Genomic DNA, 52,901 nt, shown 5'->3' with positions numbered 1-52,901 from the left:
CACCGCCGGTGCACCTCCTCGGCCCGCTGCAGCAATGCGTAGTGGCCGTTGACGATCTCGGTGTGGATCTCCTCCGTGACCGTGACGAACGGCACCTCGCGATGCAGCTGGACGAGCGGCAGTCCGGCGGAGCGTGCCGTGTCGACGAGGGCGGCCGGCAGCCGTGGGAAGCGCGGCCCGAGCTCCACCACCAGGGCGGCGATGCCCCGCTCGGCCAGGGTGCGCACGAACGCCCGCTGCTCGGCCGGGCGGGTGCCGAGGCCGTAGCCCGTGGTCAGCAGCAGCTCGCCGCCCTTGAGCAGCGAGGCGATGTGCGGCACCTCGCCGGCGTGCACCCAGCGCACGGTGCGCCCGAGCCGCTCGGCGCCCGCCAGCACCTCCGGCAGCCCGCTGCGCAGCCCCGGCAGCTCCAGCGCCCGCTGCACGGTGATCCCGGCGCCCTGGGTGCCGTAGCCGCTGTCCGTCCCGCTGTCCATGTGCCGGACGCTACCCGCGTAGGTGCCTCACGGACATCTTCTGAGGGGCGCGGGGGCGATCAGGACACGGGATTACTGCGACAACGGCCGGGTACGGGCGCCGTCATGGATATCAGCGTGGTCGCGGTAGGGCGGGAGGACGACAGTCCCATCGAGGAGCCGTTGCGGGTCGCCATGCTCGCCGACCGGCTCGGGTACCGGGAGGTGTGGGCGGGCGAGGGAGCCACCTGGGACTCGTTCGTCCTGGCGACGGCGATCGGCGCGGCCACCGAACAGGCCGTGCTGACGGCCGGGCCCGTGCCGGTGAACGTGCGCGACCCGCTCACCATCGTCCGGGGCGCCGCCTCCACCGCGGCCGTCACCGGCCGGCCCGTCGGCGTGGCACTGGGCACCTCCAGCAAGCGGGTCGTCGAGGGCGTGCACGGCCGGCCTCGGACCCGGCCCGCCGCCACCCTCGCGGAGTCGGTGGCGGCCGTGAGCGCCCTCATGCACAGCGTGCCGGGTGAGCCGATCGTGCCCGGCAGCGGCTTCCTGCGCCGGCTGCCGCCGCCCGGCGGCATGGTCACCGTCGCGGCGTTCGGTGAGCGCGCGGTCGCCGCGGCCGTCGAACACGCCGACCGGATGCTGCTCGACATCGTCTCGCCCGAACAGGTCCGGATGCTGCGGGCCCGGATGCTCGCGGCCGCCGAGAAGGCGGGGCGCACGCCGCCGCGGCTGGCCTCGTGGCTGCCCGCCGCCGTGGACCCGAAGCCCGAGACGCTCCAGCAGGTCCTGCGCAGCGTCGTCGGCTACCTGCGGGTGCCGGGCTACAGCGACATGTTCGTCGACGCCGGGTTCGCCGAGATCGTGGAGCTGGCCGCCAAGGGCGCGGACCCGGACACCCTGCTGCGGGCCATGCCCCCGGAGGTCGCCGGCACGGTCGCCCTCGTCGGCGACGCCGACACCGTCCGCGCCCGCATCGACGCCTACGCCGAGGCCGGACTCGACGAGATCGCGCTGGTGCCCGCGACGGCGGGTGACCCGGCAGGGGAGCGGACGCTCGGGGCGCTCAGGCCGGCGTGATGTTGTGGTTGAAGCGGAACACGTTGTCCGGGTCGTAGCGCCGCTTCAGCTCCGCCAGCCGCCGGGTGTTCTCGGCGCCCAGACCGGCGACCACGCGCTCGTCGCCCTCGTCGCCGATGAAGTTGAGGTAGACCGCGCCGGTGCTCCACGGCCGCGTGCCTGCGCGTACGTCCCGCACCCACTGCCGGCACCGCTCGTCGTCCGCCGGGTCCTCCCAGACGGCGAAGGGATGCACCGCCCAGGGCGCGTCCCGGTAGGGCACCGGGTACTCGGGCGGCCCGGCCGCGATCGCGCCGCCCTGCGGGAACAACACGTGCTGGGTGCCGGTCGGCACGGGCACGGCCCCGGCGAGGGAGCAGAAGACGTCCACGAAGTCGTCGGGCGCGCCCGTCACGTACTCCGCCGACCAGTAGTTCCGCATCCCCGGCGGGTCGTCGATCATGCACTGGAGGTCGGCGTACGGGATCGCGCCGACGACCTCGGCCTCGTGCGGCAGGGCCAGCAGGGGCTGGGCGACCTTGCGCATGTCGTCCTCACCGCCGGCGTACGTCAGCAGCGCGACGCACACGAGCCGGCCGACCAGGTGCTCGGGGACGAACTCCTCCGGCGGGCCGGTGAGGTAGATGATGCCGCCGCCCGCCTCGTCGGGCGCGGAGGCGATCACCTCGCGGAAGGTGCGGACGGCGTCCGGGCCGTGCTCCGGGAGGAACAGCACCAACGCCATGGAGAACTCGGGCAGTTCGTGCAGCCGCAGCGTGAGCGCCGTGGCGACACCGAAGTTGCCGCCGCCGCCGTGCAGCGCCCAGAACAGGTCCGGGTTCTCGTCGGCGCTCGCGTGGACGCGGCTGCCGTCGGCGGTGACGAGCTCGACGGCGAGCAGGTTGTCGACGGCGAGCCCGCACCAGCGGTCCAGCCAGCCGGTGCCGCCGCCCAGCACGAAGCCGCCGACGCCCGTGGTGGACACCCGGCCGCCGGTCGTCGCCAGCTTGTACGGCTCGGTCGCCCGGTCCAGATGGCTCATCGTGGCCCCGCCCGCGACCCGGACCGCCTGCGCCGCCGGATCCACGGTCACCGCGTGCATCCGCCGCAGATCGACCACCACACCGCCGTCGTTGACCGCCATGCCCGCCACGCTGTGCCCCCCGCCGCGCACCGCGACGGGCAGGTCCAGCTCCCTGGCGAACCGCACGGCCCGCACCACGTCGTCCGCGTCGGCACACTGCGCGATGACCGCGGGCCGCCGGTCGATCATGCCGTTGAAGACGGCCCGGGCTTCGTCGTAGCCCGCGTCGTCCGGGGCGAACACATCGCCGCTCAGTTCCTCGCGCAGCGCGGCGAGAGCCGCACCCGCCTTCCAGAGGGGAGCCATGGCCGCCCCCTTCCGACCGGGGGGAATCGTCCTGTTCCAGCCTAGGCGGCCATGGCACGTCCGGCCCGTTGTAGGTTCCGGTGAGCCGTATCCCGGGGCGTTCGGGTGACCCGCGTTGTGCTGACTCGATGCGGGCTCGTGTCGGTGGCGCAGTCCCGTCTTGGCCAGGTACGCGATCAGGCGCCCGGTGGCGAGCCGCCCCGGGGCGTGGCGGTGTGGTGCTGCTCAGCCCTGGGCAGCGGGATGCATGGAGATCGGCCGTTCCTTCGGCCTAGCTCCTACCTGCCGGCCAGAGCTTCGGCTTCCGTACGGGCCCGCACCGCCTCCAGCGCAGCGTATTCCGCCTCCAGGATCGCGGAGCCGGCGTAGTCGATCGCGAACGACGCGTACCCCTCCGCGTCCTCCGCCTTGAGCTCGGCATGCTTCACGTCATGCTCGCCCTTGCGCTCCTGGAGATGGCTCTTGACCTTCGCCACGTGCTCCTGCCACTTGTTCCTTGCCTCTTCCATTGACGCAGCGGCAGCGGCCTTCTGCTCGGCTCCCTCACGGCGGAGTTGTTCTGCCCGCTGTTCCGTCTCCCGCTGAACCTGTTCGATCGCGGCCGCCAGATCCTCCTGGTCCTTGGCGATGGCACTCTGCACCTGCTCTTGGGCCTGCTTCGACCAATCCGTCAGTTGGTTGATGCGGTCCGTCATCTGCGTCATGGTCCTGCCCTTCCGATTGCTCTAAAAGGATGATTCTTATTAATTCGAACATATCCGGCGGGGGGATTGCTACTCCCCTGGAAGGGCCATGGCAGGCAGCGGACAGGCCGGGACGTCGGGGACGTTGGCCGTAGTCGCCACGCCCCGGGGCGGCTCGTCACCGGTCCCCCGATCGGCGGACTGAGCCTCCGCGGCGCGATGCACAGGCGTGGCCGGATGCGCCGCGCGGTTGTACGCCGCCGGTCTCGGTCAGCGACGCCGTGGACATGCGCGGGGGCGTGGCAGAGGTTAGATAAGAAGGGTGGTGGTCAACAGGTCAGATGATGTCGGAATCCCGCCGGAACTGTCTGTTCTGTGTGGACCGTTGGCCTGTGGCCGGTCGGACACCCACGTGCCTGTGCCGGATTCGTGGTCCATGCGCGTTCGAGAGCCGGGGTACGCCGGCACGCTGGTGGCCGCCGTGTTCTCCCGCGAGCACGTGTGCGAGCCGGTCAGACAGCCGGTTCGGGCGGGGCCCCCTCCGCTTGGTGCAACCAAGGCCGCCCAGCGGGCTGTTGCGCCCCTTTGTCTCCCCTGCGACCGTCGATGACGCAACCGGACCCCGGCCAGGAGCCGCAGTCGCCTGAAGGGCCCCCGCCTTCCGGAGCCGAGGCTGCGGAAGCGGGGGGTGCCGCCCGGATGCCCCGGTGGCTGCCTCGTGCCATGGTGCTGGCGCTTGCCCTGGTGGCCGCCTTCCAGCTGGGCAGTTGGGCGTTCCACAGGCTCACCGGTCTGCTGGTCGGCATTCTGATCGCGCTCTTCCTGGCGCTGGGGATCGAGCCGCCGGTCGGCCGCTTGGTCGCACGGGGGATGCGCCGGGGCCTGGCCGCCCTTCTGGTGTGCCTCGCCATGGTCCTTGGGGCGACGGGTTTCTTCTTGCTGTTCGGGTCGTTCCTGGCGGGCCAGATCAGCGACATCGTCGAAGACTTCCCGGGGTACTTCGACTCCTTCATCGGCTGGATCAACCGGACGTTCCACACGGAGCTGTCGCGGGCCGACATCCAGGGCCGACTGCTGCGCTCCGACTGGCTGCGGAGGTACGTACAGAAGAGCGCGGGCGGGGTGTTCGATTTCTCTGCTTCCGTGCTGGGCGGTCTGGTCCGGCTACTGACGATCTTCCTGTTCTCGTTCTACTTCGCCGCGGACGGCCCCCGGCTGCGCCGCGCGCTGTGCTCGCTGCTGCCACCGGCCAAGCAGAGCGAGGTGCTCCGGGCCTGGGAGATCGCGGTCGACAAGACAAGCGGGTACCTCTACTCCCGTGGGCTGATGGCCCTGATCTCCGCGGTCGCCCACTTCATCATGCTGGCACTGCTGGGCGTGCCGTACGCCCTGGCGCTCGCCGTGTGGGTGGGCGTGGTGTCGCAGTTCATCCCGGTCATCGGCACCTATCTGGCCGCGGCCGTGCCCATCGTGGCCGCGTTCGCCGTCGACCCCTGGTACGCGGTGGTGGTGCTGATCTTCGTCGTGATCTATCAGCAGGTCGAGAACTACCTGATCCAGCCGAAACTCACGTCCAAGACCGTGGACATCCATCCGGCGGTGGCCTTTGGCTCCGTGATCGCGGGCACCGCGCTGCTCGGTGTGGCCGGCACGCTGATCGCCATTCCGGTGGTGGCCACGTTGCAGACGTTTTTCAGTGCGTATGTGAAGCGGTACGACGTAGCGGATGATCTGGAGGAACAGGAAGGCCGGCGTTACCCGCCCGGGGACGGTCCGTCGCTGCGGGAGCGGCTGCGTGGGCCGCTGCGCCGCCGCGGTCGGTCCTGAGCGGGCTTGCGAAAGCCTCCGCCAGATGAAAGAGGACCAGGGATGGGTGACGATGGAGGTGTACCTGCCGACCGTGCTTTCCAGGAGGAGGCAGCGGCATGACGTATCCCTCCGATTCCTCTGGCACCGGCCCTCCGCGCGGCACCGAGCCACAAGACGCCCCCTTGACCGAAGGCCTCGGCGCCTTGGCGAACATGGGCTGGCAGATCCTGCTCACCACGGGCCTGGCCACGATCGCCCTGGGTATCGTGATCTTCGCCTGGCCGGATGAGACGCTGCGGGTTGTCGGCGTACTCTTCGGCATCTACCTGCTGGCCACCGGCGTCTTCCAGCTGGCAGCCGCCTTCGGCACGCACGTCCCCCGGCATCTTCGGGTGCTGCACTTCCTCACGGGCGCGCTCTCCGTCCTGCTGGGGCTGATCTGCTTCCGGGGCACCGTGCAGTCGATCTTTCTGCTCGCCCTGTGGATCGGCTTCAGCTGGCTGCTGCGCGGCATCACGGTGACGGCTGCGGCGGCCTCCGCCGAGGACACGCCGGCACGCGGCTGGCAGCTGTTCTACGGGATCATCAGCACTCTGGCGGGCATCGTGCTGATCGTCTCGCCGTTCACCTCGATCGCCGCACTCACCATGGTGGTGGCCGTCATGGCCGTGGTCCTGGGGGTGGTCGAGGTGTTCCAGGCCATCAGGATGCGCGTCGAAGTCGGCCGCCTCGCACCGGGGGGCGGCACTGCCTCCGAGCGGCGGCCCCTGTTCCACCGTCCCCACCCCCAGCACTGATCACGGCGGAGACCCCGAGACCCCGCTTCGGCGGCGCTCCTGGACTTGGGCGCGCGCGGCGCGCGGCGTCTGCGCGGCTGCCGCAGCGCACGGATGCGCCGTCAACCCGCCCACCCGGGGACGCCGCCACACCGTCGTTTCCTACGTCGACCGGGTGGCCGAAGGCCGGCCTGAGCAGCGAGAGGGGGTGCGGTGATGGCCGATGCCCGGACCCGTGCCCGGGCGGTGATCGTGACGAATCCACGCTCGGGCGGCGGCAAGACCGCTCGTTACGGCCTGGTACAGCGGGCCGAGGACATGGGAGCCCAGGTCTGGACGACCAGTGCGGAAGGGGACGCGACGTCGCTCGCGCAGAAGGCCGTCGAGGCGGGTGCGCAGGTGCTGGGGGTCGCGGGCGGTGACGGCACCGTGTCGGCGGTCGCCGCCGTGGCCGCCGACACGGGCCGGTCGCTGGTCGTGGTTCCGGCGGGCACCCGCAATCACTTCGCCCGGGACCTGGGCCTTGATCTGCGCGATCCGGGGCGGGGGCTGGACGCTCTGGTCGACGGTGAGCCCGCGCAGGTGGACCTGGGGGTGCTCGGCTCGCGTGTCTTCGTCAACAACGTCTCTTTCGGTATGTACGCCGACGCCCTGCTGGAGCCCGGGTACCGGGAGGACAAGCCGCGCGCGTTCACCGCGGTGGCGCCCGACTACGTCACGGGCAAGCAGTGGGTCGAGGCCCGCGTGGACACACCATCGGGGACCGTTGAGTTCCCGCAGGTGGTGCTGATCTCCAACAACCCTTACCACCTGGCAACACCGCGCTGGCTGGGTCGTCGCTTCTCGCTCGCCACGGGACAGCTGGGCGCCATCGTCCTCAAGCGCCCGACTCAGGCGCCCCCAGACCTCCTGCGGCACCTGCGCGGCGAACTACGACAGCACAAGCGCGGTGCCGGCCCGGCGGGTGAAGGGGTTGTCGTCTGGTCGGCTCCCGGCATCACGCTGCACGGTGACGTCCGGCACCTGGACGCGGGCATCGACGGCGAAGCGGTGCGGCTTCCTCTTCCCGTAGTGTGCGGAATTCGGCCGGGCGCCCTGCGGGTGCTGCTGCCGAAGAACCGGCCAGGGATCCCGCCCGAGCGCGCGGTGCGCCACTGAACGGAAGCTTTCGGCAGGTATCCCTGAGGCTCACAGCCTCACCCGTGCGCTACGAACCCGGGCGAGGCGCGGACGAGCCCGAAAGCGACCTGCAGCCGCTCCAGCCGCGACTCGTAGATCACGTGGTCGCATGAATCCCGCTGCCGTGTCGTATCCGACATGGCGACGACATCGCCGCGCGGAACACGACACGGGAAACGGGAACCTGCACCCGTTCAGCCGCCGTACGCCCCCGAAGCCGTCAGACGCAGCGCCGTGTCGATCAGCGGCACGTGGCTGAACGCCTGGGGGAAGTTGCCGACCTGGCGCTGGAGGCGGGGGTCCCACTCCTCGGCCAGCAGCCCGAGGTCGTTGCGCAGCGAGAGCAGCTTCTCGAAGAGCTTGCGGGCCTCGTCCACACGGCCGATCATCGCGAGGTCGTCGGCCATCCAGAACGAGCAGGCCAGGAACGCCCCCTCGTCGCCGGGCAGACCGTCGACGCCCTCGTCACCGCCTGAGGTCGGGTAGCGCAGGATGAAGCCGTCCGGCGTGGACAGCTCCCGCTGGATCGCCTCGATGGTGCCGATGACCCGCTTGTCGTCCGGCGGCAGGAAGCCCATCTGCGGGATCAGCAGCAGGGAGGCGTCCAGCTCCTTCGAGCCGTAGGACTGCGTGAAGGTGTTGCGCTCCTTGTCGTAACCCCTCTCGCAGACGTCCCGGTGGATGTCGTCGCGCAGTTCCTTCCAGCGCTCCAGCGGGCCGTCCGCGTCTCCGGACTCGATCAGCTTGATGGTGCGGTCGACCGCGACCCAGGCCATCACCTTGGAGTGCACGAAGTGGCGGCGCGGGCCGCGCACCTCCCAGATGCCCTCGTCCGGGTCCTGCCAGTGGTCCTCCAGGTAGCGGATCAGCTTGAGCTGGAGAAGGGAGGCGTAGTCGTTGCGCGCGAGACCCGTCATGTGGGCCAGGTGCAGGGCCTCGGTGACCTCGCCGTAGACGTCCAGCTGGAGCTGGTGCGCGGCGCCGTTGCCGACCCGGACCGGGGTCGAGTTCTCGTAGCCCGGCAGCCAGTCCAGCTCCGCCTCGCCGAGCTCCCGCTCACCGGCGATGCCGTACATGATCTGCAGGTTCTCCGGGTCGCCGGCCACCGCCCGCAGCAGCCACTCGCGCCAGGCGCGGGCCTCCTCGCGGTAGCCGGTGCGCAGCAGCGAGGACAGGGTGATCGCCGCGTCGCGCAGCCAGGTGTAGCGGTAGTCCCAGTTGCGGACACCGCCGATGTCCTCCGGCAGGGAGGTGGTGGGCGCGGCGACGATGCCGCCGGTCGGGGCGTACGTCAGGGCCTTCAGCGTGATCAGCGAGCGGACCACGGCCTCCCGGTAGGGGCCGTGGTACGTGCAGTGGTCGACCCACTCGCGCCAGAAGTCCTCGGTCGCCTCCAGCGACTGCTCCGGCTCGGGCAGCGACGGCGGCTCCTTGTGGGAGGGCTGCCAGGAGATCGTGAACGCGATCCGGTCGCCCGGGGCGACCGTGAAGTCCGCGTACGTCGTGAGCGACTTGCCGTAGGTCTCGGCGGATGTGTCGAACCACACGGAGTCGGGACCCGCGACGGCCACCGTGCGCCCCTCGTGCTTGTGCACCCACGGCACCACCCGCCCGTAGGAGAACCGCATCCTGAGCGCCGAGCGCATCGGCACCCGGCCGGAGACGCCCTCCACGATCCGGATCAGCTGCGGGGCGCCGTCACGCGGCGGCATGAAATCCGTCACCCGGACCGTGCCCCGCTGGGTGTCCCACTCGGACTCCAGGATCAGCGAGTCACCGCGGTAGCTGCGCCGCGCGGCGGTGGGCGGCTGCTGGTCGGAGGCGTACGCGGGGCCGAGCCGCCAGAAGCCGTGCTCCTCGTTGCCCAGCAGCCCGGCGAAGATGGCGTGCGAGTCGAAGCGGGGCAGGCACAGCCAGTCGACTGTCCCGTCCCGGCAGACCAGGGCAGCGGTCTGCATGTCTCCGATGAGTGCGTAGTCTTCGATGCGCCCGGCCACGTGCAACTCCAGTCGAACGGCCACGTCACCCCACGAGGGGGCTGTCGCTAGTGCGGTCAAGGGGGTTTTCAGCAGTCTTGCAATGCGTCGTTGAGCGATGAAGCAAAACAGGTCGCCCAGCCGTGATGCAAAGCGCCAATTGTTGCTCAACGAACTGACGAGCTCACCTTGTTCCGGTGCTTACGGGCGGGGGGTGGTGCCGTTGGGCCGGGCGCGCTCGGCAGCGAGTGTCCGAGCAGGATACGACGCACGCAGATGATCTGGGGGCCGCTCCGGGCAAGCCGGGTACGCCGAACGAGTGAGCAATGGGTGAGGGACCGGTGACCGGGGCGGTCTCCGTGGCGATCCGTGCGCGGAGCGTGGCCGGAAGCCGGTGCCCCGAGGCGCTGATACGCTGGTAGCCCGTGGACCGGTGGGCCCCATCCCTGACAGGGAACCCCCGAACCGCAGCGACGGCAACCCCCGGAAACCTCCGGCAGGCAGCCGCACCGCACCCCCAGACCGCGACCACGGGAGCCCCGTCTTGGCCATGCCGCCCGCCGCATTTCGTAATTCGACGACCAAGCACATCTTCGTCACCGGGGGTGTCGCCTCCTCTCTCGGCAAGGGCCTGACGGCCTCCAGCCTCGGCATGCTGCTCAAGGCCCGGGGTCTGCGTGTCGTGATGCAGAAGCTCGACCCGTACCTGAACGTGGACCCGGGCACGATGAACCCCTTCCAGCACGGTGAGGTGTTCGTCACCAACGACGGCGCCGAGACCGACCTGGACATCGGCCACTACGAGCGCTTCCTCGACCGCGACCTGGACGGCTCCGCCAACGTCACCACCGGCCAGGTCTACTCGACGGTGATCGCCAAGGAGCGGCGCGGCGAGTACCTGGGCGACACCGTGCAGGTCATCCCGCACATCACCAACGAGATCAGGCACCGCATCCGCCGTATGGCGACGGACGAGGTCGACGTCGTGATCACCGAGGTCGGCGGCACGGTCGGCGACATCGAGTCGCTGCCGTTCCTCGAGACCGTCCGCCAGGTCCGTCACGAGGTCGGCCGTGACAACGTCTTCGTCGTCCATATCTCGCTCCTGCCGTACATCGGCCCCTCGGGTGAGCTGAAGACGAAGCCCACCCAGCACTCGGTTGCGGCCCTGCGCAACATCGGTATCCAGCCGGACGCGATCGTGCTCCGCTGCGACCGCGAGGTGCCCACCGCGATCAAGCGGAAGATCTCGCTGATGTGCGACGTCGACGAGGCCGCCGTGGTCGCCTGCCCCGACGCCCGCTCGATCTACGACATCCCGAAGACCGTGCACGGCGAGGGCCTGGACGCCTACGTGGTCCGCAAGCTGGACCTGCCGTTCCGTGACGTGGACTGGACGACCTGGGACGACCTGCTCGACCGCGTCCACAACCCCGACCACGAGATCACGCTCGCGCTCGTCGGCAAGTACATCGACCTGCCCGACGCCTACCTCTCGGTCACCGAGGCGCTGCGCGCCGGCGGCTTCGCCAACCGGGCCCGCGTGAAGATCAAGTGGGTCACCTCCGACGACTGCAAGACCCCGGCCGGTGCCGCCCAGCAGCTCGGCGACGTCGACGGCATCTGCATCCCCGGCGGCTTCGGCGACCGCGGTGTGCTCGGCAAGGTCGGCGCGATCAAGTACGCCCGCGAGAACAAGATCCCGCTGCTCGGCCTCTGTCTCGGCCTGCAGTGCATCGTCATCGAGGCCGCGCGCCACCTGGCCGAGATCCCGGACGCCAACTCCACCGAGTTCGACCCGGCCACCGGCCACCCGGTCATCTCCACCATGGCCGAGCAGCTCGACATCGTCGCCGGTGAAGGGGACATGGGCGGCACCATGCGGCTCGGCATGTACCCGGCGAAGCTGGCCGAGGGCTCGATCGTGCGCGAGGTGTACGACGGCAAGGAGTACGTCGAGGAGCGGCACCGGCACCGCTACGAGGTGAACAACGCCTACCGCGCCGAGCTGGAGAAGAGGGCGGGCATCCTGTTCTCCGGCACCTCGCCGGACGGCAAGCTCGTCGAGTACGTCGAGTACCCGCGCGACGTCCACCCGTACCTGGTCGCGACCCAGGCGCACCCGGAGCTGCGCTCGCGGCCGACGCGTCCGCACCCGCTGTTCGCCGGGCTCGTCAAGGCCGCGGTCGAGCGGAAGACTTCGAAGTAACACACCAGTTGTACGGTGGCCGGGGTGCATCCCTTCAAAAGGTGTGCACCCCGGTTTCTTTCGGCACCTCGGGTTGGGCACGTGGAAGGACAGGCATGACGATCAAGGACACCCCGGAGGAGTGGGAGATCCGAGCGACGGACACCCCCTTCGTGGGCAACAAGACCTCCGTCCGCACCGACGACGTGGTCATGCCCGACGGCACCGTGGTCGGCCGGGACTACCAGGTCCACCCCGGCTCCGTGGCCGTCCTCGCGCTCGACGAGGCCGACCGCGTCCTGGTCCTGCGCCAGTACCGCCACCCCGTGCGCCACAAGCTGTGGGAGATCCCGGCCGGACTGCTCGACGTCCCCGGCGAGAACCCGCTGCACGCCGCGCAGCGCGAGCTGTACGAGGAGGCGCACGTCAAGGCCGAGGACTGGCGGGTGCTGACCGACGTCTACACCACGCCGGGCGGCTGCGACGAGGCCGTACGGATCTTCCTCGCCCGCGATCTGTCCGAGGCCGAGGGCGAGCGCTTCGCGGTCGAGGAGGAAGAGGCCGACATGGAGCTCGACCGGGTTCCGGTCGGGGACCTCGCCCGTGGTGTGCTGGCCGGCGAACTGCACAACAACTGCCTCGTCGTGGGCGTCCTCTCCCTGATCGCCGCGCGGTCCGGCGACGGTCTGGACGCGCTGCGCCCGGCCCAGGCACCGTGGCCGGCGCGTCCGTTCGAGGCATGAAGGGGCTCTCCGTCCGGCCCCGCTCCCCGCGTGGTGTGAAGATCGGCTGATCCGATCGGGCGAAGTGTCCGCCGAGCCCGCCGTGCTCCGCCCGGAACGTTGCAGAGCGTGAACTAGGCTCTGTAGCACGCCCGGACCGGAGTCCCGGCGGGCTTGTGCGTGGTGGGACGGGAGTGTGGCCCGTGACGGATCAGGTCGTGGAGACAGGCGACGTGCGGCTGACCGGGCACGCTTGCGGGGAACGCCGGTTCCTGGGACGCACACGGGAGTTGAAGGAACTGCGCGCCGACATCGAGCGCGCCGGACTGGACACCCTCGCGGGCCGCAAAGCCCCCCGCGCGCGGGTACTGCTCATCGCCGGCCGGCCCGGGTCGGGGCGCACCGCACTCGCCGAGGAACTCGTACGGCAGGTCGCCGGCGCATACCCGGACGGGGTCCTGCGCGCCCGGCTGACCGACCCCGACGGCACCCCCGTACCCGTCGAGCGCGCCGCCCGCGACCTGCTCGCCGCCCTCGACGAGGACGCCCCGGCCGGAGCCTCGGAAGACGACCTCACCGACGCCCTGCGCACCGCACTGGCCGACCGCCGGGCCCTGCTCCTGCTGGACGACGCGGACGCCGCCGAGCAGGTCGACGCCCTGCTGCCCGACACCCCGGACTGCCTGGTCGTCGCGGTCTCCGAGGGCCCGCTGACCGGCATCTCCGACGTCCGCCCCTGCACCCTGGGCGGCCTGGACGCCAAGTCCGGGGTGGAACTGCTCTCCCGGCACACCGGCTCGGTCCGCATCACCGTCGACCCCCGGGCCGCCGAAGGCCTCGCCGAGGAGTGCCAGGGGCAGCCGGCCGCGCTGATGCTGGCGGGCGGCTGGCTCGCCGCCCGCCCCAAGGCGGCCGTCTCCGACCTCGCCAAGCAGCTGCGCGCCGAGGACGACGAGGGCACCGCGCTGAGCCGGGTCTTCCGCCTCGCCTACGCCGCCCTGCCCACCACCGCCGCCCGGATGCTGCGCCTGCTCGCCCTCGCCCCGGCCGGACTCGTCGACCCGCAGACCGCCTCCGCACTCGCCGGCTGCTCGGTCGACAGCGCCCGCACCGTCCTGGACGACTTCGTCGCCCTCGGCTTCCTGCACGCGGTGGACTCACCGATCCCGCAGTACGAGGTGCCCGGCTGCCTCTACCCCCTGCTGCGCGTCCTCGTCGAGCACCACGAGCGCCCGGCCGAGCGCCGGCTGGCCGGGGCACGCATGCTGGAGCGGACCGTACGGCTGCTCCAGTCCTGCCGGGCGATCACCGAGACCGACAGCCCCCAGGCACGCCAGAAACTCCTCGACATGCCGCGCGCCCTGCGCTTTCCCACCCCGAGGGCGGCCGCCGACTGGCTGCGCCTGACCCGGCCCGCCCTGCTGGCCTCGGCCCGGCTCGCGGTCCTCGACGGGGAGCTGGACACCCTGGCCCGGCGGCTGATGTCCCAGCTGGTGCGGGCGATGGTCGCGCACGTCGGCACCCAGGCGGCGGCGCCCGACCTGTACGTCATCCACAACCTGGTCCTCGACGTGGCCGAGCGCCTGGAGCTGCCCCGCGAACGCGCCGCCGCCCTGCTCAACCTCGGCGACCTCGACGCCCGGAGCGGCCGCACGGCCGACGCGCTGGTGCGCTACCGGGCCGCGCTGGACGCCGGACGCGAGGTGAACGATCCGTACGCGACCGGCCGCGCGATGGAATCCGTAGGGGGCGCGCACCTGGAACTCGGCGACTTCGACCGGGCCGCCGACTGGTTCGGCCGGGCCCTGGCCGAGCGGCTCGCCCGGGGCGAGCGCGAGGACGCCGCCCGGCTGTACGGGCGGATCGCCTCCGCCCACACCTACGCGGGCCGCTACGGCGAGGCCCTGCGGAACTGGCGCTCGGCGATCACCGGCCACCGCCGCAACGGTGACGTGGCCGCGCAGGCGCGGGCCATGAGCGAGTTGGCGCGGGTCCAGGAGTACGCGGGCCGGCCCGAGGAGTCGCTGCGCACCTGCCGAGAGGCCGTGGAGTGGGCCCGGCGGGCCGAGGACACGCGGTTGCAGGCCGCGCTGCACCTGCGGGTCGCCGACACCCTCGACCACCTCGGCGACCCCGCGTCGGCCCGGCTGCACCGGGGAGCCTCCGAGCGGCTGCTGGGGGAGCAGCAGGACGGGAACGACCAGCCCCTGGAGGCCCTCTTCGCCGACTCAAACCTGAAACCTCGACCTGACGCCTGCGAAATCCGTAGTGCATCCGAGGAAGATTGATGCAATGAAAGGCTAGACAGCGGGAACACCTTCATTAGACTGGCTCCGCCGCACGTTCTCCTGCGGTCTCTCCCGGTGTGCCCGAGCGTGCCCGGGTATGCCTAGTAATGCCCCCATACCCTCTGAGCCAAGGACCGTGATCGACGTGAAGGTCGGCATCCCCCGCGAGGTCAAGAACAACGAGTTCCGGGTGGCCATCACCCCCGCCGGCGTGCACGAGCTGGTGCGTCATGGCCACCAGGTCGTCATCGAGCGCGGCGCCGGCGTCGGCTCCTCGATCGTGGACGAGGAGTACGTCGCAGCCGGTGGCCGGATCCTGGACACCGCCGACAAGGTGTGGGCCACCGCCGACCTCCTGCTGAAGGTCAAGGAGCCCGTCGCCGAGGAGTACCACCGCCTCCGCAAGGACCAGACGCTCTTCACCTACCTGCACCTCGCCGCATCCAAGGAGTGCACGGACGCCCTCCTGGAGTCCGGGACCACGGCCATCGCCTACGAGACGGTCGAGCTGCCCAGCCGAGCGCTGCCGCTGCTCGCCCCGATGTCCGAGGTCGCGGGCCGGCTGGCCCCGCAGGTCGGCGCCTACCACCTGATGCGCGCCAACGGCGGCCGGGGTGTGCTGCCCGGCGGTGTCCCCGGCGTCCTGGCCGGCCGGGCCGTCGTCATCGGCGGCGGTGTCTCCGGCTGGCAGGCGGCGCAGATCGCCATCGGCCTGGGCTTCCACGTGACCCTGCTCGACAAGGACGTCAACAAGCTCCGCGAGGCCGACAGGATCTTCGGCACGAAGATCCAGACCGTCGTCTCCAACACCCTGGAGCTGGAGAAGGCCTGCCTGGAGGCCGACCTCGTCATCGGCGCGGTGCTGATCCCCGGCGCCAAGGCCCCGAAGCTGGTCACCAACGAGCTGGTCTCGCGGATGAAGCCCGGAAGTGTCCTTGTCGACATCGCGATCGATCAGGGCGGCTGCTTCGAGGACTCCCGTCCGACCACCCACGCCGAGCCGACCTTCCAGGTCCACAACTCGGTCTTCTACTGCGTCGCCAACATGCCCGGCGCCGTGCCCAACACCTCCACCTACGCGCTGACCAACGCCACGCTGCCCTACATCGTCGAGCTGGCCAACCACGGCTGGGCGGGCGCGCTGCGCCGCGACCCGGCGCTGGCCAAGGGCCTCAACACCCATGACGGCAAGGTCGTTTACCGGGAGGTCGCCGAGGCGCACGGCGCGGAGCACGTGGAGCTGTCCTCGCTGCTCGGCTGAGCCCGCGCCGCCTCCGTGGGCCGGTAAATCAACCAAGTCACCAACAGGTAAAGGCGATACGTCAACACGGGTCGTCAATGCCGCGCACCCGGCCGGACCTTGCCCGCAAGGTCCGGCCGGATGTGTGTATGGTCACTTCGCGGTTCTCGAGCAACTCGCCTCGAACGTAACCCTTCAACCGATTCGCACACCGGTGAAACCTGCCGTGCGACGGCCGTACGCCCTTGACAGCGGGATGTTTCATTGCCGACACATCGGGCCGGGTCCGGCGGATTGTGTTGCTGCGGACGCCCGACACGCCATAGAGTCGCCAACCGTCGGCATGGTGCCACGCTGACCTGTCTAGAAGTTTCCTGGTCACCAAGGAGGTAAGACGACTTGTGAATGAGTCGACATTTACTCCCGGGGGTGGCCAACCAGGAATGCCTGCACGGGACCAGGCGCCCGCGGGGTTCGCGGCTGTCGGCTCCGTCGCTGTGCGCACCTTCGCAGCCCACCAGAGTCAGCAGACGACTCACACTGCACACCAGAAGATGGATGGCCATCACGTGAACGCCATGGCCGGCGACGGAAGTGGCGCGCCCCACAACCACTTCGCCGACTACGACGAACTGCCCGAGGGGCACTTCTACGACCCCGACGCGGAGTACGAGCCCGACCCCGAGTACGCGGCCACTCTCGCGCCCGACGCGGCCAGACAGCGCCGGGAGCGTATCGGTCCGACCGGGCGTCCGCTGCCGTACTTCCCGATCCCGGGCCCGCTGGGCGACCACGGACCCGCGAAGATCATCGCGATGTGCAACCAGAAGGGCGGCGTCGGCAAGACGACGTCGACCATCAACCTGGGTGCCGCGCTCGCGGAGTACGGACGCCGGGTCCTGCTCGTGGACTTCGACCCACAGGGCGCGCTGTCGGTCGGACTCGGCGTCAACCCGATGGAACTCGACCTCACCGTCTACAACCTGCTCATGGAGCGGGGCATGGCGGCCGACGAGGTGCTGCTGAAGACGGCGGTCCCCAACATGGACCTGCTGCCCAGCAACATCGACCTGTCGGCGGCCGAGGTCCAGCTCGTCTCCGAGGTCGCCCGCGAGTCGACGCTCCAGCGCGCCCTGAAGCCGCTGCTGGACGACTACGACTTCATCGTCATCGACTGCCAGCCCTCGCTCGGCCTGCTCACGGTCAACGCCCTGACGGCCGCGCACAAGGTGATCGTGCCGCTGGAGTGCGAGTTCTTCGCGCTGCGCGGTGTGGCCCTGCTGACGGAGACCATCGAGAAGGTCCAGGAACGGCTCAACCCCGAGCTGGAACTCGACGGGATCCTGGCCACGATGTACGACTCGCGCACGGTGCACAGCCGTGAGGTGCTCGCGCGGGTCGTCGAGGCGTTCGACGACCACGTCTACCACACGGTCATCGGGCGCACGGTCCGCTTCCCGGAGACCACGGTCGCCGGTGAACCGATCACCACGTACGCCTCCAACTCCGTCGGCGCCGCCGCCTATCGCCAGCTCGCCAGGGAGGTGCTCGCCCGGTGTCACGCCGAGTGAGTCTGCCGGGGGCCGACGAACTCTTCCGTACGACAGGGGGGATGGGGCTGCAGTCGTCCACGCCCAGGCGCCAGGCCAACGGCGACGCCAGGGTGCCCGCTCCGGCGGGGGAGGGCGACGCGGCGGCGGCCGCGGAGGACGCGCCGCAGTCGGTGCCCGCGCAGGGCGGTGACGGTGAGGGCGCGGAGCATGTCGCGGCGGACGCGGACCCGGCCGAGGCCGGGGAGTCCCGCAGCCGGGGCGCGGAGCGCTCCGGCTCCGCCCGCCGGCAGGCGGCGCAGGAAGGTTCTGCCGCCGGGGCCGCCGGGGCCGCCGCGGCGCCTCGCAAGCGTGGGAGGCAGGCCTCGCGCCGCCCCAGCGGCCGTGAGCGGCACGACGAGAAGATCACGGTCTATGTGTCGGCCGAGGAGCTGATGGACCTGGAGCACGCCCGTCTCGTGCTCCGCGGTGAGCACGGCCTGGCCGTCGACCGCGGCCGCATCGTCCGCGAGGCGGTCGCCGTGGTCCTCGCCGACCTGGAGACCCGCGGAGACGCCAGCATCCTCGTACGACGGCTGCGCGGGCGGTAGCGATAGCCTGCGGGGGCCATGACCTCGAACGCCTCCCCACCACCCACCGGCCAGTCCGGCCGCAGGCGTGCGCTCGGGCGAGGGCCGGGGGTTCCGCCGGCCGAACCGGTGGCGGACCCGGCGGCTGAGCCCACGCGGCCCGTGCCGCCGGAGACGGCGCCCGTGGCTTCGCCGGTCGAGTCGGTCGCACCGGCCGAGTCGGCCGAGGCGGCTGTGCCGGACGAACGGGGTGAGCCGGGCGAACGGGTCGAGTGGGACGAGCCGGACGAACGGGTCGAGTTGGTCGAGCCCGACGAGCCCGCTGGGTTGGTCGAGCCGGTCGAGCCGATCGCGTCGGTGGAACCGGCTGTGCCCGTCGAGTCGGTGGCGGTGGTCGGGGCGAGTGTGTCGCCCGTGGCGGCGGTGGCCGGTTCGGCCGCAGTGGGGGCCGGGGCCGTGGGCCCGGCAGCGGAGCCGCGGCACGCCGTCAAGGCGCCGACCGGTGACGGCGACGGTGATGGCGAAGGCGCCGCCGACGACGGAGTCTTCAAGGTCCGGCTCGCCAACTTCGAAGGCCCCTTCGACCTGCTGCTCCAGCTGATCTCCCGGCACAAGCTGGACGTCACCGAGGTCGCGCTGTCCAAGGTGACCGACGAGTTCATGGCGTACATCCGGGCGATGGGGCCGGACTGGGACCTGGACGAGACGACCGAGTTCCTCGTCGTCGCGGCCACCCTGCTGGATCTGAAGGCAGCCCGGCTGCTGCCCGCCGCCGAGGTGGAGGACGAGGCCGACCTCGCGCTGCTCGAAGCCCGGGACCTGCTGTTCGCCCGGCTGCTCCAGTACCGGGCCTACAAGCAGATCGCCGACATCTTCAACGGGCGCCTCGACGACGAGGCCCGGCGCTACCCCCGCACCGTCGGGCTCGAACCCCAGCACGCCGAGCTGCTGCCCGAGGTCGTCATCAGCATCGGCGCGGAGGGGTTCGCCAAGCTCGCCGTGAAGGCGATGCAGCCCAGGCCCAAGCCGCAGGTGTACGTCGACCACATCCACGCCCCGCTGGTCAGCGTGCAGGAGCAGGCCGGGATCGTCATCGCCCGGCTCAGGGAGCTCGGCGAGGCCAGCTTCCGGGCCCTCGTCGAGGACACCGACGACACCCTGACGGTCGTCGCCCGCTTCCTCGCCCTGCTGGAGCTGTACCGCGAGAAGGCGGTGGCGCTGGAGCAGGAGGCCGCGCTCGGGGAACTGCTCGTGCGCTGGACCGGCGGGGACGGCGACGAGACCCCGACCGTCACCGACGAGTTCGACCGGCCGCCCGAGCCGCCGAAGGAGGAGAAGACGGAGTGAGTGAGGAAACCAGGGAGCTTCCGCCCGGCCTGCGCACCGTCGCCGACCTCGACCTCAAGCCCGCTCTGGAGGCGGTCCTCATGGTCGTGGACGAGCCCGCGACCGAGGAACACCTCGCGAAGATCCTCGACCGGCCACGCCGGCAGATCGCGGACGCCCTGCGCGAGCTGGCCGACGAGTACACCGTCCAGAGACGCGGCTTCGAGCTGCGGTTCGTCGCGAACGGCTGGCGGTTCTACACCCGCGCCGCGTTCGCGCCCGCCGTCGAGCGCTTCGTGCTGGACGGCCAGCAGGCCCGCCTCACCCAGGCCGCCCTGGAGACCCTGGCCGTCGTCGCCTACCGGCAGCCGGTCAGCCGCAGCCGGGTCTCGGCCGTGCGCGGAGTGAACTGCGACGGTGTCATGCGCACCCTCCTCCAGCGCGGCCTGATAGAGGAGGCGGGCACGGAACCCGAAACAGGTGCGATCCTGTACAGGACGACGAACTACTTCCTGGAGCGGATGGGCCTGCGCGGTCTGGACGAGCTCCCGGAGCTCGCGCCCTTCCTCCCGGAGGCGGAGGCGATCGAGGCCGAGACCCAGGAGGGCGTACCGTCGTTCGACCCGGACGCGCCTGACGACGACGTGCCGGGCCGCCCGGGGAGCCCGGGGACCCACGACGAAGACGACCAGACGGAACTTTGATGCGAAGCAGCAGCGGCAGGAACAGCAGCGGAAACAACGGCGGGAGCCGTGGTGGCAACAGCGGCGGCCGCGGCGGGAGTGGTGGTGGTCGCGGCAACTTCCGCGGCGCCGGCAACAACCGCGACGACAAGCAGGGCAGCGGCCGTCCGAAGAAGCCGCGCCCGGAGGAGCGCCGCTACGACGTGGGCCCCGGGGCCACGAAGGACGGCCCCAAGTCCGGACGCGGCGGCTCCGCGCGCGGCGGCGCCAAGGGCGGGCCCAAGCAGCCCCAGAAGCAGGGGCGTACGGCCCCGGCGCGCCCGCGTGAGTACGAGGCGCAGGTCGAGGAGCGCAACCGCGACCGGTACGCCGGGAAGAAGGAGGTCAAGCTCCCGAAGACCTTCCCCGGCGCCGAGCAGGAGGGCGAGCGGCTCCAGAAGGTCCTCGCCCGCGCGGGCTTCGGCTCCCGGCGTGCCTGCGAGGAGCTGATCGAGGAGGCCCGGGTCGAGATCAACGGCGAGATCGTCCTGGAGCAGGGACGGCGCGTCGACCCGGAGAAGGACGAGATCAAGGTCGACGGCCTGACCGTCGCCACCCAGAGCTACCAGTTCTTCTCGCTGAACAAGCCCGCCGGTGTCGTGTCGACGATGGAGGACCCGGAGGGCCGGCAGTGCCTCGGCGACTACGTCACCAACCGCGAGACCCGGCTCTTCCACGTCGGCCGGCTCGACACCGAGACCGAGGGCGTGATCCTGCTCACCAACCACGGCGAGCTGGCCCACCGGCTGACTCACCCGAAGTACGGCGTGAAGAAGACCTACCTCGCGCACATCGTCGGCCCCATCCCGCGCGACCTGGGCAAGCAGCTCAAGGACGGCATCCAGCTGGAGGACGGCTACGCCCGCGCGGACCACTTCCGGGTGGTCCAGCAGACCGGCAAGAACTACCTCGTCGAGGTCACCCTCCACGAGGGCCGCAAGCACATCGTGCGCCGGATGCTCGCGGAGGCCGGCTTCCCGGTCGACAAGCTGGTCCGGGTCGCCTTCGGGCCGATCACCCTGGGCGACCAGAAGTCGGGCTGGCTGCGGCGGCTGTCCAACACGGAGGTGGGCATGCTGATGCAGGAAGTCGACCTCTAGGGCCTGTCGTTTGGATCATGTCGGCGTCGCGGGGCGTGGCACGCACATCTGCCGCGTTGTCGTCGGGTTGTCAACTCCCCCACGCTCGGCTTCGCTCGCGCGGGCGGTGCCCCCATCGCGTTGACGCCCTCCTCCGCCTTGCATCTGCACGCACCACGCCCCGCTCGGGTCGGCCGAGAGGCGCAGTCGCTCTCGGCCGACCTGATCCAAACGACAGGCCCTAGACGTCACGCCGGTACGCCGAGGGCCGTGAGCTCCCCGCACCCCTGCAGGGGTGCGGGGAACGGAAGGACGCCTGACATGACCACGCTCGTCCACAAGCAGGCCGCCACGGGAGCGCTCACGGGCCTCGCGCTGGGGGACGCGCTGGGGTACCCGACCGAGTTCGACAGCGTGTCGTCGATCCTGGCGAAGTGCGGGGACTGGCGGGAGCTCGCGCTGCCGACGCCGGCGATCGTCAGTGACGACACGCAGATGACGTTGGCCCTCGGGTGGGGGGTGCGGACGGCGATGGACCGTGGCCTGCTCACGCCCAAGCGGATGGAACGGCCGGTGCGCGAGGAGTTCGTCGACTGGTATCAGTCGCCGCAGAACAACCGGGCTCCCGGCCGCACCTGCCTCAAGGCCTGCTCGATACTGAAGGACGAGGGCCGCCCCTGGCAGGACGCCAGCCAGATCCACTCCAAGGGCTGCGGCGCCAACATGCGCGTCGCCCCCCTGGGCCTGATCCAGGGGCTGAGCGACGAACAGCGCGCGGGCGCCGCCCAGTTGCAGTCGGGCCTCACCCATGGGCATCCCACCGCGCTCGCCGCGTCCGACCTCACCGCGCACGCCGTACGGCTGCTCGCGCAGGGCGCCGAGCCCGCCGGGCTGACCGGGCTGCTGCGCTCGTACGCCCGGGAGAACCGCAGCCACTACCACGAGCGCTGGCTGGGCGATCTGTGGCGCCGGGCCGAGGACCCGAGCCCCGAGCAGTTCATCGCGCGCGGCTGGGACGAGTGCCTGGCGATCCTCGACCGGCTGGAGCACGCCGTACGCACCGTCTCGCCCGAGACGGACCCGTGCCTGGCCACGGGGGAGGGCTGGATCGCCGAGGAGGCCCTGGCGACCGGACTGCTGTGCTTCCTGCTCTTCGCCGACGAGCCGGTGACGGCCCTGCGGCGCGCCGCCTGCACGGCCGGTGACTCGGACTCGATCGCCTGTCTGACGGGCGCGTTCGCCGGCGCGTACCTGGGCGCGGAGGCCTGGCCGGGCGAGTGGGCCGACCGGGTCGAGTACCGGACCGACCTGCTGACCCTCGGGGCGCTCTGGGACGCCTGATCAGGCGACCGGCCGGAGGGCCGAGGCGCGGCGGACGCGGGTCAGGAAGTCCTCCACGCGCCGCCGGTCCGGTTCGGCCGGCAGGGGGCTGTGGTGGGCGGCCCGCTCGGTCTCCCGCTCCAGGCGCGTCATCCAGGAGTCGATCCCGGACCAGGGCACCTCGCCCCGCTTCACCGCGAGCAACGGCTCGCGGTGGACGCCGACGTCGACCGCGAGCGTGCCCGTGCGCAGCAGGTCGCGGGTGCTGATCAGCAGGCGCAGCAGATGCATCGCGTGCTTCCAGCGGGGAGCACCGTGGACGCGGACGTCGGCCTCCAGCTTGCGGCGCTGGCCGTGGGCGTACCCGGTGAACGTCTCGTGGACCCGCCGGGAGAGGAACGCCTCACGCAGGGCGAGCAGCTCGCGCCCGGTGTCGTCGGCGTACTCCACCAGCGGGGAGTGCAGGCACTCCAGAATGTTGGGGTTGGCGCGCAGGGCCAGCTCGCAGAAGCGCTCCAGCTCCCAGCTGAACTGCTCCTCGGCCGGGCCCTCGACATGCGTCGGCGGCTTGTCGAAGCGCCAGAACAGCGGAGTGGGAGCCAGGAACACGCCACGGCGGTCGGTGTCGCTGCCCTCCGTCGCCAGGCCGAAGGCGCGCGAGCCCATCACACAGGCGTAGATCGTGTGGTCGCGCACCAGGGTTTCGGACTGCATGACCGGGAGCGTACGCGGACGCTCACGTCAGGCGAATCGAGTTTCCCTGCACGGTGATCTGCTCGGCGGGCAGCGGCTGGGTCGCTGGACCGTGGGCCACCGAGCCGTCGGCGACACGGAACCTGCTGCCGTGGCAGGGACAGTTGATCGTGCCGTCGGAGACCGACCCCACCGTGCAGTGCTGGTGGGTGCAGATCGCCGAGAAGGCCTTGAAACTGCCCTGCTCCGGCTGGGTCACCACGACCTTCTGGGCCTCGAAGATCTTGCCGCCGCCGACCGGGATCTCGTCGGTGGACGCCAGCTCCTGGCCGCCCGGGGCGGTCGTCGCCCCCGGGTCGGTGGGGGAGCTCGTCGACGTGGAGCCGCTGTCGTCGCCTCCGCCACAGGCCGCGACGAACGCCGCCGCGCCTGTCGCGCCCGTCGCGAGGAGGACCGTGCGCCGCGTGGTCTCGTGGGTCATGTCGTCACTCCGAAGACGCCGAAGAGGGGATGAACCGGAATTTTCCGCATCACGGCTCCGAAAATACCCAAGGAACGGTAATCCCGGTGTCTCATCGGGTGGGCGTCGTGCATCCCGGCCGCACGGGCTGACTAGGCTGGACGGTCGTAGAGCGACACGCACGTGAGCAAGGAGCATCGCCGTGGCGGTACGAGCGGTCCGGGGCGCCGTCCAACTCGAACGGGACGAGGCCGGGCACATGGACGAGCAGGTCGGAGCCCTGCTCACAGCCATCCTGGAGCGCAACGACCTCACCGCCGACGAGCTGATCAGCATCTGGTTCACGGCCACGCCCGACCTGCACAGCGACTTCCCGGCGGCGGCCGCGCGCAAGCTCGGCATCGTCGACGTACCGCTGATCTGCGCCCAGGAACTGGACATCGAGGGCGCCATGCCGCGTGTCGTCCGCGTCCTCGCGCACATCGAGTCGGACCGGCCCCGGGCCGACATCGCCCACGTCTACCTCGGCTCCGCCGCGGCCCTGCGCAAGGACATCGCCCAGTGAGGACCGCACTCGTCATCGGCACCGGGCTCATCGGCACGTCCGCGGCGCTCGCCCTGTCCCAGCGGGGTGTCACCGTGCACCTCGCCGACCACGCCCCCGAGCAGGCCCGTACGGCGGCCGCGCTCGGCGCAGGCACCGACGAGGCGCCGGACGGGCCCGTCGACCTCGCGATCGTCGCCGCCCCGCCCGCCCACGTGGCGGACGTGCTCGCCGACGTCATGAGCCGCGGCGCGGCGCGCGGCTACCTCGACGTCGCCAGCGTCAAGGGCGGGCCGCGCCGCGAGTTGGAGTCGCGCGGCCTCGACCTCGCGGCGTACATCGGTACGCACCCCATGTCGGGCCGCGAGAAGTCCGGCCCGCTCGCCGCGACCGGCGACCTCTTCGAGGGCCGCCCCTGGGTGCTCACCCCGACCCGGGACACCGACACCGAGGTGCTGAACCTCGCCCTGGAACTGGTCTCGCACTGCCGTGCCGTGCCGGTCGTGATGGACGCCGACGCCCACGACCGTGCCGTCGCCCTCGTCTCCCACATGCCCCACCTGGTCTCCAGCCTGGTCGCCGCGCGCCTGGAGCACGCGGAGGAGGCCGCCGTACGGCTGTGCGGGCAGGGCATCCGGGACGTGACCCGGATCGCCGCCTCCGACCCCCGGATGTGGATCGACATCCTCTCCGCGAACCCCGGGCCGGTCGCCGACCTGCTCACGGACGTCGCCGCCGACCTGGAGGAGACCGTGCAGGCCCTGCGCGCCCTCCAGTCCTGCGACGACCACAAGCGCAGCGCGGGCACCACCGGCATCGAGGACGTCCTGCGGCGCGGCAACGCCGGCCAGGTCCGCGTCCCCGGCAAGCACGGGTCCGCGCCGCGGGCCTACGAGGTCGTGGCCGTCCTGATCGACGACCAGCCGGGACAGCTGGCCCGGATCTTCGCGGACGCGGGGATGGCCGGGGTCAACATCGAGGACGTGCGGATCGAGCACGCGACGGGGCAGCAGGCCGGTCTGGTGCAGCTGATGGTGGAGCCGAAGGCGGCCCCCGTCCTGACCGCGGCGCTGCGGGAGCGGGGCTGGGCCATCAGGCAGTGACGCCTGCCGCATGCGGTCGGCCGACGCGCGGCCGGACGAGTGACGCGAACCCAGTAACCTTGTGCGGGGCAGTCGCGCCCTCACCCCCGCCGACCCGGTTTCAGGAAGGTCCCCACAGTGGAAAGCGCCACGCCAGTGATTGTCGCCATCGACGGCCCGTCCGGCACGGGCAAGTCGAGCACCTCGAAGGCCGTGGCGGCGCAGCTCGGGCTGAGCTACCTGGACACCGGCGCCCAGTACCGGGCGATCACCTGGTGGATGGTGAGCAACGGAATCGACATCGACGACCCGGCCGCGATCGCCGCCGCGGCAGGCAAGCCCGAGATCGTCTCCGGCACCGACCCGCAGGGCCCCACCATCTTCGTCGACGGCGTCGACGTGGCCGGCCCGATCCGCACCCAGGAGGTCACCTCCAAGGTCAGCGCGGTCAGCGCGGTGCCCGAGGTGCGCGCCCGGATCACCGAGCTGCAGCGCACGATCGCCGCCTCCGCGGAGCAGGGCATCGTGGTCGAGGGCCGTGACATCGGCACGACCGTGCTGCCGGACGCCGACCTGAAGATCTTCCTCACCGCCTCCCCGGAGGCGCGTGCCGCCCGCCGCAGCGGCGAGCTGAAGGGCTCCGACGTCCACACCACCCGCGAGGCCCTGATCAAGCGGGACGCGGCCGACTCCAGCCGTAAGACCTCGCCGCTCGCCAAGGCGGGGGACGCGGTCGAGGTGGACACCACCGAGCTCACGCTGGCTCAGGTCATCGAGTGTGTCGTGACCCTCGTCGAGGAGAAGCGGGCCGGGAAGTGACCGAGGTGCCTTCGGCGCGCAGCGCCGACGTCGGGCGGCGTATCGGCGTCGGCCTGATGTACGGGCTGTGGAAGCCGCGCGTGCTCGGCGCCTGGAAGGTGCCCACGCACGGCCCGGTGATCCTCGCGGTCAACCACTCCCACAACATAGACGGCCCGATGGTCATGGGCGTGGCGCCCCGGCCGACGCACTTCCTGATCAAGAAGGAGGCGTTCGTCGGCCCCCTCGACCCGTTCCTGACCGGCATCGGCCAGCTGAAGGTGGACCGCGACACCACCGACCGCACGGCGATCACCAGGGCGCTCGGCGTGCTGGAGAACGGCGGCGTGCTGGGCATCTTCCCCGAGGGCACCCGGGGCGAGGGCGACTTCGCCTCGCTGCGCGCCGGGCTCGCGTACTTCGCGGTGCGCAGCGGCGCCCCGATCGTGCCGGTCGCCGTGCTGGGAAGTTCCGACAGGGGCGGACGGTTGATAAAGGGGCTGCCCCCGCTGCGGTCCCGTGTGGACGTCGTCTTCGGCGAGCCCTTCGAGGCGGGCGACGGCAGCGGACGGCGGACACGCACGGCGCTGGACGAGGCGACCGGGCGCATCCAGAAGCAGCTCGCCGCCCACCTGGAAAACGCAAGGCGCTTCACCGGGCGCTAGGCAACACTGAGTAGTGGATCACCCCGGAACCGCGGGTACTCCACCGACCACCACGATGAACTACGAGGTACGGACTTCATGAGCGACCACATCCAGCCCGACGGCTCGGACGCCTCCGCGGGCGCGCACGAGCATGACCACGGGGCGCTCGGCGACGCCGAGTACACGGAGTTCATGGAGCTCGCCGTGGAGGAGGGCTTCGACCTCGAGGACGTCGAGGGCGCGATCGAGGAGGCCGGGCACGGCCCGCTGCCCGTCCTCGCCGTCGTCGGCCGCCCCAATGTCGGCAAGTCGACTCTGGTGAACCGCATCATCGGGCGCCGAGAGGCCGTCGTCGAGGACAAGCCCGGCGTCACCCGGGACCGTGTGACGTACGAGGCCGAGTGGGCGGGCCGCCGCTTCAAGGTCGTCGACACCGGCGGCTGGGAGCAGGACGTCCTCGGCATCGACGCCTCCGTCGCCGCCCAGGCCGAGTACGCCATCGACGCCGCCGACGCGGTCGTCTTCGTCGTCGACGCCAAGGTCGGCGCCACCGACACCGACGAGGCCGTCGTACGGCTGCTGCGCAAGGCCGGCAAGCCGGTCGTGCTGTGCGCCAACAAGGTGGACGGCCAGAGCGGCGAGGCCGACGCCACCTACCTGTGGTCCCTGGGGCTGGGGGAGCCGTACCCGGTCTCGGCGCTGCACGGCCGAGGCACCGGCGACATGCTCGACCAGGTCCTCGAGGTGCTGCCCGAGGCGCCGCGCGAGACGTTCGGCGGGGGTGGCATCGGCGGCCCCCGGCGCATCGCCCTGATCGGCCGCCCGAACGTGGGCAAGTCCTCGCTCCTCAACAAGGTCGCGAACGAGGAGCGCGTCGTCGTCAACGAGCTGGCGGGCACCACCCGTGACCCGGTCGACGAGCTGATCGAACTCGGCGGCGTCACCTGGAAGTTCGTCGACACGGCCGGCATCCGCAAGCGCGTCCACCTCCAGCAGGGCGCCGACTACTACGCCTCGCTGCGTACGGCGGCCGCGGTGGAGAAGGCGGAGGTGGCGGTCATCCTGATCGACGCGTCCGAGTCGATCTCCGTGCAGGACCAGCGGATCGTCACCATGGCCGTCGAGGCGGGCCGCGCGATCGTCCTCGCGTACAACAAGTGGGACACCCTCGACGAGGAGCGCCGCTACTACCTGGAGCGGGAGATCGAGACGGAGCTCGGCCAGGTAACGTGGGCACCGCGGGTGAACGTCTCGGCGCGCACCGGGCGGCACATGGAGAAGCTGGTCCCGGCGATCGAGACGGCCCTGGCGGGCTGGGAGACCCGGGTCCCGACCGGCAGGCTGAACGCCTTCCTCGGTGAGCTGGTCGCCGCCCACCCGCACCCGGTCCGGGGCGGCAAGCAGCCGCGCATCCTGTTCGGCACGCAGGCGGGCACCAAGCCGCCGCGGTTCGTGCTGTTCGCCTCCGGCTTCATCGAGGCGGGCTACCGGCGCTTCATCGAGCGCCGCCTGCGCGAGGAGTTCGGCTTCGAGGGCACGCCGATCCACATCTCGGTGCGGGTGCGCGAGAAGCGCGGCGCGAAGAAGAAGTAGCGAGAAGCAGCGCGAGAACAGCGGAAGGGCGGCCCCCGACGGGGGCCGCCCTTCCGCTGTCCGGTGCTCGCTCAGACGTCGCCGCGTCGTCCCGGTGGCAGTGCGGCGGGCACGTGGTGCATCCCCGTGCCGTGCGGGTCGACGGTCCCGACGCGCTGCCAGTGCGGCTGCTGGCCGGCGGCATGGCGGGCGCTCTGGGCTCCCGCGCTGTACGCACTGTACGAGCCGCTGTGCGCGTGGCTGTACCAGCCCGTGCCGTATGAACCCGTGCCGTACGAACTCGTGCCGTACGAACTCGTGCCGTACGAGCCCGTGTCGTGCGGGATGTTCCCGAAGGCGGTGAAGCCCAGCTTCTCCTCGCCACTGCGGTCGCCGGGCAGTGCGCGGAAGGACTTGACGTACTCGGCGTAGAGCGCGTCGTAGATCGGCGTGGCCGATGGGCCGCCCTGGGTGTCCTGAGCCGATCGCGCGGAGGGGATCGACGAGAAGGACTGGCGGCGGGGAACGTCGTATGCGTGCACGTATGTCCAAACGACCCCGCGGGTCAGGGGATGCGGCCCGGGTACCGCTTTCGCCGGGATGCGGACCGCGCGGCTGATCCGCCGCTCAGGTGCCGGCCAGCGGCAGCGCCGCGGCGACCAGCCTGCCGTTCGCCGCCGCCTTGTCCAGGGCGTCCCGCAGCAGGTCCTCGCGCGGCTGGCGGCCGATGGAGCCGACGGGCGCGGCGAACATCAGCACCTGCTGGTGCTTGTTGGCGGCCGCGCGCCAGCCCTCGGTGACCTGCAGCGGCTGGTGCGCCTGCCACCAGGCGACCGGACGGCCGCCGTTCTGGCCCGGCTGGAGCACCGCGTGCAGTTGGCCCACCGCGAGCAGCACGGACCAGCCGTGCAGCACGGGCGGTACGGCGGACAACTCGGCCAGGGGCATGAAGCCCTGCTCGACGAGGAGCGGCAGGAACTCGTCGCCGCTGTCGCCGGTCGTCCCGGGCCGGGCGATGGGCACGGTCGGTTCCACCACGAGGGCCGGGTGCAACTCCCCACCGATCAGGATGAGTCCGCTGGTCACGCCGAGCACCGCCTGCTCGGGCGCCACTTTGTCGGGCTCCAGGTCGACGGTGTCGCCGGTGATGGACTTCACGGCGCCCCGGAGCTGCTCCTCGGTGACCTGCACGACCTGCGAGGGCAGACAGCCGGCGTGGGCGAAGGCGAGGACGGCGGTCTCGTCCCCGATGAAGAGGACGGTGCTGGTGCGCTCCTGCTCGGAGTCGCCCGGAGTGCGGCAGGACGTGCAGTCGTAACTGCCCGGGGCGGTCTCTCCGGCGAGCAGGCGGTCGGCTTCTTCGTCGCCGATCTCGGCGCGTACCTCGTCGCTGACGTCGAGCATGCGCGGCACGGGTGACTCCCTCGGGGATGCGGTGCGGGGCGGGGCCGGGTGGCTCCCGGCCCGTGGTCCGGGTCGGCCCCGGCTCATGAAGAAGACAACGGGCGATCTGTGGCGGGAGTCACGCCTTACGGCGAACGGAATCGAACCATCCAGCGCACAGGGTCACGCTCGGCACGGAATCGGGCACTCACGGTCAAGTCCCTGATTTGTAAAGGGTGTTGGGATGGTGAAGTGGGTCACAGGTCAGCAGGTGGGGTGGTCGACAAATCCGGAAATCCACGAATGAAGTGGGTGTCCGGAAATTGCCGTTACCCGAGGTATCGGTGAACTGGCCTGCCCTGACAGCGGACTGGTTGCTGTCGGCCCGTCACCTTCCATACATTCCTCCGCCGTGTGCAACGAGCACCGCTCGGGTACGTCCGCCGGCCGCACGGTTCTCCGGAACCGCGCACAGCACCACACCTGCGGACGGGGCGAGCGCGGCCCACGCGCCCCATGGCGCGGAGGGCGGCGTCCCGCCTTGGGGGACCTCGAGTGCTTCGAGAGGGAACTACATGTCCGAATGTGCCGACACCACTCGCGACAACGCTCGGAAGAACCAGGTTCGTACGACGGCGGTCCTCGCCGGGGCGGCACTGCTCGCGCCCCTCGGACTGCTGGCCGCGACCGGAAACGCCGCGGCGGCTGACAGCGGAGTGTGGGACCGCATCGCCCAGTGCGAGAGCGGCGGCAACTGGCACATCAACACCGGCAACGGCTACTACGGCGGACTCCAGTTCGCCGCCTCCACCTGGAGCGCCTACGGCGGCACGGCCTACGCGGCCACCGCCGACCAGGCGAGCAAGTCCCAGCAGATCGCCGTCGCCACCAAGGTCCAGCGCGCCCAGGGGTGGGGCGCCTGGCCCGTCTGCTCGGCACGCGCCGGGGCGAGCGGCGGCGCACCGGCGTCCGCCGACCCGGTCACCACCACGAAGTCCGCGCCGGCGAAGCCCTCGAAGGCACCGGCGCGCCCGACGGAACACGCCGACCGCAGCTCCTCACGCGGTGACTACACCGTCCGCCAGGGCGACACGCTGAGCGGTATCGCCGCCCGCCACGGGACGACCTGGCAGCGCGTCTACGACGCCAACAAGGCCGCCATCGGCGGCGACCCCGACGTGATCGTGCCCGGTCTGAGCCTCGAACTCTGACCGCTGTTCCCCCTCGCCGGGACACGGGCCCCGTCCGGTCGGCCGACCGGACGGGGCCTCGGCATCTCGGCTCAGTGCCTGAGCTCGCTCGTCTCCCCGGCGAACACGACGGCCCCGCGGCGCAGTTCGTAGACGAGCGCGTGCCGCTCGCGCAGGACGGGCGGCAGCCGCTGCTCGGCGATCACCACGCAGGCGTCGAGCCCGCCCAGCAGCTCGTGCGTGCGGGCCGCGACGGAGGGGGACATGCCCTGGGCGGGCTCGTCGACGAGGACCACGCGCGCGCGTGCCGGCAGGGCCCGGGACAGGGCGAGCACCGTCCCGCAACTGGCCTACACGCCTTGAGGACAGTGGGTGTCCGCAAGGGCTGGCAGACTCGCCCCATGTTGGAGACCTCGGCCCGCCTGCTGCGTCTGCTCTCCCTGCTCCAGGCCCACCGCGAGTGGTCCGGTGCCGTTCTGGCGGAGCGGCTCGGCGTCAGCGCCCGCACCCTGCGCCGGGACGTCGACCGGCTGCGCGCACTCGGCTACCCGGTCAACGCCAGCCCCGGCACGGGCGGCGGCTACCAGCTCGGCGCCGGCGCCGAGCTGCCGCCGCTGCTCCTGGACGACGACGAGGCCGTGGCCGTGGCGATCGGACTGCGCACGTCCGCCGGGCAGGGCATCGAGGGCATCGGCGAGACCTCGGTCCGGGCCCTCGCCAAACTGGAACAGGTGCTGCCGAACCGGCTGCGCCGCCGCGTGGGCGCCCTGAACGCCTTCACCGTGCCGATGCTGCGCGGCCCCTTGCCCGACGCCGTCGACCCGGCCGTGCTGACCGAACTCGCCCACCTCTGCCGGGACGCCGAGCGGCTGCGCTTCGAGTACCGCGGACACGACGGCACCCTCAGCCGCCGCAGCGTCGAACCGCACCGCCTGGTGTGCACCGAACGCCGCTGGTACCTGGTCGCCTGGGACCTGGACCGGGAGGACTGGCGCACCTTCCGCGCCGACCGCGTCACGCCCAGGCCGCCGCACGGGCCGCGCTTCGTGCCGCGCGAGCCGCCCGCCGAGGACCTCGCCGTCTACGTCTCCCAGGGTGTCTCCACGCGCGTGTACGCCACCCACGCCGTGGTACGGCTCCTGGCGCCCCTGGAGGAGGCCGCGGCGCACATCTCGCCCTCCGCCGGCGTCCTGGAGGCCGAGGGCCCGCACAGCTGCCTGCTGCGCTGCGGCGCCGGCAGCCTCGACGTGATGGTGATCCACGTGGTGATGCTGGGCTTCGAGTTCGAGGTGCTGGAACCGGTGGAGCTGGTCGAGGCGGTCAGGAGGACTCGCGACCGGCTTGATGCCGCGCTGGCTCGGGCTGCGACGTCACCGCCGCGTACTGCGGATGGTGCAGGTCGAACGCCGGCGACTCCGACCGGATCCGGGGCAGCGTCGTGAAGTTGTGCCGGGGCGGCGGGCACGAGGTCGCCCACTCCAGGGAACGACCGTAGCCCCAGGGGTCGTCGGTCTCGACCTTCTCGCCGTACTTGGTGGTCTTCCACACGTTGTAGAGGAACGGCAGGGTCGAGATGCCGAGCAGGAACGCGCCGATCGTCGAGACGGTGTTGAGCGTGGTGAACCCGTCCGCGGCGAGGTAGTCCGCGTACCGGCGGGGCATGCCCTCGGCACCCAGCCAGTGCTGCACCAGGAACGTGGTGTGGAAGCCGACGAAGAGCGCCCAGAACTGGATCTTGCCGAGCCGTTCGTCGAGCATCTTCCCGGTGAACTTCGGCCACCAGAAGTAGAAGCCGGCGAAGATCGCGAAGACGACGGTGCCGAAGACGACGTAGTGGAAGTGCGCGACCACGAAGTACGAGTCCGTCACGTGGAAGTCCATCGGCGGTGACGCCAGGATCACCCCGGTCAGCCCGCCGAACAGGAACGTCACCAGGAAGCCCGCCGCCCACAGCATGGGCGTCTCGAACGACAGCGAGCCCTTGAGCATGGTGCCGGTCCAGTTGAAGAACTTCACGCCCGTCGGCACCGCGATCAGGAAGCTCACGAAGGAGAAGAACGGCAGCAGCACCGCTCCCGTGGCGAACATGTGGTGCGCCCACACCACCACCGACAGGCCGGTGATCGCCATGGTGGCGCCGACCAGCGTCAGATAGCCGAACATCGGCTTGCGGCTGAACACCGGGATGATCTCCGTGATGATCCCGAAGAACGGCAGCGCGATGATGTACACCTCGGGATGGCCGAAGAACCAGAACAGGTGCTGCCACAGGATCGCCCCGCCGTTGGCCGCGTCGAAGACCTGCGCGCCGAACCGCCGGTCCGCCTCCAGCACCAGCAGCGCCGCCGCGAGCACCGGGAAGGCCATCAGGATCAGGATCGACGTGAACAGCGTGTTCCAGGTGAAGATCGGCATCCGGAACATCGTCATGCCGGGGGCGCGCATCCCGATGATCGTGGTGATGAAGTTGACCGCGCCGAGGATCGTGCCGAAGCCGGACAGTGCCAGCCCCATGATCCACAGGTCGGCCCCGATCCCCGGGGTGCGCTCCGCGCTGTTGAGCGGGGCGTAGGCGAACCAGCCGAAGTCCGCCGGACCGGAGGGCACCACCAGGGAACCGAGCACGATCAGCCCGCCGAACAGGAACAGCCAGTACGAGAGCATGTTCAGCCGGGGGAAGGCGACGTCGGGGGAGCCGATCTGCAACGGCATCAGCTCGTTCGCGAAGCCCGCGAAGCTCGGTGTCGCGAACAGCAGCAGCATGATCGTGCCGTGCATCGTGAACAGCTGGTTGAACTGCGTGTTGTCGAGGATCTGGAGGCCGGGACGGGCCAGCTCCGCGCGCATCAGCATCGCCATCACACCGGCGATCAGGAAGAACACGAACGACGTGATCAGGTAGAGGTGGCCGATCTTCTTGTGGTCCGTCGTCGTCAGCCAGTCGACGACCACCCGGCCGTGCTTCGTCCGCGGCACGGGCCGCGCCGTCGCCTGTACGGTCTGCGTCCCCATCGCTCGCTCGCCCCTTCGCTCATCGCGTGCCGGGCCCGCCGAAGCCCGCGCCACGTACCCGCGAGCCCACGTCATGATGCTCGCGTCGCCGCGCGCTCCGACAGGGGGCGTACCGGCCTCTTCGGGCCGAAGCCATGCATTTCCTGTGCCGCGCGGGCCGCGCGGGCCCGGTCCGGCACCGGAATGGAACGGGCTCCGGAGGCACTTCTCCCGGAACTTTCCGCCGGGCTTTTCCATGGCCTCATGTGACACGCGGAATTCCCGATCGAATGCCTGCGGAAGGCCTACAGAACCGCTCGTCCGTGTGACGGACAACGCCCGAAACTCCTGCCTTGATCTTGTGACAGAAGCGTGACAGGCGAGAGACGGAAGGGGACGGATCGGGGCTGTGTGACCTTGCTTACCGGCCCGGACTTCCCGGCTCCCCGGGCAGGACATAGCGTGGCGGTATGGCACCGAATCCGACACCTTCCGCGGAACCCGACGACAGCCCGGACACCTATGTCGGCCTGGAGGCAGGCCGTGCCGAACACCTCGCGCGGGAGCGCGGCTGGCCGACGGTGCGCTCGTTGCCGCCGGGGGCGATCATCACGATGGAGTACCGCGTGGGGCGGCTGAACTTCGAGGTGAAGGGCGGCCGGGTGGCGCGGGCCTGGAAGGGTTGAGACACGGCGAGGCCCCCGGTTCCGGAGGGGAACCGGGGCCCTCCGCCTTGTGCCGTCGGCCGATCGTCAGGGGCGTGCCGAGGAGGCCGAGCCGCGCGGGTGCCGCTCCGGGTGCCGCTCCGCGTGCGGCGGACGGCGGCTGCCGGCCGGGGTGATCGGGGTGCGCTCCGAGCGGGTGGTGTGCGGGCCCGGGGCCAGATAGGCGGGGGCCCGGGGCGAGTGGGCCGCGACGTCGTCCCGGTCGGGCAGCGGCGTGACCACCACGGGCGGCGCGCCGCCGGAGGCGGCAGCGGGCGCCGAGCGGACCCGCCAGCGGTCGCGCAGGTCGAAGATCGTGGCCTCGGCACGGGCGATCAGCGGCTCGAACCACGGCAGGCCGAGCAGGATCAGCAGGCCGGCGGTCCAGCCGAGGAGGACATCGCTCAGCCAGTGCGTACCGAGGTAGACGGTGGCCATGCCGACACCGAGGGAGGTCACCGCGGAGACGGCGGACAGCCAGCGCTGCGCTCTCGCGCCGGAAGCGAGGTAGGCCAGGATTCCCCAGGTCACCACGGCGTTCGCGGTGTGACCGCTCGGAAATATATCGCCGCCGCGCCACATCTCGTTCGAGCCGATGACGGTCGCGTAGTGCGGCCCCAGGCGGCCCATGCCGTACTTGGCGGCGCCGACCGTGATGTTCAGCAGCAACAGCGAGACGCCGAGGGCGAGCAGCGGACGCAGGGTGTGCTGACGCCAGGAGCGCCAGCCCAGCCAGGCCGCGACCATCACGGCGGTAGGACCGCGCTGGCCGAGCACCACGTAGTAGTCGACGAACCAGTGGATCCCCGACCACTGCTGGTACGGCCGGAAGAACATGACCTGCCAGTCGAGCCGGACCAGCCAGGACGTGATCACCACGGCCCACACGATCGCGCCGTAGAAGGCCAGGGTCGCCGCGAAGAGCACGATGCGGTGCCTGCTCATCTTCGGCACATCGATGTGGGCCGGTCGTTCCGGCTCACGATCCAGCCGGGCGAAGACCCGGTCCAGACGGGTGAGCTTCGGTTCGGTACGCACCCAATCGACGTTACAGCGAGTGAGCTGAGATCCCGCTCGAATCAACGGCTTTGTGATGACGATGTGATGTGGGATTCCTCTCAGAAGGAGGTTTATTTCCACGGAATCTGTAATCGACGGCCGCTGCGGCCTTCAATTCGTTTGATCATTCCGGGTGACGGTTTTATCGCGCTTTTGAATTCGTTCACCGGAGCATGGCGCGGAATTCTCCCGGTGCTCACAGCGGGTCAGGGCGGACCCGAGCCGTTCAGCCAGAACGCCCCGTACACCGCCGAGGCGATCGCCACGGACCCTAGCACCAGCGCTGACCTGCGCGGACGCAGCCGGGCGAGGGCCAGTGCGAGGGGCAGCAGCAGTGGGAAGGCGGGCAGCAGCAGGCGCGGTTTGGAGCCGAAGTAGCTCGACGCGCACAGGGCGAGCGCGACGACGATGCCCGTGTAGACCAGCAGCGGAAGCGGCTGCCGCCCACGTACCCCGGTCACATACAGCCAGACGACTGACGCGACCCCGAGGATCAGCCCCATGCCGGCCAGGGCCGACGGGAACGACGCGAACTTTTCGCCGACGAACCGGGCGAAGGCGTAGCCCCCGTCGAACCCGTTGCGCCATCCGGCCTGCACGTCGAGATAGCCGAGCGGACCCTTGCCGGTGCGGTGGCCGACCCACAGGACGTACCCGGCGGCCCCGAGGGGGGCGAGCAGCATGCCGAGCACGCGGCGGGTGCCATCGGCGGAGGCCGGGGCGCGTAGCGCGTCCCGGGCGCCGTCCGGTTCGGCCGCGCGTCGGTCCCGCACGAAGGTGGCAATGCCCGTCGCCCAGACCGCGGCCACCACGGCCAGCCCCACCGGGCGGGTGAGCCCCGCCAGCAGGGCCAGCGTGCCCGCGGTCACCCAGCGGCCCGTAAGGACGGCGTACAGCGCCCACGCGGCGAGCGCCGTGAACAGGGACTCGCTGTACGCCATCGACTGCACGATCCCGACCGGGAGCACCGCCCACAGCAGCACCGCAAACACCCCGGCCCGTCGGCCGTACACATGGTCCGCGACCGCGAAGATCCCCCAGGCGGCGGCGACCGACGCGCACAGGCTGACGACGAAACCGCCGTCCGCGTGCGACAGCGGGGACACCGCCGCCACCAGCCGCTCCAGCCAGGGCAGCAGCGGGAAGAACGCGAGGTTGGAGTGCACGTCCCCGTTCGGCAGGCGCACCTCGTAGCCGTAGCCGAGCTCGGCGACCCTGGTGTACCAGAGCGCGTCCCAGCGAGCGGTCAGCAGCGTGTACGCGCTCTTGTCGCGCGCCGCGCTCCACACGGCCAGGGTGACGAGGCCCAGGACGCGGACGGCCGCGTACCCGAGGAGTGCCGGGGCCGCCCGGCGCAGCGCCCCGGCGCGGGGCGGGGCCGCGCGCGTCTCCAGATCGGTCACGGGCCCGATTATCGACCCGGGACGGAACCGGCCGGCCGTCCGGGGCGTGGTCGCCGGAGAGGGGAGTGGCGTACGCCACATCGTTCCGGCGGAACCGTGAGAGGTCCGCCACTCGGCTTGCGCGCGGACTCGCGTACTCTGACGTGTCACTCGCTTTTCGTTTGCGCGGGCCGGGGACCACCGCTCCTCTCCGGCCGAGTCGCGGGGGCGTCCCCCACCCCGTGAGCCCGCCGATCGCGAGGGAACATCTGGGAGGTACGTGCATGTCCGGGACGACCACGGCCGCCGCTGCGCTGCGCCGTCGGGCGGCCGGGTCCGGTGCCAACCGCTGGGTGGTTCTCGTCGTCCTCTGCGTCAGCCTGCTGCTGGTCGCCGTCGACGCCACCGTGCTGCACGTGGCGGTCCCCGCCGTCACGGAGGACCTGAAGCCCGGCGGGATAGAGCTGCTCTGGATCGTCGACGTCTACCCACTGGTCTGCGCCTCGCTGCTGATCCTGTTCGGCACGCTGGGCGATCGTGTGGGCCGCAGGAGGATCCTGCTCCTCGGGTACGCGCTGTTCGGCGTCGCCTCCGGGATGGCGGCCCTGGCCGACAACGCCCAGGTACTGATCGTGGCGCGGGCGCTGCTCGGCGTGGGCGGCGCGATGATCATGCCCGCGACCCTGTCGATCCTGCGGCAGGTCTTCCCCGACCGGCGTGAGCGCGCGCTCGCGATCGGCATCTGGAGCGCCGTGGCCGCCGTCGGCGCGGCGATCGGACCACTGCTCGGCGGCTTCCTGCTGGAGCACTTCTGGTGGGGGTCGGTCTTCCTCGTCAACATTCCGTTGATGCTGGTCAGCCTCCCGGTGGGGCGGCTGCTGCTGCCCGAGTCGAAGGGCGACGGGGACGGCCCCTGGGACGTCGTCGGTGCGCTGATGGCGGCGGCCGGGCTGTTCGGCGTGGTGCTGGGCGTCAAGCGGCTCGGCGGCGGCGAGTCGCTGGGGAGCCTGCTCACCGTGCCGCCGCTGGTGGTGGGAGCGCTGCTGGTGATCGGCTTCGTGCGGCGGCAGCGGCGGCGGACGCATCCGCTGGTGGACCTGAAGATGTTCGCGCGGCCGGCGTTCAGCACGTCCGTCGGGTGCATCGTGCTGGCGATGCTCGCGCTGGTCGGACTCGAACTGATCGCGGCGCAGTACCTCCAGCTGGTGCTGGGGCTGTCTCCGCTGGAGACGGGGCTGCGGCTGCTGCCGCTGACGTTCGCCGCGATGGCGGCGGGGCTGGCCGGAGCGCGGATGCTGCGGCGGTTCGGGCCGCGGCGGATGGTGTGCTTCGGGTTCTGCCTGACGGCGTTCGCGGTGGTGCTGCTGACCGCGATGGGCCGGACGGACGACTGTGCGCTGATGGTGGCCTCCTTCGTACTGCTGGGCTTCGGGCTGGAGACGACGCTGTTCGGGGCGTACGAGTCGATGCTGAGCGAGGCCCCGCAGGAGCAGGCCGGTGGGGCGGCGGCGATCGGGGAGACGTCGTACCAGCTGGGGGCGGGGATCGGGATCGCGCTGCTCGGCACCGTGATGAACGCGGCGTACACACCGGGGCTGTCGGGTGTGCCGGGTGTTCCGCAGTCGGCTTCCGCTTCGGCGGGGCATTCGCTGGGGGAGGCGTACGAGGTTGCCGCGCGACTGGGCGGGAGCGCGGGGGCCGCTCTGCGGCATGCGGCCCGGGACTCGTTTGTGCACGGGCTGCATGTGACGTTGCTGGTGAGTGCCGGGCTGTTGCTGTTGGGAGCGGTGATGGCGTTGCGTTTGCCGCGGGACATGCAGTGTGAGGAGGAGGGCGCCGGGGCCGGGGAGGGGACGGTGGAGGTGCCTGCACAGAGGGACGCCGCGGAGTCACGGGTCTCGGCGTAGCCCGCCACCCATGCACCGCCCGTGCCGTACCGCCCGTGCCGCGCCGTTGGTGGCTTGCGGTGGGGGTGGGTGGGGGTTCGGGGGATCGTGCCCGCGGGCGCCGATGGTGATGCGTCCCCGCGGGCGACCTTTCCTCGTTGGTTGGCAGCTACGGGTGGTGCGGGGGCGGGCGGAGGTCGTAGCTTCTTTATTAGCAGTGCTAGTTAAAGAGTCTCGGAGGGTGTCGTCATGTCTGTGTCGTCCAAGCTGCCCCCCTTCGACCCCGTCGACCCCCTCGGCCTCGACGACCTGCTGGAGCCGGAGGACCTCGGGATCAGGGACACCGTGCGGGCCTGGGCCGCGGACCGGGTGCTGCCGTACGTCGCCGAGTGGTACGAGAAGGGGGAGCTGCCCGGGATCCGGGAGCTCGCGAAGGAGCTCGGCGGGATCGGCGCCCTCGGGATGTCCCTCGACGGGTACGGGTGCGCCGGCGCGTCCGCCGTGCAGTACGGGCTGGCGTGTCTCGAGCTGGAGGCCGCCGACTCCGGAATCCGGTCCCTCGTCTCGGTACAGGGCTCCCTCGCCATGTACGCGATCCACCGGTTCGGCAGCGAGGAGCAGAAGCAGCAGTGGCTGCCCCGTATGGCCGCCGGTGACGTCATCGGCTGCTTCGGGCTCACCGAGCCCGACCACGGATCCGACCCCGCCTCCATGCGGACGCACGCCAAGCGCGACGGCACCGACTGGGTGCTCAATGGCCGCAAGATGTGGATCACCAACGGGTCGGTGGCCGGTGTCGCGGTCGTGTGGGCGCAGACCGAGGACGGGATCCGCGGGTTCGTCGTGCCGACCGACAGCGCCGGGTTCTCCGCACCCGAGATCAAGCACAAGTGGTCCCTGCGGGCCTCCGTCACCAGCGAGCTCGTCCTCGACGACGTACGGCTGCCCGCCGCCGCCGTCCTGCCGGAGGGCACCGGACTGCGCGGGCCGCTCAGCTGTCTGTCGCACGCCCGGTACGGGATCGTCTGGGGCGCCATGGGCGCAGCCCGCAGCAGTTTCGAGGCCGCGGTCGACTACGCGAAGTCGCGGGAGCAGTTCGGGCGGCCCATCGGCGGCTTCCAGCTCACCCAGGCCAAACTCGCCGACATGGCGGTCGAACTGCACAAGGGGATTCTGCTCGCCCACCATCTGGGGCGGCGTATGGACGCCGGCCGCCTGCGCCCCGAGCAGGTCAGCTTCGGCAAGCTCAACAACGTGCGGGAGGCGATCGAGATCTGCCGTACGGCCCGCACCATCCTCGGGGCGAACGGGATCTCCCTCGAATACCCCGTGATGCGGCACGCGACCAACCTCGAGTCGGTGCTCACCTACGAGGGCACCGTCGAGATGCACCAGCTCGTGCTGGGCAAGGCGCTCACCGGGCTCGACGCCTTCCGGTGAACCCCGTGCGGAGGCAGGACCGGCGAGCGGCCCTGCCTCAGCTCTGGTTGAAGAAGCCGTCCGTGCGGTGCCCGGTCGGGTCGCCGTTCACGATCTCCGTGTTGGCGGGGGTCAGCAGGAACACGCGGGTCGACACCCGCTCGATGGAACCGCGCAGCCCGAAGATCAGCCCGGCCGCGAAGTCCACGACGCGCTTGGCGTCGGCGGCGTCCATGGCCGTGAGGTTCATGATGACCGGCACGCCCTCCCGGAACAGCTCGCCGATGGCGCGGGCGTCCCGGAAGCTGTCCGGGGTCACCGTGCCGATGCGGCGGCCCTTCTCCTCGGCGACGTCCGAGGCCACCTTGACGCGCGGATCGGTGACCCAGGCGTCCCCGGGCTCGGTCCCGTCGGAGTAGTCGTCGTCGTAGTAACGCTCGTCTTCGTTGTCGTCGACGAGGCCAAGCCAGGCACTTGCCTTGCGTACCGATCCCATGGACGCCTCCTCTCACAGCGGTCTTTCTGCTTTCCGCACCCCTATGGTCGTCCATGATGCGGATGGCGCGCCAAGTGGATAGACGCCGCGCGGGGGGTTTGTGACGGTACTGGTGCACAGCGAATCCGTCGAGAGTCCGTGTGTCCCAAGGGTCGTTTCCCAAACGGCTGCTGACTGTGAGTGAAATATGATTCTTCCCGGCGTACGGGTGACGGCCGGGGCGTACGGGTGAACACCCGGGTCGGTACGATGCCGCAGCTCAGCGTCGTAACGAAGCCCGGGGGAACGTCGTGTTCGGAATCGTCAGGCCTTGCAGGCACCGGCTCGGAGAGAAGTACACGAGCCAGTGGATGGCGCATTTGTGCGGGCTGTGCCTCACACTGCGGGGTGACCACGGACAGTTCGCTCGAATAGTGACGAACTATGACGGTCTGCTCATATCAATTTTGACGGAGGCTCAGGCGCAGCGCGGAGAAACCGGGCGGCGAACGGCCGGGCCGTGCCCGCTGCGCGGCATGCGCACCGCCTCCGTCGCACACGGCGAGGGTGCCCGCCTGGCGGCGGCCGTCTCCCTTGTACTGGCCTCGGCGAAGGTGCGCGACCACGTGAGCGACCAGGACGGGCTGTTGGCCCGCAGGCCGGTGGCGCGTGCCGCCCGCAGGGTCGCCGCGAACTGGGACGCGGCCGGCGCCCGTACCGGCAGGGCCGTCGGGTTCGACACCGCCGTCCTGGTCGACGCCGTGGACCGGCAGGGCGGCCTCGAGGCGCTCGCCGGGCCCGGGACGCCGATCCTGACCGTCACCGAACCGACCGAGACCGCCACCGCAGCCGCCTTCGCGCACACGGCCGTCCTGGCCGGCCGACCGCACAACGCCGGGCCGCTCGCCGAGGCGGGACGGCTCTTCGGACGCCTGGCCCACCTGCTGGACGCCGTGGAGGACCTGCACGCTGACGCCGCGTCAGGCGCCTGGAACCCGATCGCCGCGACGGGCACCTCTGCGATGGAGGCCCGGCGGCTCGCCGACGACGCGGTGGCCGGAGTGCGGCTCGCACTGCGCGACGTCGAGTTCGAGGACGCCGCGCTCGTGCATCTGCTCCTCGCGCACGAACTGGGTCGTTCGGTGGACCGGGCGTTCGGCACGGTGCCGGTGTGCGCGTCCCACCAGGGTGGCGGGCCGTACGGGCCCGGTTCGGACGGACCTGGTCCGTATGGGCAGCAGCCGCCTCAGGGACCGTACGCGCACGGGCCCGGCTCCCCGCAGAACCCCTACGCGGGCGGTGGCGGGAATCCGTACGCCGGCGGCGGTGGAGCGTACGGCGGCGGAGGAGCCTACGGCGGCGGTGGGTTCGGCGACGGCGCGCCGGCGCCGCAGCCGCCCAAGGGGCGGCGTGGGTTCTGGGCCGGCTGCGGGATGTTCTGGCTGCTGTGCTGTACCTGCAAGCTGTGCTGCGCCAAGGAGTACGAGGGCCCGTGGTCCCGCAAGAAGCGCGAGGGCTGCTGCCGGGACTGTGACTGCGACGGGTGCGACTGCTGCTGCCCCTGCGACGGTTGCTGACCCGTCCCCGGCGCGGGTGCGGTACGGGGCGCGGGTGCTGCTACGGGACGTGCTGGTAAAGGTCTTTCAAAGGTTGACGGCCGAAAGGCCCTCTTGCGCCGACCGGCCGTTCGGCCGAATACTCCCCCTCAGCGCTTGTCAGGGGCACGGCGTGTTCGGAAACCGGACACGCGGTCCCAGGCTGCGCCTCACGGGCCCGAAACCCCACGAGGGCCCCCGACTTCCTTTGTGGAGGAACGAAAAGTGAGGATCAAGCGCACCACCCCTCGCAGCGGCATTTCGAGACGGACCCGGCTGATCGCCGTCTCCACCGGCCTCGTGGCCGCTGCCGCGATCGCGATCCCCAGCGCGAACGCGTCCGACACCCCCTCCACCTTCAGCGCCGCGGAGCTCAAGAGCGCCAGCGGATCGTTGCTGAAGGCCGACATCCCGGGCACCGCCTGGGCCGTCGACAGCAAGAACAACCGCGTGCTCCTGACCGTGGACAGCACGGTCACACAGGCCGAGATAGCGAAGATCAAGCAGCAGGCCGGCGGCAACGCCGACGCGCTCACGATCAAGCGCACCCCCGGCACGTTCAACAAGCTCATCCAGGGCGGCGACGCCATCTATGCGAGTAGCTGGCGCTGCTCCCTCGGCTTCAACGTCCAGAACAGCAGCGGTCAGCAGTTCTTCCTGACCGCCGGTCACTGCACCGACGGCGCGGGCACCTGGTACTCCAACTCCGGCCGCACCACGGTCATCGGCTCGACCGCCGGCTCCAGCTTCCCGGGCAACGACTACGGCATCGTGCGCTACAGCGGCTCCGTCAGCCGGCCCGGCACCGCGAACGGCGTGGACATCACCCGCGCGGCCACCCCGAGCGTGGGCACCACCGTCATCCGCGACGGTTCCACGTCCGGTACGCACAGCGGCCGTGTCACCGCCCTCAACGCCACCGTCAACTACGGTGGCGGCGACGTCGTCTCCGGCCTGATCCAGACCACCGTCTGCGCCGAGCCCGGTGACTCCGGCGGTTCGCTCTACGGCAGCAACGGCACGGCGTACGGTCTGACCTCCGGCGGCAGCGGTGACTGCACCTCCGGTGGTACGACGTTCTTCCAGCCCGTCACCGAGGCCCTGAGCGCCTACGGCGTCAGCGTGTACTAGGCCCCGTCGGGCAGTAGTTCAGGGCGATTTGCGCCCCCGCACGTACTGCGTGCGGGGGCCTTTCTGTTTGGTGTGGGTTGTTGTGGTTGGTGGAGGTTTCGCGAGGATGTGGAGATGGTGTGTCAGTGGGCTTTTTGTGGCTACTGGTTGGGGTCGGTCGATGGGTGGTTTTCAGTCAGGGGTAGACCTCACAGCGTGCGCACACATTACTCGCGCGTAATGTTTGCAGTGTGAACACGCGGGAGTTGGGTCCGATTTGGCCATGGGCGGTCAATATGAGGGGGCGTGCGGTCCGTCATCTACGCGCGTCCTGAAGTCGACCTTGTGTGCTCCCCGTTGTCCTCGGAATAGTGGGCGCTCGTCAACGAAGCCTTCCGGTCCGCGAGGTCCCCACAACCTCCCGGACCGTCCCCCCACAGGAGGACAGCAGTTGAAGCACCGACGCATATCCAAGCGGCGTGCAGCCGTGGCAGGTGGCGGAATAGTCGCCCTGGTCGCCGCGGGAGTCACCTTGCAGTCTGCGAACGCGAGCGAGACGCCTGAGGCCTCCGCGCCCAAGACCCTGTCGATCGTGGCGGCCGGAAAGCTCGCCTCGACGCTGGCCCAGGACCTGGGCGGCGACGCGGCGGGTACGTACTACGACACCAAGAGCAAGAGCCTTGTGGTGAACGTGCTCGACGAGGCCGCCGCGGATGCGGTCGAGAAGGCCGGCGCCAAGGCGAGAATCGTGGCGAACTCGCTCGCCGAACTGAAGAGCGCCCGCAGCACGCTGAAGGCGGACGCGACGATCCCGGGTACCTCCTGGGTGACCGACCCGACGACCAACAAGGTCGTCGTGACCGCGGACCGTACGGTGTCCAAGGCGGAGTGGTCGACGTTGACGAAGGTCGTCGACGCGCTGGGCGCGAAGGCCGAGCTCCAGCGGACGAAGGGGGAGTACAAGCCCTTCGTCGCCGGCGGGGACGCCATCACCGGTGGCAGTGGTCGCTGCTCGCTCGGCTTCAACGTGGTCAAGGGCGGGGAACCGTTTTTCCTGACCGCCGGGCACTGCACCGAGTCCATCTCGACGTGGTCCGACTCCAGCGGCAAGAAGATCGGGACCAACGCGGACTCCAGCTTCCCGGACAACGACTACGGGCTGGTCAAGTACACCGCGGACGTGGCTCACCCGAGTGAGGTGAACCTCTACAACGGGTCGGCGCAGAAGATCACGGGTGCGGCCGAGGCGACCGTCGGTATGAAGGTCACGCGGAGCGGGTCGACGACCCAGGTGCACGACGGGAAGGTCACGGGGCTGGACGCCACCGTGAACTACGGCAACGGCGACATCGTGAACGGCCTGATCCAGACCGACGTGTGCGCGGAGCCGGGGGACAGTGGCGGGTCGCTGTTCTCGGGTGACAAGGCGGTCGGGCTCACGTCCGGTGGCAGTGGTGACTGCACCTCGGGCGGGGAGACGTTCTTCCAGCCGGTGACGGAGGCGCTGTCGGCGACCGGGACCGAGATCGGCTGACGCCGCGGCTTTCCGAAGTCCCGCCCCTTGTGTGAGGGGCGGGGCTTTTGCGTTTGCGTGGGGTATGGCGTTGTGCTGTCGCATGCTGTTTCGTCGTGGGTCGGGGGCGCGCCGGGGGGTGTCCGTCCTCGGAACGGCGCGACCAGGTCACCTACCGGCTGACTGGCGTCACACGCGCCGCCCACTGCGGGCGGACACCCCCCGACACGCCCCCTTCCGTGCGTCGGCGGCTGCGGGTGCGTGGGTATCACGGTGCGTGCGTCGGCGTGCCTTGTGCGCGTTTCCGTAGTGCGGCTGCCGCCATGGTGATCGCGGCTCCCGCCACTGCCCACGCCGCCAGGACCAGGAGGGGGCCGGTCATCGCGTTGTTGTCGAAGTAGGCGATGGAGCGGGTCGACCATGTGCCGGCGCCCGGGGGGAGGGCAGGGCCGATCGCCTTCCAGAAGGGTGGGAGCAGAGGTGGGGGGAGGGGGCCGCCCGAGCTCGGGTTCCCGAGGATCACCACCAGGAGGATGACCAGGCCGATGCCGATGGTGCCGAAGAGGCCCTGGAAGGCGAGGGTGGCCGCGCCCACGGCGAAGATGATCAGGGTGCCGAGGCCCCAGAGGGCGGCCGTGCTGCCGGAGAGGGCGTCGAGGATCGGGCCGGTGATGAGGGCTCCGCCCAGGCCGCCGAGGACGGCGACCAGGGCCATGACCGCCAGGCGGATCGCGGCGCGGGTGGGGTTGGAGGGTTTCGCCCCGGCGCTGAGGGCCAGGGCGGCGGCGCCCAGGTAGCCGCCCACGCACCAGCCGACCACCAGGTAGAAGGACGAGAGTCCGTTGGGGTCGTGGGTGGCGGACGGGATCACGTCGATCGTCCGGAGCGTGCGTCGTTCCGCTCTCTCCAGCGTGGTGACGAGGGCGGTCAGCGTGGCGGAGAGGGATCTGCCGCCGCCGGAGGCGACCAGGAGGGTGTCGGTGCCGGCCGGGTTGATGATCAGGGCGGCGTCGATGTCCCGCTCGGTGATCTGCTTCCGGGCGGTGGCCGCGTCGGGCAGGGCGCGGGGGTCCAGGGGGGTGCCGGGCAGCTGTTCCAGTCGGGTCACCGCCTGGGCGGAGGCGGCTCGCGGGGCGACCACTGCGAAGGGAACGTCCTTGGGCTTGGGGTCGTGCAGCGCCCCCACGTAGGAGGCGATGAACAGCAGCTGGAGGGTGAGCACGCCGACGATGAGCAGGGTGGCCCGGGGCGTGACGGCGTCTCTCACCTCCCGCGGGAACAAGCTGTGCGGCATGCCTCCACGGTCGGGGGCTACCCGGTGTTTTCGCAGGTGGGGCGGGGCCGAACGGATGTCGTACACGTATTCGAAATTTGGTCTATGGTGGGGGTGAGGTAGCTGGGAACAGACGTTCGATAGCCGAGTTGCTCACGAGTGCGGGAGGTGCGTGTGCCGGGGTTCACGCATCTGCACACCGTCTCCGGATTCTCCTTGCGATATGGAGCCTCACACCCGGAGCGGCTGGCCGAGCGCGCATCCGGGCGGGGTATGGACGCCCTGGCTCTCACTGATCGCGACACGCTGGCCGGTGCCGTCCGGTTCGCGAAGGCCTGTGCGAAGGCGGGGGTCCGTCCGGTGTTCGGGGCGGATCTGGCGGTGGCGGGAGTGGAGCCCCCCGAGCCCGGACCGCGGAGCCGGCGGCGCACCCCGGTGCGGGGTGGTGCCTTTGTCGACGAGTCGGCTCCCCGTGTCACCTTTCTCGCCCGGGACGGTGGCCGGGGGTGGGGGGAGTTGTGCCGGCTCGTGTCGGCGGCGCACGAGGCGGAGGGGGCGCCCCTGCTGCCCTGGGGCCGCAATCATGCCGAGGGGCTGACCGTGCTGCTCGGGCCCGATTCGGAGGTCGGACGTGCTCTGGCCGCCGGGCGTCCCGACCGGGCCGCGAGACTGCTCGTGCCCTGGCGGGAGGTCTACGGCGATGCCCTGCGGCTCGAGGCCGTCTGGCACGGCCGGAAAGGAACGGGGCCCGGCTCCCTGCGGCTGGCCGCCCGTACCGTCGGGTTCGCCGCCGAGCAGCGGATCCGGCCCGTGCTCAGCAACGCCGTACGGTACGCCGACCCGGGCCTGGGACCGGTCGCCGACGTTCTGGACGCCGCCCGCCGGCTGGTGCCCGTCGACCCGGCCAAGGAGCTGGACTCCGGTGAGGCCTGGCTCAAGGGCGCGGAGGCCATGTTCGCAGTGGCGGAGCGGATCGTGGAGGCCGCGGGGTTCCGGCGGGACACCGCTCATCGGCTGGTGGAGCAGACCGAGGCCGCGGCCGCCGAGTGTCTGGTCGACCCCGAGGACGATCTCGGGATCGGTACCGTCCACTTCCCCGAACCACATCTGGTCGGCGCCGGGCGCCGTACCGCCCAGCGGACGCTGGCCTCGCGAGCGGTGGCGGGGATGGTGCTGCGCGGGTACGACCGGCGGCGGGAGTACTGGGAGCGGATGCACCATGAGCTGGACATCATCGCCCATCACGGCTTCGCCTCCTATTTCCTGACCGTTGCCCAAGTGGTCGACGATGTGCGGGAGATGGGTGTCAGGGTCGCCGCCCGGGGGTCCGGGGCGGGGTCGCTCGTCAACCATCTGCTCGGGATCGCGCACGCCGATCCGGTCGAGCACCGGCTGCTGATGGAGCGCTTCCTGTCGAAGGAGCGGGTCGTGCTGCCCGACATCGACATCGACGTGGAGTCCGCACGCCGGCTGGAGGTCTACCGCGCGATCATCGACCGGTTCGGCACCGAGCGGGTCGCGACGGTCGCGATGCCGGAGACGTATCGCGTCCGGCACGCCATCCGCGATGTGGGGGCCGCCCTGTCCATGGACCCGGCAGAGATCGACCGGGTGGCCAAGTCCTTTCCCCATATCCGGGCACGGGACGCCCGCGCGGCGCTGGAGGAACTGCCCGAACTGCGCGCGCTGGCCGGGGAGAAGGAGAAGTACGGGAAGCTGTGGGAACTGGTCGAGGCGCTGGACGCCCTGCCGCGCGGGGTGGCCATGCACCCGTGCGGGGTGCTGCTTTCGGATGCCTCGCTGCTCGCGCGTACGCCGGTCATGCCGACCAGCGGCGAGGGTTTTCCGATGTCGCAGTTCGACAAGGACGACGTCGAGGACCTCGGGCTGCTCAAGCTGGACGTGCTGGGGGTGCGGATGCAGTCGGCCATGGCGCACGCGGTGGAGGAAGTGCGGCGGGTGTCGGGCGTCCGGGTCGATCTGGACGCCCTGGCGCCGGGGGACCCGGAGACGTACCGGCTGGTTCAGTCCACCGAGACGCTCGGGTGCTTCCAGATCGAGTCGCCCGGGCAGCGGGACCTGGTCGGACGGCTTCAGCCGGCCACCTTCCACGACCTCGTCGTCGACATCTCACTGTTCCGGCCCGGGCCGGTCGCCGCCGACATGGTGCGGCCGTTCATCGAGGCGCGGCACGGGCGGGCGCCGATCCGTTATCCGCACCCTGATCTGGAGGAGCCGCTGCGGGACACGTACGGGGTCGTCGTCTTCCACGAGCAGATCATCGACATCGTCGACATCATGACCGGCTGCGGGCGTGGTGAGGCGGACCGGGTGCGGCGCGGGTTGTCGGACCCGGAGTCGCAGGCGCGGATCAAGGTGTGGTTCGCGCAGCACGCGGCGGCCCGGGGCTACGACGCGGAAACGATTCAGCGGACCTGGGAGATCGTCGAGGCCTTCGGGTCGTACGGCTTCTGCAAGGCGCACGCGGTCGCCTTCGCCGTGCCGACGTACCAGTCGGCGTGGCTGAAAGCGCATCACCCGGCCGCCTTCTACGCCGGGCTGCTCACGCACGACCCCGGGATGTACCCGAAGCGGCTGCTGCTGGCGGACGCGCGGCGGCGCGGGGTGCCGGTACTGCCGTTGGACGTGAACAAGTCGGGGGTCGCACACCGTATCGAACTGGTGTCCGGTACTTGGGGTCTGAGGTTGGCCCTCTCCGACGTGCACGGCATCAGCGAGGCCGAGGCGGCGCGGATCGCCGAGGGGCAGCCGTACGACTCGCTGGTCGACTTCTGGGAGCGGGGCCGGCCCAGCCGTCCGCTGGCGCAGCGGCTCGCGCAGGTGGGAGCGCTGGACGCGTTCGGCGCCAACCGCCGTGATCTGCAACTGCATCTGACCGAACTGCACCGGGGCGCCCGGGGCGGGGGCGGTGGCCAGTTGCCGTTGGCCGGGGGACGGAGGACCGCTCCGGCCGGGCTGCCCGACCTCACCTCCTCGGAGCGGCTCAGCGCCGAGCTGGGCGTGCTGTCCATGGACGCCTCGCGCAATCTGATGGACGACCACCGGGCGTTCCTCGACGAGCTGGGCGTGGTGTCCGCCCGTCGGCTGCGCGAGGCCCGGCACGGGGAGACCGTGCTGGTCGCGGGTGCCAAGGCGGCCACCCAGACGCCGCCGATCCGGTCCGGCAAGCGCGTCATCTTCTCCACCCTGGACGACGGCACGGGCCTGGTCGACCTGGCCTTCTTCGACGACTCCCACGACGCCTGCGCCCACACCGTCTTCCACTCCTGGCTGCTGCTGGTGCGCGGAGTGGTGCAGCGGCGCGGCCCGCGCAGCCTCAGCGTGGTCGGCGCCGCCGCCTGGAACCTCGCGGACCTGCTGGAAGTGCGCCGGGAGGAGGGGCTGGAGGGGGTCGCGGCCCGGCTGGCCGGGGCCGGCCCCGGCTCCGGTGATTCCGGTGATTTCGGTGAAGAGGGTTCCGGTGACGGCGGCGAGGGAGCCGTGCGGCGGCGGCTCGCCGGGTCGGACGGTGCGCCCGCGCCGACGGGTTCCGCGGCCAAGGATCCGATGGAGCAGCGGAAGATCCGCATGTCCACGGGGTACGAGATGCACCCCTGGGCCGATCTGCGTCCGGCGGGCGAAGGACCCGCGAACACAAGGAAGTTGTGGCACCAGAGTCCGGGGAGTGCGGGATGACCATCCTCTGCGTACGTTTCCAGCTGCCTCCGACGAGCGAGGCGGATCTGCCCCATCTGCTCGGGATGCTCGAGGAGTTCACCCCCGTCGTCCAGGCCCTGCCACCGGACGGTGCGCTGGCCGACCTGCGCGGCGCCGAGCGGTACTTCCGGCGGGACGCCGTCGAACTGGCCTCGGTGATCCGGGTGCGGTCGCTCGCGCTGCACGGCGTCGACTGCGTGATCGGGGCCGGGCCCGGGCCGATGCTGGCCCGAATGGCGCTGCGCGACGCGGCCCCCGGGGTGACGCGTACGGTGCCCGACGAGCCGGACGCCATCGCGGAGTTCCTCGCGGACCAACCCGTCGCCGCGCTGCCCGGCGTGGGCACCGCGACCGCCCGCACGCTGGGCGACTACGGCCTCGACACCCTCGGCCGGGTCGCCGCCGCGCCGCTGTCCACGCTGCAACGGCTGATCGGCGCGAAGCCCGGCCGCGAGCTGCGCGAGAAGGCGAACGGTGTCGACCGCGGCCGGGTCGTGCCGAACGCCGTCGCCCGGTCCCTCGCGACGGAACGCCCCTTCGGACGCGACGAGCTGAACCCGGAGCGGCACCGCCGGGCGCTGCTGTCGGCCGCCGAGGAGATCGGCGCCCGGCTGCGCGCCCTGGAGAAGGTCTGCCGCACGCTCACCCTCACCATGCGCTACGCCGACCTCCCCCACTCTCGAACAGGCTCGAGCGGGGGGACCCCCATCGCCACCACCCGCAGCCGCACCCTGACCGAACCGACCGCGCACTCCCCGGCGCTGACCAGGGCCGCGTACGGCATGTACGAGGCGCTCGGGCTGCAGCGGGCCCGGGTGCGGGCCATCGCCCTGCGCGCCGAGGGGCTCGACCCAAAAAAACCGGGCCTCCCACCAGCTGACCTTCGACCCGGTGGACGAGAAAGTCCGCCGTATCGAGGAGGTCGCGGACCAGGCGCGGGCGAAGTTCGGGCCGCGGGCGGTGATGCCCGGGGGACTAGGGGGGCGGGCGGCGCCCCCTCCCTCCCCGTGACGTCAGTTGGCCCACGGCGGCACGATGCGGGTGCCGTCGCCCAGCCGCGCCTCCAGGCCGACGGAGGTGGTGACCCAGGAGTACGCGGTCCGGTCGGTCGGGTTCTCGACGGTCAGGGTGGCGCCGGGGTTGATGATCACCGTGTCCCCCGCGGTGACCCGCTCGGTGCGGCCGTCGAGGGTGATCAACAGCTCGCCGTCGAGCAGATGGAAGATCTCCTCCCGGCTGACCGTATGCGCGGGCGCCTTGAGGCCGGCCGGGATCTCACCGCGCCAGGCACACAGCTCCTTGCTGCCGCTGCCTGGGGTGGCGTACGAGACGAAACGGGCGCCGTGGATCTCGTGGACGACGGCTTCGGACGATCGGACGATGGGCACGATGCCTCCAAGTGGTCAAGTAGCTTGACCATATAGTCAAGCTACTTGACCGTCGCGTCAAGGGTGTTTCAATGCATGCGTGCAGAACTCCGAGGCCATGGCCCTGTCCGCCGCCCTGCTCGCCGTCGCCGGCGGGCTCACCCAGCGCATCCACGAGGGCGTGCTCGCCCGCGGCTTCGAAGGGGTGCGGCCCGCGCACGGCTTCGCCTTCGCCCGGCTCGCCCCGGACGGCGCCACGGTCACCGACCTCGCCGCCCACCTCGGGGTGACCAAGCAGGCCGCGAGTCAGCTCGTCGACGAGATGGTGCGCAAGGGGTATGCCGAGCGGCAACCGCACCCCGAGGACGCGCGGGCGCGGCTGGTCGTGCTGACCGAGCGGGGGTGGGCCTGCACCCGGGCCGCGGAGGAGGCGGCCGCGGAAGCCGTGGGGGAGTGGGGAGAGCTGCTGGGGGAACGGGGCATGCGCTCCCTGGGGCGGCAGTTGCTGCGGATCGCGCCGCACGGGCCCATCCGGCCCGCCTGGTGACGGAGCGCCGGCCGGGGCCTCGGGCGCCGGTTATCGCTGCAAGTTTTTACTGACGCGTAACTTCCCAGTTTGACTACTCGCCCGTAACTTGACGAGTGAACAGCATCCTCGTGATCCGGATCACAGGGCCCAGTCCCGTCGCATCCCCCTTGAGCCGCAAGGAGATCACCCGATGCTGCCCTGGAAGCGAGTGCTCAGACCCCTGTCCGCGCTGCTGCTGACCGCCGCCGCCCTCACCGTCCCCGCCACCACCGCCCAGGCCGCCGGCGCCCCGAGCTCCGGCTGGAACGACTACTCCTGCAAGCCGTCCGCCGCCCACCCCCGTCCCGTCGTCCTCGTCCACGGCACCCTCGGGAACTCCGTCGACAACTGGCTGGGCCTCGCCCCCTACCTGAAGGTCCGCGGCTACTGCGTCTTCTCCCTCGACTACGGCCAGCTGGAGGGCGTCCCCTTCTTCCACGGCCTCGGACCCGCCGAGAAGTCCGCCGGACAGCTGAAGGACTTCGTCGACCAGGTGCTCGCCGCGACCGGAGCCGCCGAGACCGACGTCGTCGGGCACTCGCAGGGCGGCATGATGCCCCGCTACTACCTGAAGTTCCTCGGCGGAGCCGCCAAGGTGAACGCCCTGGTCGGCATCGCGCCCAGCAACCACGGCACCGACCTCAACGGATTCACCAAGCTGCTGCCCTACTTCCCGGGCGCGGCCGACCTGCTGTCGAAGAACACCCCCGCCCTCGCCGACCAGGTCACCGGCTCCGCCTTCCTCACCAAGCTCAACACCGGCGGCGACACCGTGCCCGGCGTGCGCTACACCGTCATCGCCACCCAGTACGACGAGGTGGTCACGCCCTGGCGCAGCCAGTACCTGAGCGGGCCCGACGTGCGCAACGTCCTGCTCCAGGACCTGTGCGCCGTCGACCTGTCCGAGCATGTGGCCGTCGGGCTGCTGGACCGGATCGCCTTCCATGAGGTGGCCAACGCGCTGGATCCGGGGCGGGCCACGCCCACCACCTGCGCGTCGGCGTTCGACTGACACGTGTAAGGCAGGCGCGTGGCGAGCTGACACGTGTAGAGGAACCGTTTCGGGGCCTGTCCGGCCTGAGCCGCCGGACAGGCCCCGAGTCCTGGTTCAGCGGCCCTGCCGGCCGCCGCTCACCGCC

General features: G+C 71.0%; 43 protein-coding genes and 3 pseudogenes. 31 read left to right on the top strand and 15 right to left on the bottom strand.

Features of this window, described 5'->3' with window-relative positions:
• Positions 1 to 476, bottom strand: a 476-nt coding sequence (locus SSQG_RS08230) for a PucR family transcriptional regulator ligand-binding domain-containing protein (RefSeq protein WP_039932153.1), incomplete at its 3' end; no start/stop codon positions are given.
• A 105-nt stretch (positions 477 to 581) separates the two neighbouring features.
• Here SSQG_RS08230 and SSQG_RS08225 point away from each other — a divergent pair.
• Positions 582 to 1,538 (top strand): LLM class F420-dependent oxidoreductase, encoded by a 957-nt coding sequence (locus tag SSQG_RS08225; RefSeq protein ID WP_039932151.1) that lies wholly within the window; start codon positions 582 to 584, stop codon positions 1,536 to 1,538.
• Here SSQG_RS08225 and SSQG_RS08220 read toward each other — a convergent pair.
• Positions 1,525 to 2,907, bottom strand: coding sequence for an FAD-binding oxidoreductase (locus SSQG_RS08220; RefSeq protein ID WP_003989270.1), 1,383 nt, complete (start codon positions 2,905 to 2,907; stop codon positions 1,525 to 1,527). The two genes, SSQG_RS08225 and SSQG_RS08220, sit on opposite strands and share 14 nt — an antisense overlap.
• 278 nt (positions 2,908 to 3,185) lie before the next feature.
• Positions 3,186 to 3,602, bottom strand: coding sequence for a hypothetical protein (locus SSQG_RS08215; protein WP_244299074.1), 417 nt, complete (start codon positions 3,600 to 3,602; stop codon positions 3,186 to 3,188).
• A 687-nt stretch (positions 3,603 to 4,289) separates the two neighbouring features.
• On the opposite strand from SSQG_RS08215, the gene SSQG_RS08210 reads away from it, so the two are divergent.
• The 3 genes from SSQG_RS08210 (at position 4,290) to SSQG_RS08200 (ending at position 7,333) form a co-directional block, all read left to right on the top strand.
• On the top strand, positions 4,290 to 5,417 hold the full coding sequence (locus tag SSQG_RS08210; protein WP_039932150.1) for an AI-2E family transporter: 1,128 nt from the start codon (positions 4,290 to 4,292) through the stop codon (positions 5,415 to 5,417).
• A 98-nt stretch (positions 5,418 to 5,515) separates the two neighbouring features.
• Positions 5,516 to 6,196 carry an HdeD family acid-resistance protein gene (locus SSQG_RS08205; RefSeq protein ID WP_003989267.1) on the top strand — a complete coding sequence of 227 codons (681 nt, stop codon included), beginning with the start codon at positions 5,516 to 5,518 and terminating at the stop codon, positions 6,194 to 6,196.
• A gap of 195 nt (positions 6,197 to 6,391) precedes the next feature.
• Complete coding sequence (locus tag SSQG_RS08200; RefSeq protein WP_244299072.1) at positions 6,392 to 7,333, top strand: diacylglycerol/lipid kinase family protein; 942 nt, start codon at positions 6,392 to 6,394, stop codon at positions 7,331 to 7,333.
• 215 nt (positions 7,334 to 7,548) lie between these two features.
• Here the strand turns inward: SSQG_RS08200 and SSQG_RS08195 are convergent, their stop codons facing one another.
• The gene (locus SSQG_RS08195; RefSeq protein ID WP_039932148.1) at positions 7,549 to 9,351 is read right to left on the bottom strand and encodes a glycoside hydrolase family 15 protein; all 1,803 of its coding nucleotides are present in this window, start codon (positions 9,349 to 9,351) and stop codon (positions 7,549 to 7,551) included.
• Between the two features lie 529 nt (positions 9,352 to 9,880).
• On the opposite strand from SSQG_RS08195, the gene SSQG_RS08190 reads away from it, so the two are divergent.
• The 10 genes from SSQG_RS08190 (at position 9,881) to SSQG_RS08140 (ending at position 22,355) form a co-directional block, all read left to right on the top strand.
• Positions 9,881 to 11,539, top strand: a complete 1,659-nt coding sequence (locus SSQG_RS08190) for a CTP synthase (protein WP_003989264.1) — start codon at positions 9,881 to 9,883, stop codon at positions 11,537 to 11,539.
• A 95-nt stretch (positions 11,540 to 11,634) separates the two neighbouring features.
• Positions 11,635 to 12,261, top strand: a complete 627-nt coding sequence (locus SSQG_RS08185) for an NUDIX domain-containing protein (RefSeq protein WP_003989262.1) — start codon at positions 11,635 to 11,637, stop codon at positions 12,259 to 12,261.
• Positions 12,262 to 12,443: 182 nt separating this feature from the next.
• Positions 12,444 to 14,528, top strand: coding sequence for a tetratricopeptide repeat protein (locus SSQG_RS08180; RefSeq protein ID WP_039932147.1), 2,085 nt, complete (start codon positions 12,444 to 12,446; stop codon positions 14,526 to 14,528).
• A 136-nt stretch (positions 14,529 to 14,664) separates the two neighbouring features.
• Positions 14,665 to 15,789 carry an alanine dehydrogenase gene (gene ald, locus SSQG_RS08175; RefSeq protein WP_039932146.1) on the top strand — a complete coding sequence of 375 codons (1,125 nt, stop codon included), beginning with the start codon at positions 14,665 to 14,667 and terminating at the stop codon, positions 15,787 to 15,789.
• 422 nt (positions 15,790 to 16,211) lie between these two features.
• Complete coding sequence (locus tag SSQG_RS08170) at positions 16,212 to 17,339, top strand: ParA family protein (protein ID WP_078506824.1); 1,128 nt, start codon at positions 16,212 to 16,214, stop codon at positions 17,337 to 17,339.
• On the top strand, positions 17,324 to 17,908 hold the full coding sequence (locus SSQG_RS08165) for a hypothetical protein (RefSeq protein ID WP_039932143.1): 585 nt from the start codon (positions 17,324 to 17,326) through the stop codon (positions 17,906 to 17,908). Before SSQG_RS08170 ends, SSQG_RS08165 begins: the two co-directional genes overlap by 16 nt.
• An 18-nt stretch (positions 17,909 to 17,926) precedes the next feature.
• On the top strand, positions 17,927 to 19,234 hold the full coding sequence (locus SSQG_RS08155; protein ID WP_063749154.1) for a segregation/condensation protein A: 1,308 nt from the start codon (positions 17,927 to 17,929) through the stop codon (positions 19,232 to 19,234).
• Complete coding sequence (gene scpB / locus SSQG_RS08150) at positions 19,231 to 19,917, top strand: SMC-Scp complex subunit ScpB (protein ID WP_003989256.1); 687 nt, start codon at positions 19,231 to 19,233, stop codon at positions 19,915 to 19,917. Before SSQG_RS08155 ends, scpB begins: the two co-directional genes overlap by 4 nt.
• Positions 19,917 to 21,035, top strand: a complete 1,119-nt coding sequence (locus SSQG_RS08145; protein ID WP_003989255.1) for a pseudouridine synthase — start codon at positions 19,917 to 19,919, stop codon at positions 21,033 to 21,035. Before scpB ends, SSQG_RS08145 begins: the two co-directional genes overlap by 1 nt.
• A 300-nt stretch (positions 21,036 to 21,335) precedes the next feature.
• Positions 21,336 to 22,355 carry an ADP-ribosylglycohydrolase family protein gene (locus SSQG_RS08140; RefSeq protein WP_003989254.1) on the top strand — a complete coding sequence of 340 codons (1,020 nt, stop codon included), beginning with the start codon at positions 21,336 to 21,338 and terminating at the stop codon, positions 22,353 to 22,355.
• On the opposite strand, the gene SSQG_RS08135 is transcribed toward SSQG_RS08140, so the two are convergent.
• Both SSQG_RS08135 and SSQG_RS08130 read right to left on the bottom strand, forming a co-directional pair.
• Positions 22,356 to 23,048, bottom strand: a complete 693-nt coding sequence (locus tag SSQG_RS08135) for a nucleotidyltransferase domain-containing protein (RefSeq protein ID WP_003989253.1) — start codon at positions 23,046 to 23,048, stop codon at positions 22,356 to 22,358.
• Positions 23,049 to 23,070: 22 nt separating this feature from the next.
• Positions 23,071 to 23,508 (bottom strand): Rieske (2Fe-2S) protein, encoded by a 438-nt coding sequence (locus SSQG_RS08130; RefSeq protein WP_003989252.1) that lies wholly within the window; start codon positions 23,506 to 23,508, stop codon positions 23,071 to 23,073.
• Between the two features lie 181 nt (positions 23,509 to 23,689).
• Here SSQG_RS08130 and aroH point away from each other — a divergent pair, with 181 nt between their 5' ends.
• The 5 genes from aroH to der all read left to right on the top strand — a co-directional run bounded on the left by aroH (position 23,690) and on the right by der (position 28,151).
• On the top strand, positions 23,690 to 24,052 hold the full coding sequence (gene aroH, locus SSQG_RS08125) for a chorismate mutase (protein WP_003989251.1): 363 nt from the start codon (positions 23,690 to 23,692) through the stop codon (positions 24,050 to 24,052).
• Positions 24,049 to 25,134, top strand: coding sequence for a prephenate dehydrogenase (locus SSQG_RS08120; RefSeq protein ID WP_003989250.1), 1,086 nt, complete (start codon positions 24,049 to 24,051; stop codon positions 25,132 to 25,134). Before aroH ends, SSQG_RS08120 begins: the two co-directional genes overlap by 4 nt.
• A 135-nt stretch (positions 25,135 to 25,269) precedes the next feature.
• The gene (cmk, locus tag SSQG_RS08115; protein WP_425314983.1) at positions 25,270 to 25,932 is read left to right on the top strand and encodes a (d)CMP kinase; all 663 of its coding nucleotides are present in this window, start codon (positions 25,270 to 25,272) and stop codon (positions 25,930 to 25,932) included.
• A complete protein-coding gene (locus SSQG_RS08110; protein WP_039932142.1) occupies positions 25,929 to 26,576 on the top strand; it encodes a lysophospholipid acyltransferase family protein in 648 nt (215 codons plus the stop codon). Before cmk ends, SSQG_RS08110 begins: the two co-directional genes overlap by 4 nt.
• A 78-nt stretch (positions 26,577 to 26,654) precedes the next feature.
• Complete coding sequence (gene der / locus SSQG_RS08105; RefSeq protein ID WP_003989247.1) at positions 26,655 to 28,151, top strand: ribosome biogenesis GTPase Der; 1,497 nt, start codon at positions 26,655 to 26,657, stop codon at positions 28,149 to 28,151.
• A 71-nt stretch (positions 28,152 to 28,222) separates the two neighbouring features.
• Here the strand turns inward: der and SSQG_RS08100 are convergent, their stop codons facing one another.
• Together SSQG_RS08100 and SSQG_RS08095 are read right to left on the bottom strand one after the other, a co-directional pair.
• A complete protein-coding gene (locus SSQG_RS08100; protein WP_003989246.1) occupies positions 28,223 to 28,672 on the bottom strand; it encodes a hypothetical protein in 450 nt (149 codons plus the stop codon).
• Between the two features lie 85 nt (positions 28,673 to 28,757).
• Entirely contained in the window at positions 28,758 to 29,543 is a 786-nt protein-coding gene (locus SSQG_RS08095; protein WP_003989245.1) for a hypothetical protein, read from the bottom strand.
• A 545-nt stretch (positions 29,544 to 30,088) separates the two neighbouring features.
• Here SSQG_RS08095 and SSQG_RS08090 point away from each other — a divergent pair.
• The gene (locus SSQG_RS08090) at positions 30,089 to 30,724 is read left to right on the top strand and encodes a transglycosylase family protein (RefSeq protein ID WP_003989244.1); all 636 of its coding nucleotides are present in this window, start codon (positions 30,089 to 30,091) and stop codon (positions 30,722 to 30,724) included.
• A gap of 71 nt (positions 30,725 to 30,795) precedes the next feature.
• Here the strand turns inward: SSQG_RS08090 and SSQG_RS08085 are convergent.
• Positions 30,796 to 31,038: pseudogene (locus SSQG_RS08085) on the bottom strand (ABC transporter); the annotation flags it as partial.
• Positions 31,039 to 31,104: 66 nt separating this feature from the next.
• On the opposite strand from SSQG_RS08085, the gene SSQG_RS38910 reads away from it, so the two are divergent.
• Positions 31,105 to 32,145, top strand: coding sequence for a helix-turn-helix transcriptional regulator (locus SSQG_RS38910; protein WP_003989242.1), 1,041 nt, complete (start codon positions 31,105 to 31,107; stop codon positions 32,143 to 32,145).
• A gap of 43 nt (positions 32,146 to 32,188) precedes the next feature.
• Here SSQG_RS38910 and ctaD read toward each other — a convergent pair.
• Positions 32,189 to 33,715: pseudogene (gene ctaD / locus SSQG_RS08080) on the bottom strand (cytochrome c oxidase subunit I); the annotation flags it as partial.
• 449 nt (positions 33,716 to 34,164) lie between these two features.
• Between ctaD and SSQG_RS08075 the strand changes: the two are divergent.
• The gene (locus SSQG_RS08075) at positions 34,165 to 34,380 is read left to right on the top strand and encodes an I78 family peptidase inhibitor (protein WP_003989240.1); all 216 of its coding nucleotides are present in this window, start codon (positions 34,165 to 34,167) and stop codon (positions 34,378 to 34,380) included.
• A 66-nt stretch (positions 34,381 to 34,446) separates the two neighbouring features.
• Here the strand turns inward: SSQG_RS08075 and SSQG_RS08070 are convergent, their stop codons facing one another.
• Entirely contained in the window at positions 34,447 to 35,436 is a 990-nt protein-coding gene (locus tag SSQG_RS08070; RefSeq protein ID WP_039932141.1) for a phosphatase PAP2 family protein, read from the bottom strand.
• Between the two features lie 227 nt (positions 35,437 to 35,663).
• Positions 35,664 to 36,860, bottom strand: coding sequence for a mannosyltransferase family protein (locus tag SSQG_RS08065; RefSeq protein WP_003989238.1), 1,197 nt, complete (start codon positions 36,858 to 36,860; stop codon positions 35,664 to 35,666).
• 263 nt (positions 36,861 to 37,123) lie between these two features.
• Between SSQG_RS08065 and SSQG_RS08060 the strand changes: the two genes are divergently transcribed.
• Together SSQG_RS08060 and SSQG_RS08055 are read left to right on the top strand one after the other, a co-directional pair.
• The gene (locus tag SSQG_RS08060; protein WP_039932140.1) at positions 37,124 to 38,746 is read left to right on the top strand and encodes an MFS transporter; all 1,623 of its coding nucleotides are present in this window, start codon (positions 37,124 to 37,126) and stop codon (positions 38,744 to 38,746) included.
• Between the two features lie 228 nt (positions 38,747 to 38,974).
• Entirely contained in the window at positions 38,975 to 40,165 is a 1,191-nt protein-coding gene (locus SSQG_RS08055) for an acyl-CoA dehydrogenase family protein (protein ID WP_039932139.1), read from the top strand.
• A 37-nt stretch (positions 40,166 to 40,202) separates the two neighbouring features.
• On the opposite strand, the gene SSQG_RS08050 is transcribed toward SSQG_RS08055, so the two are convergent.
• Complete coding sequence (locus tag SSQG_RS08050) at positions 40,203 to 40,640, bottom strand: cell division protein SepF (RefSeq protein WP_003989235.1); 438 nt, start codon at positions 40,638 to 40,640, stop codon at positions 40,203 to 40,205.
• A gap of 290 nt (positions 40,641 to 40,930) precedes the next feature.
• Here SSQG_RS08050 and SSQG_RS08045 point away from each other — a divergent pair, with 290 nt between their 5' ends.
• From SSQG_RS08045 to SSQG_RS08035, 3 genes are all read left to right on the top strand, one after another.
• Positions 40,931 to 42,196 (top strand): DUF5685 family protein, encoded by a 1,266-nt coding sequence (locus tag SSQG_RS08045; protein ID WP_208865626.1) that lies wholly within the window; start codon positions 40,931 to 40,933, stop codon positions 42,194 to 42,196.
• A gap of 243 nt (positions 42,197 to 42,439) precedes the next feature.
• On the top strand, positions 42,440 to 43,345 hold the full coding sequence (locus tag SSQG_RS08040) for a S1 family peptidase (RefSeq protein WP_003989233.1): 906 nt from the start codon (positions 42,440 to 42,442) through the stop codon (positions 43,343 to 43,345).
• Positions 43,346 to 43,775: 430 nt separating this feature from the next.
• Positions 43,776 to 44,858: a S1 family peptidase gene (locus SSQG_RS08035; RefSeq protein ID WP_003989232.1), complete on the top strand. Its 1,083-nt coding sequence runs from the start codon at positions 43,776 to 43,778 to the stop codon at positions 44,856 to 44,858.
• A 247-nt stretch (positions 44,859 to 45,105) separates the two neighbouring features.
• On the opposite strand, the gene SSQG_RS08030 is transcribed toward SSQG_RS08035, so the two are convergent.
• Entirely contained in the window at positions 45,106 to 46,131 is a 1,026-nt protein-coding gene (locus tag SSQG_RS08030) for a hypothetical protein (RefSeq protein WP_039932136.1), read from the bottom strand.
• 153 nt (positions 46,132 to 46,284) lie between these two features.
• Between SSQG_RS08030 and SSQG_RS08025 the strand changes: the two genes are divergently transcribed.
• Together SSQG_RS08025 and SSQG_RS38905 are read left to right on the top strand one after the other, a co-directional pair.
• Positions 46,285 to 49,806 carry a DNA polymerase III subunit alpha gene (locus SSQG_RS08025; protein WP_003989230.1) on the top strand — a complete coding sequence of 1,174 codons (3,522 nt, stop codon included), beginning with the start codon at positions 46,285 to 46,287 and terminating at the stop codon, positions 49,804 to 49,806.
• A pseudogene (locus SSQG_RS38905) lies at positions 49,803 to 50,838 on the top strand (DNA polymerase Y family protein). Before SSQG_RS08025 ends, SSQG_RS38905 begins: the two are co-directional and overlap by 4 nt.
• Positions 50,839 to 50,840: 2 nt before the next feature.
• Here SSQG_RS38905 and SSQG_RS08015 read toward each other — a convergent pair.
• Positions 50,841 to 51,215 carry a cupin domain-containing protein gene (locus tag SSQG_RS08015; protein ID WP_039932134.1) on the bottom strand — a complete coding sequence of 125 codons (375 nt, stop codon included), beginning with the start codon at positions 51,213 to 51,215 and terminating at the stop codon, positions 50,841 to 50,843.
• Positions 51,216 to 51,294: 79 nt separating this feature from the next.
• Here SSQG_RS08015 and SSQG_RS08010 point away from each other — a divergent pair, with 79 nt between their 5' ends.
• On the top strand, positions 51,295 to 51,741 hold the full coding sequence (locus SSQG_RS08010) for a MarR family winged helix-turn-helix transcriptional regulator (protein ID WP_003989228.1): 447 nt from the start codon (positions 51,295 to 51,297) through the stop codon (positions 51,739 to 51,741).
• Positions 51,742 to 51,913: 172 nt separating this feature from the next.
• Positions 51,914 to 52,774, top strand: coding sequence for an esterase/lipase family protein (locus SSQG_RS08005; RefSeq protein ID WP_003989227.1), 861 nt, complete (start codon positions 51,914 to 51,916; stop codon positions 52,772 to 52,774).
• The last annotated feature ends 127 nt before the right edge of the window (positions 52,775 to 52,901 follow it).

This window comes from Streptomyces viridochromogenes DSM 40736 (assembly GCF_000158955.1).
Taxonomy (GTDB): Bacteria; Actinomycetota; Actinomycetes; order Streptomycetales; family Streptomycetaceae; genus Streptomyces; species Streptomyces venetus.
The sequence above is the reverse complement of the archived record's forward strand: the minus strand, read 5'-3'. Positions and strand labels throughout refer to the sequence as shown.

What these genes read in the sequence shown, in the direction of transcription:
- SSQG_RS08170 (WP_078506824.1), top strand. Translation starts at nt 16,212, where the DNA reads ATGCCTGCACGGGACCAGGCGCCCGCGGGGTTCGCGGCTGTCGGCTCC.
- SSQG_RS38910 (WP_003989242.1), top strand. Translation starts at nt 31,105, where the DNA reads ATGTTGGAGACCTCGGCCCGCCTGCTGCGTCTGCTCTCCCTGCTCCAG.
- SSQG_RS08135 (WP_003989253.1), bottom strand. Translation starts at nt 23,048, where the DNA reads ATGCAGTCCGAAACCCTGGTGCGCGACCACACGATCTACGCCTGTGTG.
- SSQG_RS08215 (WP_244299074.1), bottom strand. Translation starts at nt 3,602, where the DNA reads ATGACGGACCGCATCAACCAACTGACGGATTGGTCGAAGCAGGCCCAA.
- SSQG_RS08140 (WP_003989254.1), top strand. Translation starts at nt 21,336, where the DNA reads ATGACCACGCTCGTCCACAAGCAGGCCGCCACGGGAGCGCTCACGGGC.
- SSQG_RS08075 (WP_003989240.1), top strand. Translation starts at nt 34,165, where the DNA reads ATGGCACCGAATCCGACACCTTCCGCGGAACCCGACGACAGCCCGGAC.
- SSQG_RS08030 (WP_039932136.1), bottom strand. Translation starts at nt 46,131, where the DNA reads ATGCCGCACAGCTTGTTCCCGCGGGAGGTGAGAGACGCCGTCACGCCC.
- SSQG_RS08050 (WP_003989235.1), bottom strand. Translation starts at nt 40,640, where the DNA reads ATGGGATCGGTACGCAAGGCAAGTGCCTGGCTTGGCCTCGTCGACGAC.
- SSQG_RS08185 (WP_003989262.1), top strand. Translation starts at nt 11,635, where the DNA reads ATGACGATCAAGGACACCCCGGAGGAGTGGGAGATCCGAGCGACGGAC.
- SSQG_RS08155 (WP_063749154.1), top strand. Translation starts at nt 17,927, where the DNA reads ATGACCTCGAACGCCTCCCCACCACCCACCGGCCAGTCCGGCCGCAGG.
- SSQG_RS08225 (WP_039932151.1), top strand. Translation starts at nt 582, where the DNA reads ATGGATATCAGCGTGGTCGCGGTAGGGCGGGAGGACGACAGTCCCATC.
- SSQG_RS08205 (WP_003989267.1), top strand. Translation starts at nt 5,516, where the DNA reads ATGACGTATCCCTCCGATTCCTCTGGCACCGGCCCTCCGCGCGGCACC.
- SSQG_RS08130 (WP_003989252.1), bottom strand. Translation starts at nt 23,508, where the DNA reads ATGACCCACGAGACCACGCGGCGCACGGTCCTCCTCGCGACGGGCGCG.
- SSQG_RS08200 (WP_244299072.1), top strand. Translation starts at nt 6,392, where the DNA reads ATGGCCGATGCCCGGACCCGTGCCCGGGCGGTGATCGTGACGAATCCA.
- SSQG_RS08005 (WP_003989227.1), top strand. Translation starts at nt 51,914, where the DNA reads ATGCTGCCCTGGAAGCGAGTGCTCAGACCCCTGTCCGCGCTGCTGCTG.
- SSQG_RS08210 (WP_039932150.1), top strand. Translation starts at nt 4,290, where the DNA reads ATGCCCCGGTGGCTGCCTCGTGCCATGGTGCTGGCGCTTGCCCTGGTG.
- SSQG_RS08220 (WP_003989270.1), bottom strand. Translation starts at nt 2,907, where the DNA reads ATGGCTCCCCTCTGGAAGGCGGGTGCGGCTCTCGCCGCGCTGCGCGAG.
- SSQG_RS08090 (WP_003989244.1), top strand. Translation starts at nt 30,089, where the DNA reads ATGTCCGAATGTGCCGACACCACTCGCGACAACGCTCGGAAGAACCAG.
- SSQG_RS08055 (WP_039932139.1), top strand. Translation starts at nt 38,975, where the DNA reads ATGTCTGTGTCGTCCAAGCTGCCCCCCTTCGACCCCGTCGACCCCCTC.
- SSQG_RS08060 (WP_039932140.1), top strand. Translation starts at nt 37,124, where the DNA reads ATGTCCGGGACGACCACGGCCGCCGCTGCGCTGCGCCGTCGGGCGGCC.
- der (WP_003989247.1), top strand. Translation starts at nt 26,655, where the DNA reads ATGAGCGACCACATCCAGCCCGACGGCTCGGACGCCTCCGCGGGCGCG.
- SSQG_RS08190 (WP_003989264.1), top strand. Translation starts at nt 9,881, where the DNA reads ATGCCGCCCGCCGCATTTCGTAATTCGACGACCAAGCACATCTTCGTC.
- SSQG_RS08145 (WP_003989255.1), top strand. Translation starts at nt 19,917, where the DNA reads ATGCGAAGCAGCAGCGGCAGGAACAGCAGCGGAAACAACGGCGGGAGC.